This is a genomic window from Bizionia sediminis, from assembly GCF_042684585.1.
In the GTDB taxonomy this organism is placed as follows: Bacteria; Bacteroidota; Bacteroidia; order Flavobacteriales; family Flavobacteriaceae; genus Algorimicrobium; species Algorimicrobium sediminis.
The window spans coordinates 782126-839796 of record NZ_JBHULS010000001.1 but is presented as its reverse complement, the minus strand read 5'-3'; the positions used below and the strand labels follow the sequence as shown (position 1 = coordinate 839796).

At 36.8% G+C, this 57671-nt stretch carries 59 protein-coding genes, 1 tRNA gene and 1 pseudogene (1 of these 61 cut by a window edge); 38 read left to right on the top strand and 23 right to left on the bottom strand.

Features of this window, described 5'->3' with window-relative positions:
• A protein-coding gene (locus ACFSQP_RS03795) for a DNA gyrase/topoisomerase IV subunit A (RefSeq protein ID WP_376891900.1) crosses the window boundary here: on the top strand, positions 1-1414 show its 3' portion. The gene continues 1262 nt to the left of window position 1, outside the view; the window shows 1414 of its 2676 coding nt (coding positions 1263-2676); its start codon lies beyond the left edge, outside the window; its stop codon occupies positions 1412-1414.
• 286 nt (positions 1415-1700) lie between these two features.
• Here ACFSQP_RS03795 and ACFSQP_RS03790 read toward each other — a convergent pair whose 3' ends face one another.
• Positions 1701-2069: a DNA topoisomerase IV gene (locus ACFSQP_RS03790; RefSeq protein ID WP_376891899.1), complete on the bottom strand. Its 369-nt coding sequence runs from the start codon at positions 2067-2069 to the stop codon at positions 1701-1703.
• Positions 2070-2150: 81 nt separating this feature from the next.
• On the bottom strand, positions 2151-2573 hold the full coding sequence (locus tag ACFSQP_RS03785) for a helix-turn-helix domain-containing protein (RefSeq protein ID WP_376891897.1): 423 nt from the start codon (positions 2571-2573) through the stop codon (positions 2151-2153).
• Positions 2574-2886: 313 nt separating this feature from the next.
• On the opposite strand from ACFSQP_RS03785, the gene ACFSQP_RS03780 reads away from it, so the two are divergent.
• The 3 genes from ACFSQP_RS03780 (at position 2887) to ACFSQP_RS03770 (ending at position 5139) form a co-directional block, all read left to right on the top strand.
• Positions 2887-4005, top strand: coding sequence for a M14 family metallopeptidase (locus ACFSQP_RS03780; RefSeq protein WP_376891896.1), 1119 nt, complete (start codon positions 2887-2889; stop codon positions 4003-4005).
• A gap of 75 nt (positions 4006-4080) precedes the next feature.
• Entirely contained in the window at positions 4081-4560 is a 480-nt protein-coding gene (locus ACFSQP_RS03775; RefSeq protein ID WP_376891895.1) for an Lrp/AsnC family transcriptional regulator, read from the top strand.
• Positions 4561-4623: 63 nt separating this feature from the next.
• Positions 4624-5139 carry a DinB family protein gene (locus ACFSQP_RS03770; RefSeq protein WP_376891893.1) on the top strand — a complete coding sequence of 172 codons (516 nt, stop codon included), beginning with the start codon at positions 4624-4626 and terminating at the stop codon, positions 5137-5139.
• A 2-nt stretch (positions 5140-5141) separates the two neighbouring features.
• Here ACFSQP_RS03770 and aroB read toward each other — a convergent pair whose 3' ends face one another.
• Positions 5142-6200 carry a 3-dehydroquinate synthase gene (aroB, locus tag ACFSQP_RS03765; protein WP_376892118.1) on the bottom strand — a complete coding sequence of 353 codons (1059 nt, stop codon included), beginning with the start codon at positions 6198-6200 and terminating at the stop codon, positions 5142-5144.
• Between the two features lie 94 nt (positions 6201-6294).
• Here aroB and ACFSQP_RS03760 point away from each other — a divergent pair, with 94 nt between their 5' ends.
• Positions 6295-7473 carry a proline dehydrogenase family protein gene (locus ACFSQP_RS03760; RefSeq protein WP_376891892.1) on the top strand — a complete coding sequence of 393 codons (1179 nt, stop codon included), beginning with the start codon at positions 6295-6297 and terminating at the stop codon, positions 7471-7473.
• Between the two features lie 218 nt (positions 7474-7691).
• Here the strand turns inward: ACFSQP_RS03760 and ACFSQP_RS03755 are convergent, their stop codons facing one another.
• The 6 genes from ACFSQP_RS03755 to porX all read right to left on the bottom strand — a co-directional run bounded on the left by ACFSQP_RS03755 (position 7692) and on the right by porX (position 12468).
• Entirely contained in the window at positions 7692-8066 is a 375-nt protein-coding gene (locus ACFSQP_RS03755; protein WP_376891890.1) for a hypothetical protein, read from the bottom strand.
• A 30-nt stretch (positions 8067-8096) separates the two neighbouring features.
• On the bottom strand, positions 8097-9296 hold the full coding sequence (locus ACFSQP_RS03750; protein ID WP_376891889.1) for an alanine dehydrogenase: 1200 nt from the start codon (positions 9294-9296) through the stop codon (positions 8097-8099).
• Positions 9297-9417: 121 nt separating this feature from the next.
• Positions 9418-9960, bottom strand: coding sequence for a hypothetical protein (locus tag ACFSQP_RS03745; protein WP_376891887.1), 543 nt, complete (start codon positions 9958-9960; stop codon positions 9418-9420).
• Positions 9961-10096: 136 nt separating this feature from the next.
• On the bottom strand, positions 10097-10240 hold the full coding sequence (locus ACFSQP_RS03740) for a hypothetical protein (protein WP_376891885.1): 144 nt from the start codon (positions 10238-10240) through the stop codon (positions 10097-10099).
• A gap of 176 nt (positions 10241-10416) precedes the next feature.
• Positions 10417-10821 carry a tRNA (adenosine(37)-N6)-threonylcarbamoyltransferase complex ATPase subunit type 1 TsaE gene (gene tsaE / locus ACFSQP_RS03735; RefSeq protein ID WP_376891883.1) on the bottom strand — a complete coding sequence of 135 codons (405 nt, stop codon included), beginning with the start codon at positions 10819-10821 and terminating at the stop codon, positions 10417-10419.
• A gap of 93 nt (positions 10822-10914) precedes the next feature.
• Positions 10915-12468, bottom strand: coding sequence for a T9SS response regulator signal transducer PorX (porX, locus tag ACFSQP_RS03730; protein ID WP_376891881.1), 1554 nt, complete (start codon positions 12466-12468; stop codon positions 10915-10917).
• A 37-nt stretch (positions 12469-12505) separates the two neighbouring features.
• Between porX and ACFSQP_RS03725 the strand changes: the two genes are divergently transcribed.
• From ACFSQP_RS03725 to hisIE, 18 genes are all read left to right on the top strand, one after another.
• A complete protein-coding gene (locus ACFSQP_RS03725; RefSeq protein WP_376892117.1) occupies positions 12506-13735 on the top strand; it encodes an HD domain-containing protein in 1230 nt (409 codons plus the stop codon).
• Positions 13736-13760: 25 nt separating this feature from the next.
• Positions 13761-14789, top strand: coding sequence for a UDP-3-O-(3-hydroxymyristoyl)glucosamine N-acyltransferase (lpxD, locus tag ACFSQP_RS03720; RefSeq protein ID WP_376891880.1), 1029 nt, complete (start codon positions 13761-13763; stop codon positions 14787-14789).
• Positions 14776-16185 carry a bifunctional UDP-3-O-[3-hydroxymyristoyl] N-acetylglucosamine deacetylase/3-hydroxyacyl-ACP dehydratase gene (locus tag ACFSQP_RS03715; RefSeq protein WP_376891878.1) on the top strand — a complete coding sequence of 470 codons (1410 nt, stop codon included), beginning with the start codon at positions 14776-14778 and terminating at the stop codon, positions 16183-16185. Before lpxD ends, ACFSQP_RS03715 begins: the two co-directional genes overlap by 14 nt.
• 65 nt (positions 16186-16250) lie before the next feature.
• The gene (lpxA, locus tag ACFSQP_RS03710) at positions 16251-17036 is read left to right on the top strand and encodes an acyl-ACP--UDP-N-acetylglucosamine O-acyltransferase (protein WP_376891875.1); all 786 of its coding nucleotides are present in this window, start codon (positions 16251-16253) and stop codon (positions 17034-17036) included.
• Positions 17037-17074: 38 nt separating this feature from the next.
• Positions 17075-17641 carry an elongation factor P gene (gene efp, locus ACFSQP_RS03705; RefSeq protein ID WP_376891873.1) on the top strand — a complete coding sequence of 189 codons (567 nt, stop codon included), beginning with the start codon at positions 17075-17077 and terminating at the stop codon, positions 17639-17641.
• 62 nt (positions 17642-17703) lie between these two features.
• Complete coding sequence (locus tag ACFSQP_RS03700; protein ID WP_376891871.1) at positions 17704-18645, top strand: UDP-3-O-(3-hydroxymyristoyl)glucosamine N-acyltransferase; 942 nt, start codon at positions 17704-17706, stop codon at positions 18643-18645.
• A gap of 156 nt (positions 18646-18801) precedes the next feature.
• Positions 18802-19674, top strand: a complete 873-nt coding sequence (gene sucD, locus ACFSQP_RS03695) for a succinate--CoA ligase subunit alpha (protein WP_376891869.1) — start codon at positions 18802-18804, stop codon at positions 19672-19674.
• Positions 19675-19783: 109 nt separating this feature from the next.
• Positions 19784-20530 carry a 3-oxoacyl-[acyl-carrier-protein] reductase gene (gene fabG / locus ACFSQP_RS03690; protein ID WP_376891868.1) on the top strand — a complete coding sequence of 249 codons (747 nt, stop codon included), beginning with the start codon at positions 19784-19786 and terminating at the stop codon, positions 20528-20530.
• Between the two features lie 3 nt (positions 20531-20533).
• Positions 20534-22564, top strand: a complete 2031-nt coding sequence (locus tag ACFSQP_RS03685) for a VWA domain-containing protein (RefSeq protein ID WP_376891866.1) — start codon at positions 20534-20536, stop codon at positions 22562-22564.
• 22 nt (positions 22565-22586) lie between these two features.
• The gene (locus tag ACFSQP_RS03680; protein WP_376891864.1) at positions 22587-23402 is read left to right on the top strand and encodes a prohibitin family protein; all 816 of its coding nucleotides are present in this window, start codon (positions 22587-22589) and stop codon (positions 23400-23402) included.
• Between the two features lie 292 nt (positions 23403-23694).
• Positions 23695-24552 (top strand): ATP phosphoribosyltransferase, encoded by an 858-nt coding sequence (gene hisG / locus ACFSQP_RS03675; RefSeq protein ID WP_376891862.1) that lies wholly within the window; start codon positions 23695-23697, stop codon positions 24550-24552.
• A complete protein-coding gene (gene hisD, locus ACFSQP_RS03670; RefSeq protein ID WP_376891860.1) occupies positions 24549-25835 on the top strand; it encodes a histidinol dehydrogenase in 1287 nt (428 codons plus the stop codon). The genes hisG and hisD overlap by 4 nt, the downstream gene beginning before the upstream one ends.
• Complete coding sequence (gene hisC, locus ACFSQP_RS03665; protein ID WP_376891858.1) at positions 25832-26872, top strand: histidinol-phosphate transaminase; 1041 nt, start codon at positions 25832-25834, stop codon at positions 26870-26872. Before hisD ends, hisC begins: the two co-directional genes overlap by 4 nt.
• A gap of 72 nt (positions 26873-26944) precedes the next feature.
• On the top strand, positions 26945-28078 hold the full coding sequence (gene hisB, locus ACFSQP_RS03660; RefSeq protein WP_376891856.1) for a bifunctional histidinol-phosphatase/imidazoleglycerol-phosphate dehydratase HisB: 1134 nt from the start codon (positions 26945-26947) through the stop codon (positions 28076-28078).
• On the top strand, positions 28078-28680 hold the full coding sequence (gene hisH / locus ACFSQP_RS03655) for an imidazole glycerol phosphate synthase subunit HisH (RefSeq protein ID WP_376891854.1): 603 nt from the start codon (positions 28078-28080) through the stop codon (positions 28678-28680). The genes hisB and hisH overlap by 1 nt, the downstream gene beginning before the upstream one ends.
• 38 nt (positions 28681-28718) lie before the next feature.
• Positions 28719-29465: a 1-(5-phosphoribosyl)-5-[(5-phosphoribosylamino)methylideneamino]imidazole-4-carboxamide isomerase gene (hisA, locus tag ACFSQP_RS03650; protein ID WP_376891852.1), complete on the top strand. Its 747-nt coding sequence runs from the start codon at positions 28719-28721 to the stop codon at positions 29463-29465.
• 6 nt (positions 29466-29471) lie between these two features.
• Positions 29472-30227 carry an imidazole glycerol phosphate synthase subunit HisF gene (gene hisF, locus ACFSQP_RS03645; protein WP_376891850.1) on the top strand — a complete coding sequence of 252 codons (756 nt, stop codon included), beginning with the start codon at positions 29472-29474 and terminating at the stop codon, positions 30225-30227.
• On the top strand, positions 30224-30826 hold the full coding sequence (gene hisIE, locus ACFSQP_RS03640) for a bifunctional phosphoribosyl-AMP cyclohydrolase/phosphoribosyl-ATP diphosphatase HisIE (protein ID WP_376891848.1): 603 nt from the start codon (positions 30224-30226) through the stop codon (positions 30824-30826). Before hisF ends, hisIE begins: the two co-directional genes overlap by 4 nt.
• A gap of 1 nt (position 30827) precedes the next feature.
• Here hisIE and ACFSQP_RS03635 read toward each other — a convergent pair whose 3' ends face one another.
• Positions 30828-31259, bottom strand: coding sequence for a hypothetical protein (locus tag ACFSQP_RS03635; RefSeq protein ID WP_376891846.1), 432 nt, complete (start codon positions 31257-31259; stop codon positions 30828-30830).
• 94 nt (positions 31260-31353) lie between these two features.
• Here ACFSQP_RS03635 and ACFSQP_RS03630 point away from each other — a divergent pair, with 94 nt between their 5' ends.
• The 5 genes from ACFSQP_RS03630 to ACFSQP_RS03610 all read left to right on the top strand — a co-directional run bounded on the left by ACFSQP_RS03630 (position 31354) and on the right by ACFSQP_RS03610 (position 35086).
• Entirely contained in the window at positions 31354-32145 is a 792-nt protein-coding gene (locus ACFSQP_RS03630) for a tRNA pseudouridine synthase A (protein ID WP_376891844.1), read from the top strand.
• Positions 32146-32297: 152 nt separating this feature from the next.
• Positions 32298-32801 carry a Dps family protein gene (locus ACFSQP_RS03625; protein WP_376891842.1) on the top strand — a complete coding sequence of 168 codons (504 nt, stop codon included), beginning with the start codon at positions 32298-32300 and terminating at the stop codon, positions 32799-32801.
• A gap of 61 nt (positions 32802-32862) precedes the next feature.
• Positions 32863-33744 carry a mechanosensitive ion channel family protein gene (locus ACFSQP_RS03620; RefSeq protein WP_376891841.1) on the top strand — a complete coding sequence of 294 codons (882 nt, stop codon included), beginning with the start codon at positions 32863-32865 and terminating at the stop codon, positions 33742-33744.
• A 35-nt stretch (positions 33745-33779) separates the two neighbouring features.
• Positions 33780-34328, top strand: a complete 549-nt coding sequence (locus ACFSQP_RS03615) for a hypothetical protein (protein WP_376891839.1) — start codon at positions 33780-33782, stop codon at positions 34326-34328.
• Positions 34329-34411: 83 nt separating this feature from the next.
• Positions 34412-35086, top strand: a complete 675-nt coding sequence (locus ACFSQP_RS03610; protein WP_376891836.1) for a DUF2461 domain-containing protein — start codon at positions 34412-34414, stop codon at positions 35084-35086.
• A gap of 70 nt (positions 35087-35156) precedes the next feature.
• Here the strand turns inward: ACFSQP_RS03610 and ACFSQP_RS03605 are convergent, their stop codons facing one another.
• Positions 35157-35558 (bottom strand): glyoxalase, encoded by a 402-nt coding sequence (locus tag ACFSQP_RS03605; RefSeq protein ID WP_376891835.1) that lies wholly within the window; start codon positions 35556-35558, stop codon positions 35157-35159.
• A 199-nt stretch (positions 35559-35757) separates the two neighbouring features.
• Between ACFSQP_RS03605 and ACFSQP_RS03600 the strand changes: the two genes are divergently transcribed.
• The 5 genes from ACFSQP_RS03600 (at position 35758) to ACFSQP_RS03580 (ending at position 43101) form a co-directional block, all read left to right on the top strand.
• Entirely contained in the window at positions 35758-36153 is a 396-nt protein-coding gene (locus ACFSQP_RS03600; RefSeq protein WP_376891834.1) for an acyl-CoA thioesterase, read from the top strand.
• Positions 36154-36256: 103 nt separating this feature from the next.
• On the top strand, positions 36257-36634 hold the full coding sequence (locus ACFSQP_RS03595) for a hypothetical protein (RefSeq protein ID WP_376891832.1): 378 nt from the start codon (positions 36257-36259) through the stop codon (positions 36632-36634).
• A 149-nt stretch (positions 36635-36783) separates the two neighbouring features.
• On the top strand, positions 36784-37425 hold the full coding sequence (locus tag ACFSQP_RS03590) for a dioxygenase family protein (protein ID WP_376891830.1): 642 nt from the start codon (positions 36784-36786) through the stop codon (positions 37423-37425).
• 210 nt (positions 37426-37635) lie between these two features.
• On the top strand, positions 37636-42432 hold the full coding sequence (locus tag ACFSQP_RS03585) for a T9SS type B sorting domain-containing protein (protein ID WP_376891828.1): 4797 nt from the start codon (positions 37636-37638) through the stop codon (positions 42430-42432).
• Between the two features lie 384 nt (positions 42433-42816).
• On the top strand, positions 42817-43101 hold the full coding sequence (locus tag ACFSQP_RS03580; protein WP_376891826.1) for a cold-shock protein: 285 nt from the start codon (positions 42817-42819) through the stop codon (positions 43099-43101).
• A 41-nt stretch (positions 43102-43142) separates the two neighbouring features.
• Here ACFSQP_RS03580 and ACFSQP_RS03575 read toward each other — a convergent pair whose 3' ends face one another.
• Complete coding sequence (locus ACFSQP_RS03575) at positions 43143-43883, bottom strand: acyl-CoA desaturase (RefSeq protein ID WP_376891825.1); 741 nt, start codon at positions 43881-43883, stop codon at positions 43143-43145.
• Between the two features lie 90 nt (positions 43884-43973).
• The gene (locus ACFSQP_RS03570; protein WP_376891824.1) at positions 43974-44546 is read right to left on the bottom strand and encodes a Crp/Fnr family transcriptional regulator; all 573 of its coding nucleotides are present in this window, start codon (positions 44544-44546) and stop codon (positions 43974-43976) included.
• A 349-nt stretch (positions 44547-44895) separates the two neighbouring features.
• On the opposite strand from ACFSQP_RS03570, the gene ACFSQP_RS03565 reads away from it, so the two are divergent.
• Entirely contained in the window at positions 44896-45345 is a 450-nt protein-coding gene (locus ACFSQP_RS03565) for a hypothetical protein (RefSeq protein ID WP_376891823.1), read from the top strand.
• A gap of 49 nt (positions 45346-45394) precedes the next feature.
• On the opposite strand, the gene ACFSQP_RS03560 is transcribed toward ACFSQP_RS03565, so the two are convergent.
• Both ACFSQP_RS03560 and ACFSQP_RS03555 read right to left on the bottom strand, forming a co-directional pair.
• Entirely contained in the window at positions 45395-45736 is a 342-nt protein-coding gene (locus ACFSQP_RS03560; protein WP_376891822.1) for a cupin, read from the bottom strand.
• A gap of 122 nt (positions 45737-45858) precedes the next feature.
• A complete protein-coding gene (locus ACFSQP_RS03555) occupies positions 45859-46524 on the bottom strand; it encodes an arylesterase (RefSeq protein ID WP_376891821.1) in 666 nt (221 codons plus the stop codon).
• 109 nt (positions 46525-46633) lie between these two features.
• Here ACFSQP_RS03555 and ACFSQP_RS03550 point away from each other — a divergent pair, with 109 nt between their 5' ends.
• A complete protein-coding gene (locus ACFSQP_RS03550; protein ID WP_376891820.1) occupies positions 46634-47320 on the top strand; it encodes an ABC transporter ATP-binding protein in 687 nt (228 codons plus the stop codon).
• A 50-nt stretch (positions 47321-47370) separates the two neighbouring features.
• Complete coding sequence (locus ACFSQP_RS03545) at positions 47371-49869, top strand: ABC transporter permease (protein ID WP_376892116.1); 2499 nt, start codon at positions 47371-47373, stop codon at positions 49867-49869.
• Positions 49870-50054: 185 nt separating this feature from the next.
• Here ACFSQP_RS03545 and ACFSQP_RS03540 read toward each other — a convergent pair whose 3' ends face one another.
• From ACFSQP_RS03540 to ACFSQP_RS03515, 6 genes and pseudogenes are all read right to left on the bottom strand, one after another.
• On the bottom strand, positions 50055-50240 hold the full coding sequence (locus tag ACFSQP_RS03540) for a hypothetical protein (RefSeq protein WP_376891818.1): 186 nt from the start codon (positions 50238-50240) through the stop codon (positions 50055-50057).
• A gap of 43 nt (positions 50241-50283) precedes the next feature.
• The gene (locus ACFSQP_RS03535; RefSeq protein WP_376891816.1) at positions 50284-51237 is read right to left on the bottom strand and encodes a HipA domain-containing protein; all 954 of its coding nucleotides are present in this window, start codon (positions 51235-51237) and stop codon (positions 50284-50286) included.
• Positions 51234-51551, bottom strand: coding sequence for a HipA N-terminal domain-containing protein (locus tag ACFSQP_RS03530; protein WP_376891815.1), 318 nt, complete (start codon positions 51549-51551; stop codon positions 51234-51236). Before ACFSQP_RS03530 ends, ACFSQP_RS03535 begins: the two co-directional genes overlap by 4 nt.
• Positions 51523-51762, bottom strand: coding sequence for a helix-turn-helix transcriptional regulator (locus tag ACFSQP_RS03525; protein ID WP_376891813.1), 240 nt, complete (start codon positions 51760-51762; stop codon positions 51523-51525). Before ACFSQP_RS03525 ends, ACFSQP_RS03530 begins: the two co-directional genes overlap by 29 nt.
• A 207-nt stretch (positions 51763-51969) precedes the next feature.
• Positions 51970-52110: pseudogene (locus ACFSQP_RS03520) on the bottom strand (ATPase); the annotation flags it as partial.
• A gap of 260 nt (positions 52111-52370) precedes the next feature.
• Positions 52371-52455: transfer RNA gene (locus ACFSQP_RS03515), tRNA-Ser, on the bottom strand.
• A 180-nt stretch (positions 52456-52635) separates the two neighbouring features.
• On the opposite strand from ACFSQP_RS03515, the gene ACFSQP_RS03510 reads away from it, so the two are divergent.
• Together ACFSQP_RS03510 and ACFSQP_RS03505 are read left to right on the top strand one after the other, a co-directional pair.
• Entirely contained in the window at positions 52636-53265 is a 630-nt protein-coding gene (locus tag ACFSQP_RS03510; protein ID WP_376891812.1) for an NAD(P)H-dependent oxidoreductase, read from the top strand.
• A 25-nt stretch (positions 53266-53290) separates the two neighbouring features.
• Positions 53291-54487 carry a DegT/DnrJ/EryC1/StrS family aminotransferase gene (locus ACFSQP_RS03505; protein WP_376891810.1) on the top strand — a complete coding sequence of 399 codons (1197 nt, stop codon included), beginning with the start codon at positions 53291-53293 and terminating at the stop codon, positions 54485-54487.
• A gap of 126 nt (positions 54488-54613) precedes the next feature.
• Here the strand turns inward: ACFSQP_RS03505 and ribB are convergent, their stop codons facing one another.
• Both ribB and ACFSQP_RS03495 read right to left on the bottom strand, forming a co-directional pair.
• Positions 54614-55774, bottom strand: coding sequence for a 3,4-dihydroxy-2-butanone-4-phosphate synthase (gene ribB, locus ACFSQP_RS03500; protein WP_376891809.1), 1161 nt, complete (start codon positions 55772-55774; stop codon positions 54614-54616).
• Between the two features lie 33 nt (positions 55775-55807).
• Complete coding sequence (locus ACFSQP_RS03495) at positions 55808-57637, bottom strand: LptF/LptG family permease (protein WP_376891808.1); 1830 nt, start codon at positions 57635-57637, stop codon at positions 55808-55810.
• Positions 57638-57671: the final 34 nt, after the last annotated feature.

Below are 57671 nucleotides of genomic sequence, written 5' to 3'. Positions count from 1 at the left end.
CATTTCAAAATTCGATATCGACAAAGCCCAGCAAAAAATTGAGGCTCTAGAGGCCCAAATTGCAGAAATAAAACACCATTTAGAACATTTAATTGACTACGCTATTGCCTATTTTGAACGTCTTAAAAAAGAATATGGCGCCGGTAAAGAACGCAAAACAGAAATTCGCGTTTTTGATGACGTAGATGCTACTAAAGTAGTCATACGCAATACAAAATTGTACGTAAACCGAGAGGAAGGCTTTATTGGAACATCTTTAAAAAAGAATGAATACGTATGCGATTGTAGCGATATAGATGATATTATTGTATTTACCAAAGAAGGTAAAATGGTGGTTACCAAAGTAGATTCAAAAACCTTTATAGGTAAAGATATCATTCATGTGGCCGTGTTTAAGAAAAAAGACAAACGCACCATTTACAATATGGTTTATCGCGATGGCAAAAAAGGGCCTTCTTATATAAAACGTTTTGCTGTTACATCCATGACACGCGATAAGGAGTACGATATGACCAACGGAGCCAAACAATCTACCGTCTGGTACTTTTCGGCAAATCCAAACGGCGAAGCCGAAGTAATAACAGTGTATTTACGCCAAGTAGGAAGTATTAAAAAATTAAAATGGGATATCGATTTTGCCGATGTTAAAATTAAAGGTCGCAGTTCTAAAGGAAATTTAGTTACCAAACACGCCATAAAAAAGGTAGAATTAAAAGAAAAAGGTGTGTCCACTTTAAAACCAAGAAAAATATGGTTCGATGAAACCGTAAGACGGTTAAATGTAGATGGTCGTGGCGAGTTGGTAGGTGAGTTTAAAGGTGAAGATCGTATTCTTGTTATTACACAATCCGGATTGGTTAAAACTATTATTCCCGAAGTAACCACTCATTTCGAAGACGATATGATTGTTATGGAAAAATGGATTCCTAATAAACCCATTTCAGTTATTTATTTTGAAGGTGAAAAAGAACGCTATTACGTAAAACGCTTTCTAGTAGAAAATGAAAGTAAAGAAGAGGTTGTAATTTCTAATCACGAAAACTCCCGTCTCGAAATAGTGTCTACAGATTGGCGCCCTATGGCCGAAGTGGTGTTTGCTAAAGAACGGGGTAAGGAACGAAAAGAAAACATGGAGGTTAATTTAGAAGCGTTTATTGCTGTTAAAGGTATTACAGCTTTAGGAAACCAATTAACTAAAGAAAAAGTAAATCAAATAGATTTACTTGAGCCTTTACCGTATGACGCTCCCGAAACAACTGCAGCGCAAGATGTAGAGGTTGTGGACGATGAGGAAATTACAGCCAATTCCGAACAATTAAATACTACAAACCCAAAATCGGCTACCACCACGGATTCTGAAGAATCGGATAAGCCTGGTAATATTGATGATACCGGACAGGCTACTTTATTTTAAAAAATTTAACCTCTAAATGTTTTAATGGCAGCCCATAAAAAAGCTGCCAATCCGCCGGATAATAGCAGCTGATACACGAGGGGTGAATTTTCTTTAAAAAAAATAGACGCCAAAATTAAGACTGTAGAAATTACATAAAATATTTTTGGGTTAACAGATGGCATACGTTATGGTTTAGCTTGCTAAAAAAAATCTTCTAAATGGTTTCTTTGCACGGGTTTATTAAATACCCATAGTATTTTACTTGTTTAAGGCGTTGTTGCGAGAAACAAAACGTAACTAACAATTACTCAATACGTTTGGCAATGCCAGTTTGCTTAACATTTTCGCCTACAAAGGAATACTCAAACGTGTAGGTAGAATCTGTTGTCGTTAAAATTTTTAGATGAATATCTTTGCGCTCTTGCATGTTTTTAGGGTTAATAGTTCTAAAAACCACTTCGCAATCGTTAATCCATCGGACTATAGTAGAATCTATATGATTATTAAAAGTCTCTATTTGTAACTCTTTCGTTCTACTAAAAACTGAACGGTACGTAGAATCGCCAATGGTAATACTGCTTGAAAATGTACCCTCCTGAAAATCGGTACAATTCCGTTCTACTTGATAACAACTGGTAAAAAACACAAAAAAAAGGCCTACTAAAAGTCTCATATAATTTTTTTTGCAAAATTAAGAAACAAAACACGAATTTAGCCGTGCATCATAAAAATTTTTGACTGCTTAAAAACTACTTTAAGGTTTGTAGGCTTTAAAACTTCCATTTTTATAAAAAATAATAACACGTTCAATATCCGTGTTTTCATTCATATTTTCTTCAGCTTTGTTTATAACGGGTTTTGTTCCAGCTGCAGTGCTTTCAAAATCGAATTCTGGATTTTTAGATGGAGCAGCAGGAGTTTTTATTGGCACTGCTTGTTCGTTGCTTACAGTTTTCGGAAAAGTTCCTGTGCCGTATAAAAGCCAATACAATTCTACTTCAGGAAATCGCTCAAGTATCTTCATTATAAAATCTAAACTCGGCTTGTTTCTTCCAGAGAGGATATGAGAGATACTGGAACGTTGCACACCAATTTTTTCAGCAAAGGAGGATGCCGATTCATCGTAAAATTTAATGACCTGCTCTAATCGTTTTGAAAATTCATCACTGTTTATCATTGTAAACTTTTACTTTTGTGAATACCTGTTACAAATGTAAATATAATAAATGAAATAACCATAACAAGTTAATAAATACTAGTATTTAATGTGAAGCATTACTTAATATAATCCGTATTATTATGCTGATAAAGAGTATTTTATACTATTTAAAAGTATAAGATCGATTAGCTTGTTACAGATGCCTTATTAAAGACATATTACATGGTTACAAAACTAAACTTCTACAGATTATTAGTTACGTTTTACTGTTTACAAATGTAAATATCTTATTGTTTACCTTTGTAACATACACTTGAAACACCACGCTTCTATGTTTTCTAATTTTGAAAATGAACTTTATATACAGGAGGCCTTACAGCACCGGTACATTACCAACGACATGATTGTACCACTTTTAAAGGCCTTACCAAAAAATTACGATGTTCAGGAAATGGGCACTTCTGTTAAAGGACGCCCTATTTATTCAGTAAAAGTTGGCAGCGGTGCGCAGCGTATTTTAGTTTGGTCACAAATGCATGGTAATGAATCAACCACTACCAAGGCACTTTTCGATTTTTTTAAATATGCAAAAGCCCATCCCACTATTTTACACCACCTTACTTTATATATTATACCAATTTTAAACCCCGATGGTGCCGCTGCCTACAGGCGTACAAATGCAAATGAGGTCGATTTAAACCGGGATGCCCAAAACTTAAGCCAACCAGAAAGTCTGTTATTGCGCCAGTGTTTCAATACTTTTAAACCGCATTACTGCTTCAATATGCATGACCAACGCAGTATTTTTAATGTCGGTAATATGCCCAAGCCAGCAACTATGGCTTTTTTAGCCCCTGCTGCAGATGAAGATAGAAGTTTTACTCATTCACGTAAAATAGCTATGTCCTTAATTGCGACAATAAATGCTAGTTTACAAAGCTTTATACCGCAGCAAGTTGCCCTTTACGACGACGCTTTTAATCCGAATTGTGTAGGCGACGCATTTCAGCAAGCGGGTGTCCCAACCATTTTGTTTGAAGCTGGCCATTACCCAAACGATTATGGGCGAGACACAACACGGTGTTTTGTGCTTCACGCCTTTGTTGTAGCCTTACAAACCATTGCATCTGGCGCTGTAAGCCCAGCTAATTATTTGGAGTACCAACAAATTCCGAATAATAATAAGCGCTTTCTAGATGTTGTATTACGCAACGTGGAGCACAAAGGGATGGTAACAGACATAGGGGTACAGTACCAAGAAATATTAAAAAATAACCAAGTTGCGTTTTTACCAGAAGTGGTAAAAATTGAAGTCTTAAGCCATTTTTACGGTCATAAAGATTATGATGCCAAAGGTGCCAAGATTTCAAAATTAGATGGAAGTCCCTTATTTGTAGGCTTAAAAGAGACCTCGGTATTGTTAAATAATACACAATATTCATTATTGTAGACTCAAACTTGTTTTTTAATAGATTAAATTCAAAAATATTATTCTATTTTTGTCTATTATTTAAAGAAATAACAAATGGCAAAATTTAAATTAGACGATATTGATCACCAAATTTTAGAGATGTTGATTGATAACACGCGTGTACCATTTACGGATATTGCAAAAAAATTAGTAATATCTGCTGGTACGGTGCATGTGCGGGTAAAGAAAATGGAAGAAGCTGGTATCATAAAAGGTTCTTCTTTAACACTGGATTATAAAAAACTAGGTTATGCCTTTATAGCTTATGTAGGAGTCTTTCTTCAAAAAACATCGCAAACTAAATTTGTATTGGAGCGCATAAACGAAATACCTTACGTAACCGTGGCACATATTACAACAGGAAAGTTTAACGTATTCTGTAAAATTAGGGCAAAAAACACCGAACATGCCAAGGACATTATTTTCATGATAGATGACATTGAAGGTGTTTACCGCACCGAAACCATGATTTCATTAGAAGAAAGTTTAAACGATAAAAAACGTTTAATGCATTCAATTTTCAGCAATATGTAATTTTATTAACAAACTAAAAAGCGCTTTTATTAAAAAGCGCTTTTTTTATTTAAGGCAACAACTATGTTTGTAAACGACATAAAAACAACAGAATACGCTCCTTTTTATGCAAATTATATAAGCAAAGCAGGTCATTTAAGTTTAATTGCTGGTTTGGAACAAGGTAAAAACCAAACTCTGACTTTTTTTGAGGCGCTACCTACTGAAAAATGGGAGTACCGGTATGCTAAAAACAAGTGGACTATCAAAGATGTTCTGCAACATATTATAGATACAGAATTAATTTTTGTTTACAGAGCTTTACGCGTAGCTAGGGCAGATAAAACACCGCTTCCTGGATTTGAGCAGGACGATTACGTTACGCATGCTCATGCTAACAACAAAACCTTCCAGCAGCTACTTACAGAATACAACTTACTGCGTCAGTTTACCATCAGTTTGTTTAACGGGTTTACCAGCCAAATGCTATTGCAAATGGGCGAAGCTAGTGGCTCGGCCATTTCTGTGCGTGCGCTTGGTTTTATTTTAATAGGGCACGAACAACACCATATAGATGTTATAAAAGCGCGTTACCTATAGTTTTAAAGTTTATAGTAATTAAAGGCGTCTTCTATGAGACTGTTGCTTACTTGGCAGTCTACACGCGGAGTGCCAATAGCTTCTAGTAGCACAAAATTTATATTACCGTGCGTGTTCTTCTTGTCGTACTTTAAAAGGTTTATAATTGCGGGGTATTCAGATGTATTAATCGTTACATGCCCGTAAATACTTTTTATGACTTCTTTTATATGCTGACAGTCTTGAATGGGGAAGTTTGTTAATTTGGTTGAAATAAAACAAGCTAAAACCATACCTATGGCTATAGCTTCGCCGTGCAGTAAGCTTGGTTTATTAGGGTTGCTTAAAAAATAAGATTCGATGGCGTGCCCTAAAGTATGACCAAAATTTAGGGTCTTTCGTAAGTGTTGCTCCGACGGATCTTGCTCTACAATGCGTTGCTTTATAACAACCGATTCGTATACGGGAAGCTGGAAATCTACTACAGGTTCTGTGGTTAGTTTAAGCCAGTATTCACGGTCATAAATTAAGCCGTGTTTTAGCATTTCGGCTAATCCAGAACGAAGCTGATTGGGTTCAAGCGTATCTAGGAAGCGGGTGTCTATTAATACCATTTCCGAATTATTTATAACACCAATCTGGTTTTTTAAATGGCCCAAATCTACTCCAGTTTTACCACCAATAGCAGCATCCACCATGGCTAGGAGCGAGGTAGGTACATTTATATAATCCATACCACGTTTAAACGTACTGGCCACAAAACCACCAATATCTGTAATAACGCCACCACCCAAATTAATGAGTACACTTTTTTTGTCGGCATTCAGCTCGGTTAAAGCATTCCAAATACCTGCACAGGTTTCAATATTTTTTTGAGCCTCTCCAGATTCTATTTCAATAATTTCTATGTTACTGGTGGTTTCTACCAACTGTAAAAAGGGACTTAAACAGGCTTCGTGCGTATTTTCATCTACCAAAACAAAAACAATGCTGTATTGTTTTTGTGCTAACAGCGTGTTTAGCTTTTTGTAACCATTTGAATTAAAGTGAATTATTTGTTTATCGGATTCTATAGATTGCATCATAATATTACTGAAAAAGAAAGCATAAAATAAGGTGTTTTTTTTATAAATAAGTAGCAGAATGATAATTATCTTTGTAAAATTTTCGACCGTAATGAAGCACTTAAATATTTTTGATAATACAGAAGTTGCTTTTCAATTGAAAAGCAATAAGGAGTTAGATCGCGCATACTTTTTGTTTAAAATGATTTCTAACGAGTCCTTGGTTAAAGTTGGCACCGCCCTTACTAATTTTGCCATAAAAGCCCATTTACCTATTAATGGTATTATTAGAGCAACCGTTTTCGATCATTTTTGTGGCGGTATTAATGAAGATGATTGTTTAACAGTTATTGACACCATGTACACAAAAGGTGTAAGTTCTGTTTTAGATTATTCGGTAGAAGGTAAAGAATCTGAAGCACACTTTGATGGCGCTATGGAAAAAACCTTAAAAATAATCCGCTTTTCCGATGAACGCGAAGCCATGCCTATAGCTGTTTTTAAACCTTCTGGTTTTGGCCGCTTTGCATTGTATCAAAAAATAAGTGAAAACAAGCCCTTAACCGAAAAAGAGCAAGAAGAATGGAATCGGGTAGTAGCACGCTATGATGCGGTTTGTAAATTAGGCAAGGAAAAAAATGTAAAGATTTTAATTGATGCCGAAGAAAGTTGGATTCAAGATGCCGTAGATGCCTTGGTTACTGATATGATGCGCACCTACAACCAAAGCAGTACAATTGTTTATAATACCTTACAAATGTACCGCCATGACCGTTTAGAATTCTTAAAAAAACAGCATGAGTTAGCCAAAAAAGAAGGTTTTTATATTGGCTATAAAATAGTGCGTGGCGCGTACATGGAAAAAGAACACGAACGCTCTATATTACAGGGTTATCCTACCCCCATTTGTGAAAGTAAACTAGCAACAGACGATAATTTTAATGCTGCGGCCCAATATATACTGGATAATTTAAGTGAAATATCGGTTTTTGTTGGCACGCACAACGAAATTAGTAGTTATTTGGTAATGGACTTAATGGCTCAAAAAAATATTGCGAAAAACGATAGTCGTGTGTGGTTTGGGCAACTTTTTGGCATGAGCGATAATATTAGCTTTAATCTTGCCGATAAAGGCTATAATGTTGCAAAATATGTGCCTTTTGGACCGGTAAAAGATGTTATGCCGTACCTTATTAGGCGTGCCGAAGAAAACACTTCTGTCGCTGGCCAAACAGGAAGAGAGCTTATGCTTATACAAAAAGAAAAAGCCAGACGTAAGGCTGCTAAATAAAATAAAGAAAAACTCAATACCCGTTTTTATAAGTTAATGCCTTAATGGTGAAACATGCCATGACTTTAGGCATGCCGAATGAAGCGCATCTTGACCGTTTTTACACCTGTAAATGTAATAGCAGTCTATATGACTGTATACCTAATATGTATTGAAAGGCAACCTTGGCATAAGTACAGCCCTTAATTTAGAAAACAGTGTTAAAAAGCGTTTGCTTTTTAGTTGGGTATACTAACTTCGATAATTGTAGCCACACTGTCGCAGTTTTCAATTTTTAAATCTAGCGGTCCATTTTTTGTTCTACTTTCAAGGAAATAGACGCCACAAGGTTTCTTGCGAGGCTCGCTTTTGGAAAAATGAATGGATCCCAATGTTATAACGTGCCTCAAGGTTATGCTATCAATAGCTTTGTTATTAAGGATGCTTTTAACTTCCGGCGTCATATGTAACGTTTTGGTATTTATATTTTTCAGGACACGAGCTTCAGGACCATAATCGCAGGACACTTTTTTACCACTTAAAAAAAAGGCTAAAATGATTAATCCGATAGAAAAGCCACCTAAATAGTAGCCAACACGTTGCAGTAATTTCACAGTTTTGAATGTATTTAAAAATAAAAGCGCTTAAAATATGAGCAAATTAACGTCGCTATGTTTTAAGTTAAACCATTCGCCCACAGATTTGCTAGTTAAAACGCCGTGGTAAAAATACAACCCATTTTTTAAACCTCTATCAAAACGCAGCGAATTTTCTAAACCACCGTCTTCACCCATTTTTAACAAATAAGGCGTACAGATATTACTTATAGAAATGGAAGCAGAGCGCGAGTAGCGCGCCGGAATATTGGGGACACAATAGTGCGTTACACCATGCTTAATAAATGTAGGGTGTTTATGCGATGTTACTTCGCTCGTTTCAAAACAGCCACCCATATCAATACTTACATCTATAATTACCGCGCCGTTTTTCATATTGGCCACCATGGGTTCCGTTACAATTATAGGTGCTCTATTTTTTCCACGAACCGCGCCTATAACGACATCGCAACGTTTTAAAGCTTTCGATAAATTTTTGGGTTGTAGGGTTGATGTAAAAATGGTACGTCCTAAATTAGCTTGAATGCAGCGCAATTTAGTAATGGAATTGTCAAAAACTTTTACGTTGGCCCCAAGTCCAATGGCACTTCTAGCTGCAAACTCGCCAACCGTTCCAGCGCCAACAATAACAACTTCAATAGGTGGCACACCGCTAATGTTTCCAAATAAAAGGCCATTACCATTATTAACATTACTTAAAAGCTCGGAGGCTATTAAAACCGATGCAGTTCCGGCAATTTCACTTAAACTGCGCACAGCAGGGTAAGCGCCATCTTCATCGCGTATAAACTCGAATGCCAAAGCAGTAATTCGCTTACTAGCCAGGGTTTCAAAATATTTTTTGTTTTGAGTTTTAAGCTGTAAAGCCGAAATTAGAATGGTTTGCGGATTAATCAATTTTATTTGATCGAGTGTGGGTGGCTCCACTTTTAAAATCATAGGGCAGGCATACACTTTAGCAACATCTTTGGTTATTTCTGCGCCGGCCTCGCTGTAATCCTTATCGCTAAAATTAGCACCTTTTCCAGCTCCCGATTCCAAAAGAATTCGATGGCCATTACTGGTTAAAGCGGAAACGGCGTCTGGTGTTAAACAAACCCGTTTTTCTTGAAATGCAGTTTCTTTAGGGATACCAATAAATAAAGCGCCTTTTTTCTTGTAAACTTCCAGGGTTTCTTCCTGCGGAATCAATTGCTGTTTGGTGAAAGGCGATAATGCTTCGGACATAATTTAAGGCTAAATTTTTAACACCTCAAATTACGAATAAATTTTTATTAAAAATAGAAAGTTGGAAATTTTAAACACCTAGAAAAACGAAAGAAATACCACAGGATAAACAAACACACAATTAAAAATACTGCTTAATCTTACCCCAAAAGGTGGTTGGCTTAATCATAAACTCATCTTCCAACTCTTGGAACGATTTATTAGCTGTATTTAATTTATCAAACATTTTGGCGCGAACAAGATATATAGAAGGTACGACAATAGCCATTATAGGCACGAGATATAATAATTGAAGCTCATCGATATAGTTAAGATCATCATTAAACAAACCAAATATTTGATAAATATACATGGCTATTGGCACCAACAATGTGTGGTACCACCAATGACGACATGTTAGAAACCAAATTAAAAGAAATAATAAAGGAATGAGCTTACCTGATAGAAGCCACATAGTAACGTTCGCATTCTCATAATGAATGCTCTCATAAGTGAATAGGTATGTTTTCCAAATTTTTCCATCGGGAATACTTTCATATAAATAAAATAAGTATGGTGATGTTGCAATGAATGTGGCAATAATACTACCAATAAAAATAGTACTTCTGTCTGATTTTTTTAGATTTTCCTTTAGGTTTTTAAACCTTGATTTGTCGATAGTCATACGAATATTCTAATTAAGGCAGTTTAAATTGTATTTGTTAAACAATAAAAAAGTGCTCCCAGTTTGAGCTAGGAACACTTTTATATAGAAAGGAAAAACTGAAAGATTATTCATTAATCTTTCAAAAGACACTGAATTATCCGTGTGTTGGAATTTTAATATCCTTTTTCTTAACTTGTGTAGTTTGTTGATCATTTAAGTCGATAATGTGGGCTGCTTGTGCTGTAAACAACATACCACCAAAAATTGCGATTGCTAAAAAATACTTCTTTGTTTTCATAATTGTAAGGGATTTAATTAATTAATTTACCCAAATATATATGAGAAACTTGGTGCATTTTTGCTCGAAATGTTAAAAAAAAGTTAAAAACAAGCTTTTTTAAAATTTCGATTACGGTTTTACCGTAAAAAGGCTCAGTTTGAGAATTATGTCATTTTGTCAGTCATGTAACAACCCTATTTAAATTGTAATTGTCTGGTTTCGTTGTTTACTAATGTTAAACAAATGCTATGGTAGGATGGGGGGAGTAGGTCGCTTATTAATTCTGGCCATTCTATAAAAATCCAATGCGGACTACTTAGGTATTCTTCAATACCAAAGTCGTAGGCCTCTTCAACAGTTTCCAATCGGTATAAGTCGAAATGGTAAACGGGTCCGCTTCCCGTATCGTAAGTATTAACCAACGAAAATGTTGGACTGCTTACCACATCTGTGCTTCCTAATTGCTGCAAAATGGCTTTTATTAAAGTCGTTTTTCCTGTTCCCATGTCGCCATGAAAAAGCAGTACTTTATTAGTTGCAGCATCTAAAACCTGTTGGGCCACGGTATTAATGGCTTCTATATTATAATTAACAATCAATTTTTATGTTATTTACGCAATAATAAGGATTAAAATTAAAAAATGCTAATTAAATTTGCATTTCATCGATTTTTTTTGCGCTTCAAGGATTATTTATTTTGGATTTAAAACTACAAACGGAATAATCATTTCTTCTAACGACACCCCACCATGTTGGTAGGTATTGCGGTAATAACTTACGTAGTGGTTGTAGTTATTAGGGTAGGCAAAAAATAAGTCGTTTTTAGCAAAAATAAACGAACTGCTCATAGTTATTGCAGGTAAATGTATGGTTTTAGGATCTTTTGCCACCAAAACGTCTTTGTTTTCATAGGTTAAACTTCTACCTGTTTTGTAGCGGAGATTTAAAGAGGTGTCTTTGTCGCCAATTACCTTCGATGGGTTTTTAACATTTATAGTGCCGTGGTCTGTGGTTAAGAGCAGCTTAAAGCCTAACTGTTGACCTAGTTGTATCATTTCTAATAAGGCTGAATTTTTAAACCAACTTTGGGTTAGGGACCTATAGGCTTTGTCGTTGGATGCTAACTCTTTAACCACATCCATTTCTGTTTTAGAGTGTGAAAGCATATCAACAAAATTATATACAACCACTGTTAAATCGTATTCTTTTAAGGTTTTAAAATTGTCTACTAATTGTTTGCCATTTTTTAAATTGGTTACCTTGTAATATTTGGTTTTCAAATCTTGTCTGCCTAAACGTTTTAATTGCGCTTCTAAAAATTCGTTTTCATATAAATTTTTGCCACCGTCGTCTGTATCATTTTTCCAAAGGTCTGGATGTAATTTTTCCATATCGGCGGGCATTAAACCAGAAAAAATGGCGTTTCGTGCATATTGGGTTGCTGTTGGTAATATGCTGAAAAACGCATCTTCTTTTTGCTTTTTATAATAGGTGTTTACAATGGGTTCAAAAGCCTTCCATTGGTCGTAACGCAAATTATCTATAACGACGAGTAATGTGGGTTGTTGCCTACTAATTTCCGGTAAAACTTTGTCCTTAAACAAATTATGAGACAAGGTTGGTGCGTCTGTGCCTGGTTTAAACCAATTTGGGTAGTGTTTGTCTATAAATTTACCAAATTGGGTGTTGGCTTCGGTTTTTTGCGATTCTAGAATTTCAAACATACTGGCATCTTCAATGTCTTCCAGCTGCATCTCCCAGTATATTAGTTTCTGGTAGAGCGCAACCCATTCTTCGTAGCTACTTATCATAGCTAAATCCATGGCTATTTTACGAAACTCTTGTTGGTAATTGGAGGTTGTTTTTTCAGAGATTAACCGCGAATGGTCCAAATTCTTTTTTAAACTTAATAAAATCTGATTGGGATTTACGGGTTTTATAAGGTAGTCGGCTATTTTATTACCTATAGCTTCTTCCATAATATATTCTTCTTCACTTTTGGTAATCATTACCACGGGTAGTGTATCGCGTTTTTCTTTTATTTCGTGCAAAGTTTCCAAGCCTGTTAAGCCCGGCATATTTTCATCTAAAAACACGATATCGAAATTGGTATGGTCTAAAATTTCCAAGGCTTCTGTACCGCTTTTACAAGGGGTTACTTGGTAGTTTTTTTGTTCAAGAAAAAGGATATGAGGTTTAAGTAAATCAATTTCATCGTCAATCCACAGAATATTTATATGGTTCATGTATCTTTGTTTATATATTATTTAAATGACACCTGGTTTGCAGACAAAAAACAAACTCAAGATATTTAACGACCCAATTTACGGATTTATTACCATACCCAATGCGTTAATTTTTGATTTAATAGCGCATAAATATTTCCAACGTTTACGACGCATTTCTCAAATGGGTTTGTCCTATTTAGTGTATCCTGGCGCCCACCATACGCGGTTTCATCATGCCTTGGGTTGTATGCATTTAATGCAAAAAGCAGTTCAAGTGCTTCGCTTTAAAGGGGTTGCTATATCGGAAGACGAAGAAAACGCATTATATATCGCTATTTTGTTGCACGATATTGGGCATGGGCCATTTTCGCATTCCATGGAACACAGTATTGTTAGAGGAGTGAGTCATGAGTATATTTCACTACAATTCATGGAGTTGTTAAACACCGAGTTTAACGGAAAATTAACGCTTGCCATTCAAATATTTAAAGGAGAATACCACCGGCCCTTTATGTGTACTCTTATTTCTAGTCAGTTTGATATGGACCGAGCCGATTATTTAAAACGCGATAGTTTTTATACCGGCGTGGCTGAAGGAAATATAAATAGCGACCGATTAATTACCATGTTAAACGTAGTTAACGATGCTCTGGTTATAGAGGAAAAAGGTATTTACAGTATCGAAAAATTTTTAGTAGCCAGACGCCTTATGTATTGGCAAGTGTATTTGCATAAAACCAGTTTAGCAGCAGAGCAGCTTATTATGCGGGTTTTGCAGCGTGCAAAAGAATTAACACTTCAAGGTGTTGAATTAGAGGCTAGTAAGCCCTTGCAATTTTTTTTAAAAAACGATATCCAAGTAGCTAATTTTAACCCCGAAACGTTACATAAGTTTTCAAAACTAGATGATTACGACATTGTTATGGCTATGAAAACCTGGCAGAATCACAACGATTTTGTTTTAAGAAACCTGTGCTATATGATAATAAACAGGCAATTACTAAAGGTTAAACTGAAAAAAAATCCTATAAAGCCAGAAAAACTAGAAAAACACAAGCAACAGCTACAATTGGAGTACAATATTTCGGCGCAGGAGGCGGCTTATTTTGTTTTTACGGGTGCAATTTCTAATCAAGCTTACGAGCAAGAGCATCAGCCTATAAATGTATTATTTCAATCGGGTAAAATTCAAAATATTGTAAAGGCCTCCGATCAGCTAAACCTAAAAGCGTTAACAAAACCAGTAACAAAATATTATATATGTTACCCTAAAGATAAAATGTAATACATTTTTTCTATTTTTGCTTCCAATGAATTTTACAGCAGAACAAATAGCCGGTATATTAGATGGTGATGTTGTGGGCGATGCCACAATAGAGGTTTCCAAATTAGCGAAAATAGAGGAAGGTACCAGCGGTGCCTTAACCTTTTTATCCAATCCAAAATACACACCTTATATATATACAACCAAAGCTTCTATTACCATAGTAAATAAAAGTTTTGTACCCGAAAAAGCCATAGAAACAACCCTTATTAAGGTAGATGATGCCTATAAAGCATTTTCAAAACTATTGGAATATTATAACCAAGTTAAACTGAATAAAGTAGGCGTGGAGCAACCCAGCTTTATTTCGGAGTCCGCCACAATTGGCAACAATATTTATGTGGGTGCTTTTTCATACCTTGGAAACAATGTCATTATAGGTAATAATGTAAAAATTTTTCCTAATTGTTACATTGGCGATAATGTGGTTATAAAAGACAATACCATGGTATTTGCAGGCGCTAAAATATATTCAGACTCGCTAATTGGTGAACATTGTGTTATAAATTCGGGGGTTATAATTGGTGCAGATGGTTTTGGTTTTACACCAAATAATAAAGGCGAATACACCAAAGTACCACAAATTGGCAATGTTATTTTGGAGGACTTTGTAGACGTTGGTGCGGCCACCACTATAGACCGTGCCACTTTAGGTTCTACCATAATTAGAAAAGGCGTAAAACTAGATAACCAAATTCAAATAGCGCATAATGTGGAAATTGGTAAAAATACTGTAATAGCTGCGCAAACAGGTGTGGCAGGTTCTACCAAAATTGGCGAAAATTGCATTATTGGTGGTCAAGTGGGTATTGCTGGGCATTTAACCATAGGAAACGGTGTTAAAATTCAAGCACAATCGGGAATTGGCAAAAATATTAAGGACAATGAGGTGCTACAAGGCTCACCATCATTTAATTATAGCGACTGGAACAAGTCCTACGTTCATTTTAAAAACCTACCAAAACTAGTTAAAACAATAAACGAGATAGAAAAAAAAGTAGATGGGAATAATTAAAACGGATATCAAACAGAAAACCATTGCGAAAGATATTTCGCTAAATGGTGTAGGCTTACATACCGGTAACCAGGTAACCTTAACGTTTAAACCAGCACCCGAAAATTTTGGTTTTGCCTTTAAACGTATAGATTTAGAAGGGAACCCTATAATTGAAGCAGATGCCGCTTATGTTACCAATACCCAACGTGGTACCTGCTTGGAAAAAAATGGCGTAACCATTCAAACCTGCGAACATGTGCTAGCGGCACTTGTTGGTATGGATATAGATAACGCGATTTTAGAAATGAACGCATCCGAGCCACCTATTATGGATGGATCGTCTAAATTTTTTGTTGAAGCTATTGAAAAAGCGGGTATTGTAGAGCAAGATGCTTTTCGAGAAGCTTACGAAGTTACAGACGTTATTTCTTATACAGACGAAGAAACAGGCAGCGAAATACTCGTAATGCCAGCCAAAGAATACCAAGTAACCACCATGGTGGATTTTGGTACAAAAGTGCTAGGAACCCAAAACGCATCTATTAAAAATATCTCGGAATTTAAAAGCGAAATAGCGAACGCACGAACCTTTAGTTTTTTACATGAAATAGAAACTTTACTGGAGCACGGTCTTATTAAAGGTGGCGATTTAAACAATGCCATTGTGTATGTAGATAAAGAGCTTTCTTTAGGAACCATGGAAAAACTAAAAGTAGCTTTTAATAAAGATGCTATTGCTGTAAAACCAAATGGTATTCTAGATAATTTAACCTTGCATCATCCAAATGAAGCGGCACGACATAAGCTACTGGATGTTATTGGCGATTTGGCATTAATTAAAACCCATATTAAGGGAAAAGTTATTGCCAACAAGCCAGGCCATTATGTAAATACACAGTTTGCAAAAAAAATGTGCAAGCTTATAAAAAATGAACGCCGGAACAACGTGCCAACAATCGATTTGAATCAACCACCTCTAATGGATGTGAATCAAATTATGAACATGTTGCCACACAGACAACCCTTTTTGTTAATCGATAAAATTTACGAATTAACAGACTCCGGTGTTATTGGTATGAAAAACGTTACTATGAACGAGCCATTTTTTGCAGGACATTTTCCAGGAGCACCAGTTATGCCTGGGGTATTAATTGTAGAAGCTATGGCACAAACGGGCGGCATACTTGTGTTAAGTACCGTGCCCGATCCAGAAAACTACCTAACATTTTTTATGAAAATAGATAATGTAAAATTCAAGCAAAAGGTGGTGCCAGGCGATACCTTAATTTTTAAATGCGATTTAATTACACCTATACGTCGTGGTATTTGCCACATGCAAGGTTATGCCTACGCCAACGGAAAACTTTGTGCAGAAGCAGAATTAATGGCTCAAATATCAAAAGTAAAGCAGTAAAGCCTGTAATGGGTATCAATCTTAACCGGTTGAAAACACAAACAAAAACTAACTAACATATTATAATGAACCAACCACTAGCTTACGTACATCCAGGAGCCAAAATAGCTAAAAATGTTGTTATCGATCCGTTTACTACCATCCACAATAACGTGGTTATTGGCGAAGGAACTTGGATTGGCAGCAACGTGACCATTATGGAGGGTGCCCGAATTGGAAAAAATTGTAATATATTTCCGGGCGCTGTTATTTCTGCAACACCACAGGATTTAAAATATAAAGATGAAGATACCACGGTAGAAATTGGCGACAATGTAACCATTCGTGAATGCGTAACCATAAACAGAGGCACAACAGACCGCATGAAAACCGTTATTGGTAACAATTGTTTAATTATGGCTTATTGTCATATTGCACACGATTGTGTGGTGGGCGATAATTGTATTTTTTCAAATAACAGCACCTTGGCCGGCCATATTACCGTTGGCGATTACGTGGTTTTAGCGGGTATGACAGCTGTGCATCAATTTTGTTCTATAGGCAACCATGCCTTTGTTACAGGCGGATCCTTGGTGCGTAAAGACGTTCCGCCTTTTGTAAAGGCAGCACGCGAACCGCTCTCGTATGTTGGTATTAACTCTGTTGGCCTGCGAAGACGCGGGTTCTCAACCGAAAAAATTCGCGAAATTCAGGATATTTACCGAATCCTTTATCAAAAAAACTATAACAACACGCAAGCAGCTGAAATAATAGAAGCTGAAATGGAAGCAACACCAGAGCGCGACGAAATTTTGCAATTTATAAAAGATTCCCAGCGCGGGATTATGAAGGGCTATTTTAAGTCCAATTAACCACATTAACGAATAAAACGTAAAAGTAAAACAACAATATGGCAACAACATCAGACATACGTAATGGTTTATGCATTCGCTATAATCATGACATTTATAAAATAATAGAATTTTTACACGTAAAACCAGGCAAAGGTCCAGCTTTTGTTAGAACCAAAATGAAAAGTGTTACCACCGGAAAAATTTTGGACAATACCTTTTCCGCTGGTCATAAAATTGAAGACGTTCGGGTGGAGACTCACAAATTTCAATTTTTATATAACGATGGCGAGTTTTACCATTTCATGAATCAGGAAGATTATACACAAATTCGCTTATTAGAGGCAGCTCTGGACAGGCCAGAATTAATGAAAGAAGGCGAAATTGTTACCGTTTTAATAAACACAGAGGACAATGCCCCGCTTTCCGTAGAAATGCCTGCTAGTGTTACCCTAGAAGTAACTCATACCGAACCAGGTGTAAAAGGAAACACGGCAACCAACGCCACCAAACCTGCCACCGTAGAAACAGGTGCTGTAGTAAATGTGCCACTGTTTATTAATGAAGGGGATAAAATTAAAATAGAAACAGAAAAAGGCACGTACAAAGAGCGTGTAAAAGAATAACCTGTTTATACGAACTACAAAACAAAGAGTATATTTTTAAGATAAACACGGTTTAGCGAATCATGAAATTTCCAAAAGCACACACACTAGCTGAAATAGCTGATTTAATTAACGCAACTTTTGTGGGAGCACCGGATTTCCCAGTGCTAGGAATGAACGAAATCCATGTTGTAGAACCTGGCGATATTGTTTTTGTAGACCATCCAAAATACTATGATAAAGCCTTACAGTCGGCAGCTAGTATCATTTTAATAAACAAACAGGTATCTTGTCCAGAAGGTAAAGCTTTATTAGTTTCAGACGATCCGTTTCGAGATTTTAATAAATTAACACAGCATTTTAAACCTTTTCAGCCAGCTCATAGCGCTATTGCTAGTTCGGCTAAAATTGGCGAAAACACGATTATACAACCCAACTCTTTTATTGGTAATAATGTTGTTATAGGTAATAACTGTATTATCCATGCTAACGTAATTATTTACGATAACACTGTAATTGGTAACAACGTTAACATTCAAGCCGGAACAGTTTTGGGTGCTAGTGCTTTTTATTACAAAAAACGACCGGAAGGTTTCGACCCACTTTTATCGGGAGGCCGCGTTGTTATTCAAGATAATGTAGATATTGGAGCACTTTGCACAATAGACCGCGGCGTTACAGGCGATACCACTATTGGAGCAGGTTCAAAATTAGATAATCAAATTCAAATTGGTCACGATACGGTTTTAGGAAAAAAATGTTTAATTGCATCGCAGGTAGGTATTGCAGGTTGTGTGGTTATTGAAGACGAGGTAACCATGTGGGGCCAAGTTGGCTGTTCAAGCGGTGTAACTATAGGCGCAAAGGCTATAATTCTCGCCCAAGCTGGTATAAGTAAATCGTTAGCAGGTAACAAAACATATTTTGGAACGCCTGCTCAAGAGGCGCGCACAGCAATGAAAGACATGGCGGCCGTGAAACAAATTCCAAATTTAATAGCCGATTTAAAAAAAGTAACAAAATAAATCGCATTCCCGCTTATTGCACAACAGGATGCGGTGTATGGCTAGTTAAAGCAAGCCAAATGTGGCAGTTTAAATAAAAATAATAAAAACCCTTTACAAATAGCAGGCAAAACCTTACTTTTGTCTCGTTTTAAAAACATTAAAAATTAAACTTAAATGAGCGTTTTAGTTAATAAAAATTCAAAGATAATTGTTCAAGGATTTACCGGTAGCGAAGGAACTTTTCATGCAGGCCAAATGATTGAATATGGAACCAATGTGGTAGGTGGCGTTACACCAGGAAAAGGTGGACAAACGCATTTAGATAAGCCAGTTTTTAATACGGTACAAGAAGCCGTAGATAAAGTAGGCGCCGATACATCTATTATTTTTGTACCACCAGCATTTGCTGCCGATGCTATTATGGAAGCTGCAGACGCAGGTATTAAGGTTATTATTACCATAACAGAAGGTATTCCAGTGGCAGATATGATTAAAGCTGCTAACTATATAAAAGGAAGAGATTGTCGTTTAATAGGACCTAACTGCCCAGGTGTAATTACACCAGAAGAAGCTAAAGTAGGTATTATGCCAGGCTTCGTCTTTAAGAAAGGAAAGGTAGGAATTGTATCTAAATCTGGTACTTTAACCTACGAGGCTGCAGACCAGGTTGTTAAACAAGGTCTTGGTATTACTACAGCTATTGGTATTGGTGGCGACCCAATTATAGGCACCACAACTAAAGAAGCAATAGAGTTACTTATTAACGATCCAGAAACTGAAGCCGTTGTTATGATTGGTGAAATTGGAGGCCAATTAGAAGCGGATGCCGCGCATTGGTACAAAGCAAGTGGTAGTAAAAAACCTATTATTGGTTTTATAGCTGGCGAAACAGCTCCTGCCGGACGAACTATGGGACATGCTGGAGCTATTGTTGGCGGTAGTGATGATACAGCCCAGGCGAAAAAGAAAATCATGAGAGAATGTGGTATTCACGTAGTAGATTCTCCTGCTGAAATTGGTAAAAAAGTGAAAGAAGTTTTAGGATAATCTAAAACCATATAGCAATTAAAAACCTTACAAAATCTTGTAAGGTTTTTTTATTGGGTACAACTAGTATTTGTTATATTTGACAAACAACTTATTACAACTGTAAATTATGAAATTACTAGAAGGAAAAACAGCCATTATAACAGGAGCTAGTAGAGGCATTGGTAGGGGTATTGCCCAACTTTTTGCGCAACATGGTGCCAATGTAGCGTTTACATATAGTTCGTCTGTAGAGGCTGCAAACCAATTGGAAACAGAATTAAATACTTTGGGTATAAAAGCCAAAGGGTATAAAAGTAATGCGGCAAGCTTTACTGAAGCACAACAACTTGCCGATGCCGTTTTAGAAGAATTTGGCAGTATTGATGTACTGGTAAATAACGCAGGTATAACTAAAGACAATTTATTAATGCGCCTTAGCGAAGCGGATTTTGATACGGTTATTGAAGTAAACTTAAAATCTGTTTTTAATATGACCAAAGCAGTGCAACGCACCATGTTAAAACAGCGTAAAGGTTCTATTATAAACATGAGTTCGGTTGTAGGCGTTAAAGGAAATGCGGGCCAAACTAATTATGCCGCCTCTAAAGCAGGTATTATTGGTTTTTCAAAATCGGTTGCATTAGAGCTGGGTTCCAGAAACATACGAAGCAACGTAATTGCACCCGGGTTTATTGAAACAGAAATGACCGATAAATTAGATGCGGAGATTGTAAAAGGTTGGCGCCAAGCTATTCCATTAAAACGTGGCGGCACTCCAGAAGATATTGCCAATGCATGTGTGTTTTTAGCCAGCGACATGTCTGCTTATATAACAGGACAAACCCTAAATGTGGATGGTGGTATGCTAACCTAAATCATGACTGAAACAACATTATTGTATATTATTGTTTCTGGAATTATAGCGCTTTTATTAGCGCTTTTTCAGTATGTATATAAAACAAAACGCACGCTAACTAACACCATTTTAGCTGGTTTGCGTTTTGTTACCTGGTTTTCCATGTTTTTATTACTTGTTAATCCCCAGTTTGTATCGGAGGTTTATTATCAGGAAAAACCTACTTTGGTTGTTGCCACAGACAACTCTAATTCTATTCAATTTTTAAAACAGGCAGACACGGTTCAAAACCTTGTTGAAATGCTTAAAAACGATTCAGAATTAAATAATAAATTCACTGTAGATTTTTACACTTTCAGTAGCGATATATCGCAAAATGATAATTTAACATTTACCACCAAACAAACCAATTTAGACAAAGTTTTTAAAAGCTTAAAGCCAATTTATAAAAATAGTACAGCACCTACCATTGTAATTACAGACGGGAACCAAACCTATGGTAACGATTATTTTTACGCCGCTACTAGTTACAAACAGCCCATTTATCCTATTATTGTTGGCGATACTACCAAACATGCCGATTTAAAAATTTCACAATTAAACGTAAATAAATACGCTTATTTAAACAATAAATTCCCGGTAGAAATTTTTGTGGTGTATACGGGCGCTTCATCTGTAACATCGGAATTTAAAATTACAGCTGGTAATAAAACCTTGTATTCGGAGCGAATAAATTTTAACGAAACAAACAATTCAAAAGTTATTCAGGCTACCCTAAAAGCGAGTCAGTTGGGTGTTTTTGCTTATCAAGCAACTATTACGCCGCTGGAAGAGGAGGTGAATATCCAAAACAATACTAAAAATTTTGCTATTGAGGTCTTGGATGAACAAACCAATGTTGCCATAGTAAGTAATATGCCGCATCCAGATATTGGTGCGCTTAAAAAAAGTATAGAAAGTAATAAACAGCGAAAGGTGACAGTTTTAAAACCAGAGGCTTTTGTATCTGATTCCGAGACTTTTGAACTAGTAATAGTATACCAACCTACGGCCGAATTTGATGCGGTATATGCTAAAATTAATGCTAATAATCAAAACCGATTTACCATTGCCGGATTGCGAACCAATTGGACCTTTTTAAATGCATTAAATACTAATTATAAGCACGATGTGGTAGCGCAAACTGAAGCCTACTTACCAAAAAAGAATGCCAATTATGCCGAGTTTATGATGCCCGATTTAAATTTCGAATCTTTTCCGCCTTTGGAGGGTGCTTTCGGTAATTTAAGGCCTCAAGTTCCTTCCGAAACATTATTATATAAGCAAATAGGATCGGTTGCCACAGAGAATCCCTTGCTGCTAACTATGGATTATAATAATAGGCGCGAAGCGGTACTTTTAGGCGAAGGCATTTGGAAATGGCGCGCACAAAGTTACCTTAACGCAAATTCTTTTTTAAATTTCGACGAATTTATTGGGAAAGTGGTTCAGTATTTAGCAGCTACAAAAAAACGTGAACGCTTAAGTTTAAACTACCAATCGTTTTACGACGGAAGTTCAAACCTAGAACTTCAGGCGCAATATTTTAATAAAAATTATGAATTTGATAACCGCGAAACCTTAAGTATTACCATTACAGACACAAACACTGCTAATACGGTTACCATGCCTTTGGTCTTGCAAAACAATACGTTTCAGGCGGATTTAAGTGCCTTAGCACCTTCCGATTACACCTTTACCGTAACAGCCAATACCAGTAATTTATCCAAATCGGGGTCCTTTAAAATATTAGCTTTCAATATAGAGCAGCAATTTACAAATGCCACTACCGAAAAACTTGAACGGGTAGCCACTACAAGCACCGGAAACTTACACACACCTGCCACGGTATCCAATTTGTTAACCAGCTTATACAATGACAATAGGTATAAAACAATAGAAAAAACTACCAAAAAAACCGTATCTTTGATTGACTGGAAATATTTGCTTGGTTTACTAGTTTTGGCCCTGGCAGCTGAATGGTTTTACCGCAAATACAAAGGACTAATTTAAACAAAAAGTTAAAATTTAAGCTATGGAAAAATTACCTAAAATTGGATTGCCAATTATTATTGTTCTTATTGTTGTTATCGTTTTAATCTCTAAATCGGCCATTACCGTTGGCTCTGGTGAAGCGGGTGTGCTTTACAAAACCTTCGATAATGGTGTGGTAACAGATCAGCCACCATTGGGAGAAGGTTTTCACATTGTGGCCCCTTGGAACCGTGTATATATTTATGAAGTGCGCCAGCAAGAGCTAGTAGAGCGTATGAATGTGTTGTCTTCTAATGGTTTAGATATTAAATTGGAAGCTTCGGTTTGGTTTCAACCTGCCTACGAAAATTTAGGAAAGTTGCACCAAGAGAAGAGTGAAATGTACAAAGAACGCGTGTTATTGCCAGCTATTCGTTCTGCCGCAAGAAGTGTTGTGGGGCGTTATACACCGGAACAATTGTATTCTAGTAAGCGAGACGCTATTCAACAAGAAATTTTTGAGGAAACTGAAAAAATTGTCAAAGATCAATACATTCAGTTAAACGAAGTTTTGGTGCGCGATGTAACTTTACCAGCCACTATTAAAGATGCCATTGAACGTAAATTAAAACAAGAACAAGAGTCGTTGGAGTATGAGTTCAGATTGGTAACAGCATCGAAAGAAGCAGAAAAACGAATTATTGAAGCTCAAGGTAAAGCGGACGCAAACCGTATTTTAAGTGCCTCGCTTAACGATAAAATTCTTTTAGATAAAGGTATTGAAGCTACCAATAAATTATCGGAATCGCCTAATAGTAAGGTGGTTATTATAGGTTCTGGGGATTCAGGATTGCCTATTATTTTAGGAAATCAGTAAAAAATTATTGAAAAAAGTAAGGGTTTTTTTGGAATTGTAAATTTATTTTAGAAACCTTTGCTCAAGCAAAAAACAAAACATGCGTTTTATTCAATCACATCATCATCATTTTCATATTTGCACTCAAGCAGGCTGAAAATGTATTGAATAAATTCAACATATTATTAAAAACCCGTTTGAGTAAATCAAGCGGGTTTTTTTATAACCTTCTTTTTCTAGGATACCTTCCTAAACAGATTTACTCAAACACAGTCATCACTAATTAAAAAGCGCCACGTGCGCACTAACTGTTATGAGTAATCTAAAAATTGCTGTTCAAAAATCTGGTCGTCTGCACAACGATTCTATGAATATACTTAAAGAGGTAGGTATTTCTATAGATAATGGTCGAGACCAACTAAAAGCCGCAGCCAATAACTTTCCGTTGGAAGTATTTTACCTTCGAAATGGCGACATCCCGCAATATCTTGCCGATGGCGTGGTAGATGCCGCCATTATTGGTGAAAATGTATTAATTGAAAAAAATCAAAACCTTTCGGTACTCGAAAAACTAGGATTTTCTGGCTGTCGCCTATCTGTAGCCCTCCCAAAAACAGCGGCTTATTCGGGTATTCAGGATTTAAATGGCTTACGCATAGCCACGTCGTACCCAAACACTGTAAATGCTTTTTTACGCAAACACCAAGTAAATGCCCAAGTACATATCATAAACGGCTCGGTAGAAATTGCACCTAACATTGGTTTGGCAGAAGCCATTGTGGACATCGTTTCTAGCGGCAGTACCTTATTTAAAAATAATCTTAAAGAGGTTGCAGTATTATTTAAATCGGAAGCCGTTTTAGTTAAATCGCCTAAAATTAGCACGGTACAGCAAGAAATTCTAGACACCCTACAATTTAGGCTACAATCGGTGTTAAAGGCGCGCAATGCTCGATACGTTCTTTTAAACGCGCCTAATAGTCAGTTAACGCAAATTATAAGCATTCTGCCTGGAATAAAAAGTCCAACTATTTTACCCTTGGCAAAACCAGGATGGAGTTCGCTTCATTCTGTTATAAACAAAAATGAATTTTGGGAAGTTATAGACGAATTAAAAAAAGCCGGTGCCGAAGGTATTCTGGTGTGTCCAATTGAAAACATGGTAATATGAAAATAATAAAATATCCTAGTGCAAATAATTGGTTGCCTCTAGTAGCGCGCGCTACAAAATCGGTAACTGACATTGAAGAAACGGTTAATCAAATTTTTAAAGACATTGAAAAGCATGGCGATAAGGCGGTGTTAAAATACACTAATATTTTTGATGGCGTTACCTTAAATAGCCTGCAAGTAATAGATAGCGAACTAGAAAAGGCTAAAAAAGGAATAAAACCAGAGCTACAAGCGGCAATACAAACAGCTTATTACAATATTACCAAATTTCATGCAGCTCAAAAAACCACTAGAATAGCAATTGAAACCATGCCAGGCGTTTCGTGCTGGCAAGAAAACAGACCCATCCAAAAAGTGGGCCTTTACATTCCAGGAGGTACTGCGCCATTATTTTCTACTGTTTTAATGTTAGCAATTCCGGCGCAACTTGCTGGTTGTACCGATATAGTTTTATGTTCGCCGCCAAATAAGAACGGACAAATAGCTAACGAAATTTTATACGCCGCAGCTTTATGTGGTGTACGTACCATATATAAAGTAGGGGGTATTCAAGCCATTGCCGCCTTAACGTTTGGTACAGAAACTATAAAACCTGTTTATAAAATTTTTGGTCCTGGAAATCAATTTGTAACGGTTGCCAAGCAAATGGCAACAAAATATGGCGTGGCCATAGACATGCCAGCAGGACCAAGTGAACTTTTAATAGTTGCAGATAATAGCGCAGTGCCCGCTTTCGTGGCAGCCGATTTGTTGAGTCAGGCGGAGCATGGTGCAGATAGCCAAGTAATTTTTGTAACAACTTCTCAAGTGCTGTTACAGGAGGTTTTGGACGAAATTTCAAAGCAAATGGAGGCTTTGCCACGGAAAAGTCTGGTAGAAAACGCTATAAAAAATTCCAAAGCTATTTTAGTTTCCAATAACCAAGAAGCTTTAAATTTTATTAACGATTACGCGCCGGAGCATTTAATAATTTGCACCAACAACGATGCGTTTTTTACTGAAGGTGTTTGTAATGCAGGATCTGTTTTTATTGGAAATTACACCCCTGAAAGCGCAGGCGATTATGCCTCTGGAACCAACCATACACTACCAACAAATGGTTTTAGTAAAGCCTATTCGGGTGTTAATTTGAATAGCTTTATGAAGGCTATTACATTTCAAAAACTATCAAAACAAGGTATTTACAATTTGGGTCCAGCCATTCAAATAATGGCCGAGGCCGAAGGCTTACAGGCTCATAAAAATGCAGTTACTATTCGTTTAAATTCACTAAAATCATGATGCTTACACAATTAATTAGACCCAATATAAAAGCGCTTCAACCGTATACTGCTGCTCGCGATATTTATAATACCAACCAAACCAATTATCTTTTTTTAGATGCCAATGAAAACCCTAATAATAACGGTTTAAATAGGTATCCAGATCCGCAACAAACGGCCCTAAAACAGCGTTTGGCAGCTATTAAAGGCATCCAAACCAATGCGCTTATTATAGGCAACGGTAGCGATGAAATTCTAGATTTATTATTTCGTGTGTTTTGCGAACCCAATAAAGATGCAGTATTAATAGTGCCTCCCACGTATGGCATGTATGAGGTTCTGGCCAATATTAATGCTGTAAACACCATAAAAGTACCTTTAACAAGCACGTTTCAGTTGCCAGTTAGTGCTATATTAGCCGCCGCCACAACCAACTGTAAATTGTTGTTTTTATGCTCTCCAAACAATCCAACAGCTAATAGTTTTCAGGCAGCTGATGTGGAAACCTTGCTTCAAAAATTTAATGGTATTGTGGTAATAGATGAAGCTTATATAGATTTTTCCGATACAGAAAGCTGGTTAACACGTTTAGACGATTTTCCTAACTTGGTTGTTATTCAAACACTTTCTAAAGCCATAGGACTAGCAGGAATAAGAGTAGGACTGGGTATGGCTTCAGCCGAAATAATAGCATTGTTAAACCGCATAAAACCGCCTTACAACATTAATCAATTATCGCAAGAAATAGCACTTACGCGGTTAGAAAATATACCATTAATAAACAGTGAAATTGAACAACTTAAACAAGAACGTAAACGACTAATTAAGGCTTTCAGAGAATTAAAAGTGGTAGTTAAAGTGCATCCAAGCGATGCTAACTTTCTTTTAATTGAAGTAGATAACGCAGCAAAACGCTACCAACAATTATTGAAACTGGGTATACTTGTTCGCGATAGAAGCCAGGAATTAGGCTGCACAAATTGTTTACGCATAAGCATTGGTACCCCTTCAGAAAACAACCAATTGTTAGCTGTTTTGAGGCAACTAGCAAAATAAAAACAACCCTTTAACAGCACAAGTCGTTTTGAAAAAAAATAGTTACTTAAGGCTAGAAAACTAAAAACACACATGAAAAAAGTATTATTTATAGACCGTGATGGCACCCTAATTAACGAGACTCAAGACCAACAAATAGACAGTTTTGATAAATTAAAATTTTACCCGCAAGTCTTTCAGTATTTGGGTCGCATAGCACAAGAATTGGATTTTGAATTGGTTTTAATAACCAATCAAGATGGTTTGGGTACCAAGGCTTTTCCTGAAAACACCTTTTGGCCCGTGCATAATTTTATACTAAATACCTTTAAAAGTGAAGGCGTTACCTTTGAAGCTGTGTATATTGACAAAACTTTCGCAAAAGATAATGCGCCAACAAGAAAACCCAATACTGGCTTACTAAAAGCCTATTTTTCCGAGGCTTACGATTTAAAAAATTCATATGTAATAGGCGACCGGTTAACCGACATGGAATTAGCCAAAAACTTACAGGCCAAAGGCATTCTTATAAATGGCCATGCTAATTTAGGTGCGCAAGAAATTACGGTAAAATCAGACACGTTAAACAGTGTAATTGCCCTTAATACAACCAGTTGGGAGGCTATTTATCAGTTTTTAAAAGCACCAAAAAGGCATAGTTTTGTAAACCGTGTTACAAATGAAACTGCTGTAACTATTGAGTTAGATGTAGATGGTACAGGCGAAAGTTCTATACATACGGGTATTCATTTTTTTAATCATATGTTGGAGCAATTGGCTAAACATGCACACCTAAATTTAACCATAAAAGTTACTGGCGATTTGCAGGTGGACGAGCACCATACCATAGAAGATACGGCTATAGCGCTGGGCGATGCTTTTTACCGCGCTCTGGGATCTAAATTAGGAATGGAACGTTATGGATTTTGTTTGCCTATGGACGACTGTTTAGCACAAGTTGCTATAGATTTTGGCGGCCGAAATTGGCTGGTTTGGGAAGCCGATTTTAAACGCGAAATGATAGGAAATATGCCTACAGAAATGTTTATGCATTTTTTTAAATCCTTTACCGATGCAGCCAAATGTAATTTAAATATTAAAGCTGAAGGAAGTAACGAACACCATAAAATTGAGGCTATTTTTAAAGCTTTTGCCAAGGCCATTAAAATGGCTAAAACAAGGGATATTAATAACATGGTTTTGCCCACTACAAAAGGTGTTTTATAATGGATGTAGTAATTATTGATTATGGCGTTGGCAATGTTAAAAGTATTGAATTTGCCCTTAATAGGCTTGGTGTTCAGGCCTTACTGACACAGGATGCAGACACCATAAAAGCAGCCAAAAGAGTTATTTTACCGGGCGTAGGTGAAGCTAGTTCTGCCATGAAAAACCTGGAAACATGTGAGCTTCATCGGGTAATTCCTAATTTAAAACAGCCGGTTTTAGGTATTTGCCTTGGTATGCAACTTATGTGTAATTATACGGACGAAGGCCAAACTAAAGGCTTAAAGCTATTTAATACAGACGTAAAACAGTTTCCAAACTCATTAAAAGTACCGCAAATGGGATGGAATACTATTAATAATCTAAAAACAAATTTGTTTAAAGGTATAAAACCAAACGAATACATGTATCTTGTTCATAGTTATTACGCACCAATTTGTTCTGAAACCATTGCGCAAACTACCTATGGTTTTCCCTATGCCAGTGCTTTACAAAAAAATAATTTTTATGGGGTACAATTTCACCCTGAACGCAGTGGTCATGCCGGAGAACAGATTCTGAAAAACTTTTTAGAACTACCTGAAGCTAATTGTAAACCATAAAAAAAAGAGGCCGCTAACGCCTTAAAGAACCCTGTATTATGAGAATTATTCCAGCTATTGATATTATTGGCGGTAAATGTGTACGCCTTACAAAAGGTAATTACAGCACAACAAAAGTATATAATGAAAACCCTTTAGAAGTGGCAAAACAGTTTGAAGATGCCGGTATACAGTATTTACATCTTGTAGATTTGGATGGAGCCAAAGCCATGCAGGTTGTTAATTACCGGATTTTGGAGCTTATTGCCTCTAAAACTAATTTAAAAATAGATTTTGGAGGTGGCTTAAAATCTGATGACGATTTACACGTGGCGTTTAATTCTGGTGCGCGTCAAATAACAGGTGGTAGTATTGCCGTAAAAGATTCCGATACCTTTACCCGGTGGTTGAACACTTACGGACCCGAAAAAATTATGTTAGGTGCCGATTATTACCCTTCCGAAGCTGGCGGTAACATTGCCGTTAGCGGTTGGCAGGAACGTAGTAATCACCAATTTATTCCATTTGTTAAAGCCTATCAGAAGAAAGGAATTCGCTATGTTGTTGGAACCGATATTTCCAAAGACGGCATGTTACAAGGGCCAGCTTTACACCTGTACAAAAAACTATTAGATGCTTGTGCGTCTAGCAGTACCGGTCAAGCGCTTAAGTTAATTGCATCGGGCGGGGTAGCGGCTATTTCTGATTTGGAAGCGCTTAAAACCATTGGCTGCGAAGGTGTTATAATTGGTAAGGCGCTTTATGAAAACACCATTAAATTGAAGGATTTAGAACGCTTTATATAATTAAATATGCTTACAAAACGTATTATTCCCTGTTTAGATATTAAGAACGGAAGGACCGTTAAAGGAGTTAACTTTGTCGATTTGAAAGATGCTGGCGACCCCATTGTTTTAGCAAAAAAATACGCGCAGTTAGGCGCTGACGAATTGGTTTTTTTGGATATTTCAGCCACCTTGGAAGGCCGTTCCACCTGGCTGCAAACAGTGCTAGAAATAGCAAAAGAAATAAATATACCCTTTACTGTGGGAGGTGGCGTGCGCTCGGTTGCAGATGTTAATATGCTCCTGCAATCGGGCGCCGATAAAGTTGCTATCAATTCGGCTGCCATTAAAAATCCAGAATTGATAAGCTTATTGGCTAAAAAATTTGGTAAACAATGTATTGTAATTGCCATAGATGCCAAACCTATAAATGGTATTTGGAAAGTGCATTTGGCAGGCGGCACAAAGGCAACAGATTTAGACTTATTTGATTGGGCTAAAACAGTTGAAAATTTAGGTGCTGGCGAAATTTTATTTACTTCCATGGCACACGATGGCACAAAAAAAGGTTTTGCTAATAAAGCTTTGGCTGCACTTTCGGAAACTGTTAATATTCCCATTATTGCCTCTGGTGGTGCTGGTTCGGTAGCAGATTTTATAACGGTTTTTAAATCCGGTAAAGCCGATGCCGCTTTGGCAGCTAGCGTATTTCATTTTAACACCATTCAAATAAACCAGTTAAAACAAATGTTACACCAACATGAAATTCCCGTTCGTTTATGATAGCACCTAATTTTAAAAAATTTGAAAACGGATTAATTCCAGCCATTATTCAAGATAGCACTACTAAAACCGTGTTAATGCTTGGATATATGAATGAAGAAGCGCTTACGCTAACACAAAAAACAAAGCGCATTACGTTTTTTAGTCGATCGAAAAATAGACTATGGACCAAAGGTGAAAGCAGTGGCAATTACTTAAAACTTGTAAAGGTACAATTGGATTGCGATCAGGATGCGTTACTCATTTTGGCAGCGCCAACTGGACCTGTTTGCCACAGAGGTTCGGATACTTGTTGGAACGAAATTAACCAGTCTAACTTTGGCTTTTTATCGGCGTTAGAACATGTTATTGCCACACGCAAAACGCAAGAGGATACCAATACGTCCTACGTAAATGCACTTTTCAACAAAGGTATTAATAGCATTGCACAAAAGGTCGGGGAAGAAGCTGTGGAAGTTATTATAGAAGCAAAAGATACTAACAATAAACTATTTTTAAACGAAAGTGGCGACTTACTTTTTCATTATCTCATTTTGCTGCAAGCCAAAGGTTTTAGTTTAAAAGATGTAGAAGCGGTTTTAAAATCACGCCAAAAATAATTTAAGCTATCCAGCCTTTGGCAATGGCTAATTTGGAATAAATTACTAAATAGACACCTATTAGTAACACTAAAAGCGGTAAAATAATAGCGCTGGGGTTACTATTAGCAAATTCCTGACTAATAAAAAAATTATAAAACATTTGACTTATAATACCTATAAGTGAAATTAAAAAAACAAGTCTTGCCCACTTTTTCCGAAGTAATAATGCAAGACTTCCTAAAGTACCACCAAATACAGCAATAGCGAAAGCTGCTGTAACCCAAGCGGGTGTTTCGGTAAGCAGTGGTTGTTCTGTTGGTAACGTGGTTAACTGCTCGCTCTTAACGCTAAAGGCCTGCATTAAATAGGCAATTACGCCCATTATATTCCATAATAAAGCCGCAATGCTTACTAACCAAAATGAGGTTGTGGGTTTGTGTAATTGATTCATGCGTTCAAAATAAGTTTTAAAATTAGTAAACAAGGTATGAATTATTTGCAAACAATTTTTAAAATGGTAATTTTCACCACTAAAATATTAAATCGTGTTCGAAAAACGCTTCTATTACCTAGTAACTTGCCAGTATTTAGGTTACAGATTTCATGGGTGGCAAAAGCAGCCACAGGTTAAAACCATTCATTTAATGATTGATAAAACCCTCAATTTCATTTTTAATGGCAAACGATTTAAAACGTTAGGCTCGGGTAGAACTGACGCCATGGTTTCTGCAAATCAAGCCGCTTTTGAACTTTTTACCTACCACGAAATAGACGATTTAGATGCGTTTTTAGTGCTTTTTAATACCAACTTACCCCAGGATATTAGAGCTTTATCTATAACGCCCGTGACGGCCGATTTTAATATTATTCAAGATTCCAAAATAAAAGAATACCTCTACCTTTTTGCACATGGTAAAAAACAGCATCCCTTTTGTGCGCCAATAATAACAACCATTTTAGATCCTTTAAACATTGAAGCCATGAAAAAAGCTGCCAAATTATTTGAAGGCTTTCATAATTTTAAATCATATTGCTACAAACCAACAGATCACGGTGTTTATAACAGAGAAATTATTACCTGCGAAATTGTAGAAAACAACCTATTTACAGCTAATTTTTTTCCCGAAGAATCTTTCATTCTTCGCGTAACAGGAAAAGGTTTTATGCGCAATCAAATTAGACTCATGATGGGGGCTTTAATAGAGGTAGGAAAAGGAACCAAATCCCTTCAAGATATTACCAATAGCTTAACCAATTCGCATCAGGTTTCCATTTATTATGTTGCACCGGCATCTGGATTAATTTTAAATTCCGTTACTTATACACATGAAAATTAAATGGTTACTATGTTAAAAACTTTAACATAGTTTGTTTTTATTAACATAATTTAAGTTAATAAAACCTTAAATCCGTTAAAGGCCGTTAAAGGCCTTGACATTTTTTAAATATCCCATAGTTTATATAGTGAACCAATAAAAATATATAAATTATGAGTTATTTAAACATGCAAGATGAAAAATTATTACCCGTAGTAGTAGAGCTAAATACACTTCTAGCAGATTACCATTTATACTACCAAAAACTACGCAGCAATCACTGGAATATTTTAGGCGAAAACTTCTTTGATTTGCACAATAAGTTTGAAGAATTGTACACCGATGCCCGCATTAAAATAGATGAAATTGCCGAACGCATTTTAACCCTGCGCTATCACCCAATGAGCAAATACAGCGATTATTTAAAAACATCCTCATTGTCTGAATCGGCTGCCTTATTAACCGATAAAGAGATGGTGGCAGAAACCATTGAAGACCACGGCAAATTATTAAAACAAATGAATGTTGTGTTGGAAAAAGCAGACGATGTTTCGGACGAAGGTACCATAGACTTAATTGGTGCTTACATTCGTGAGTTAGAAAAATCTAGCTGGATGTTAGCGGCTTGGAGTAAGGATACCAAAGAAGCTTTAAACAAGAATATGATTGAAGCCTAATTTAATTTCTAAACAGTCCATTACCTAATTATTTAAAAACCCTAACAACCAATTTATTTAGATGAAAAACCAATTTTCTGAAGCATTAGATAACCTTTACAACAAACTAGAAGTCTGGTTTAATACCATAATAGAATATTTACCAAATTTTGGTTTGGCCATACTGGTAGTAATTGCTTCCTATATAGCAGCTAAACATATAAACAAATTAACGTTCCGTTTGGTATCCAAACACGTTAGTCAGGATTCCGTTAGTAAAATGGTGTCCCGTTTATCGGCTATTGTAATTGTGTTGTTGGGTTTGTTTTTATCCCTGGGCATACTAAATTTAAGTAAAACCTTAACCTCATTGTTGGCCACGGCTGGTGTAGCTGGATTGGCTATAGGTTTGGCATTACAAAATACATTATCCAACACCGTTGCCGGTATTGTTTTATCGTTTAGAAAGAAAATACAAATAGGAAACTGGGTTGAAACAAACGGATTTTCGGGAGAAATTTTAGATATTAATTTAAAAAATTTCGTTTTAAAAGAAGCTGATAATAAAGTAGTTATTTTACCAAATAAGGCTATTTTAGAAAATCCTTTAAAAAATTATGCTCTAACCAAAACCATGCGTATTCATATTACCTGTGGGGTAGGTTACGAATCTGATTTAGAACATGTAAAAGCCCTTACGCAAAAAGCTATAAGCAATGCCTTTAATGGTGTAGAAACGGCAGACGATGTTGAATTTTATTACACCGAGTTTGCCGACAGTTCAATTAATTATGTATGCCGATTCTGGATTGAGGCCATAAATATGAAGGATAAATTAGCGGCACAAAGTAAAGCCATGATGGCCATAAAAGCGGCCTACGATAAAGCGGGAATAAACATTCCATTTCCTATTAGAACCTTGGAGTTTAACAACCAATTAAATCTTAAGCAAGCTAATAAATAGACAAACAAACAGTATAAATTTAAAAATTAATTAAAATGAAAACACTTATATATATGAGCTTATTTATGTGTTCGGGCTTTCTGTTAGCTCAAGAAGACGATCGCGATAAGCAAAAGGAAACAACTACCAAAACAGTAACAATAAATAACGGTGAAAAAACGATTGAAAATAAGGTGAAAATTACAACCACCAAATCTGCAAACGTAAAATTAGCGGAAAGTGATAAACACAAAATTAATCAGAAACGATTGGATGCCACGAATACAAAAATTTCTAAAACAATAGCTTTAGATGTGGATAACGATCCATTTTACGATTCTAAAATTAAAATGGTGCGTTTAAAACAAAACGGAAAAATCTACAATTTTGTAAAGAGCACAAGCGGCTTTCAGGTTATGGATGCAGCAACAAACACCAAATTTGGAACAGCCAAATCATCGAACGAAGCTGGCCGATACCAATTTAAAACGGCACATTACACAGGTATCGGTTATTTTAATAGTTCTGGAGATTTTGTAATAGAATATTATGACAAGGCTTCAAACAGATTACTAACAAGAACATTTATTTTAGAAAATAAGTAAGTGCAATTACATGCCGAAACTAAAAAGACTGTCCGTTAAAAAGCCAGTCTTTTTTTAGTACTTTTAAACAAAAAATAAACTTTATGGCTACCATACACCCAGATGTTTTTCAGTTTTTATCGGCCCTAGAAAAAAATAATAATCGCGATTGGTTTGCAGAGCACAAACCGGCCTTCCAGTGGGCGCAAAAAAATGTGAAGCAAACCGTATTAACCGTTTTTAATAATTTAAAACAACTGGACGATATAACCGATTATAAAATGTTTCGCATATACCGAGATGTGCGTTTTTCTAAAAATAAATTACCGTATAAAACGCATTTTAGTGCGAGCTTTCAGCGGCGTAAACCAGCGTTACGTGGTGGCTATTATATACACATAGCGCCAAATAACGGCTCTTTTTTAGGCGTTGGCTTTTGGGATCCTAACAAAGCGGACCTGCTGCGCATTAGACAAGAATTTGAAGCCGATGCCTCGGAAATTCGCGAAATAATAAACCAGCCAAATTTTAAAACTGTTTGGGGCAATCTAGAGGGTGATGAACTTAAATCGGCTCCAAGAAATTTCGATAAACAGCACCCAGACATCGATTTAATTAGGAAAAAACAATACATTTTTACAAAACCATTTACCGATGAGCAGGTGCTACACACCGATTTTGCAAATCAAGTAGTAGCTGCTTTTAAGGAAGTGCAGCCATTTTTCAACTACATGTCGGACGTGCTAACCACCAATATGAATGGTGAATCTTTAATATAAAAAGCGCAAACACCTGTTGTAAACCGTTTACAACAGGTGTTTTAAACTATACTACAAAACAATTTCTAAGTTAAGAAGTCTCGTGCTGTAAAATTTGTAAATTACTTATGAGGCGTTCTTTTATAATAGCCAGAATGCGTTTATTTAAAGCAGAGGCGTTATTGGCGTAAAAATGATATTCATCAATGGTAAAGAACCCTATAATAATCCCTTTCAATGTATTTTTAAACGCCATATTTTTTTGAAATACATTTTCTATAAATACAATTTGCTTCTCTGTAGCCAAAGTGCTGAAAGGTTTTTTGTGTTTCTTGGTATAGTTTAAAAAAACGGCAACCAATAAATCATTCTGCAGCTTTATAATGGGTCTTAAGGTTTCATTTTGAAAACGTTCTTCTAAACTCATGTTATTATGCACTTGGGCCGAAGGAATAAGTGGTCTACTAGCTAAAAGTTGTTCCGATCTAGTCATGCTTTTTGGTAAAGGTATTTATTAAGTTGTTCTTTATCAAAAACTTAAAAAACTTAAGTTAACAAAGTTATTAACAGATGTTTTTTCTGTTAGTTACAAAAATACAATCAATATAACGATTCATACTAACCTCACGGTTTTAAATGTCAGCAACTGGTATTATTGCGTTATATTTGGTTATAATTTAAAATAAAACAACATGCGATTCCATTCACGAAAATGGGTAAAACCCGAAGATTTAAATCCAAATGGTACGCTGTTTGGTGGTCGTTTATTAGCTTGGATAGACGAAGAAGCTGCTTTATACACCGTGGTACAACTGGAAAACCCAAAAATTGTTACCAAATACATTTCTGAAATTAATTTTATGAGCACAGCCAAGCAAGGCGATATTGTAGAAGTAGGGATGGAGGTTACAAAATTTGGTAAAACGTCTATAACCTTAAAATGTGAAGCCAGAAATAAAATGACGCGTGAAACTATTTTAACCGTTGATAACATTATTATGGTTAACCTAGATGAAACTGGTAAACCAAAACCTCACGGAAAAACAAAAGTGGAGTTTGTAAAAGATAGGCTAAACACAAAACCGTAGTACAGGATGATAGGGGTTTAAAAGGTTTTTCTGGCAAAAAAAAAACGCTAAATAACTTGACATCAGTTAGTTATTTTTGTAAGTTAAAGGAAAACAGAAAGTCATGAAAACGATACTCTTTTTAATTACATGTGTTATAACTATGAATGTTTTTTCACAAGATCCCATGCTTCAAAAGAACAATTTAAAGTTAGATGAACAAGCCAAAGCGTTAACCAGAGCCTATAGCAAAGAACTGGCATTAAGCGGTGAGCAAATAGGTATGTTTGAAAACAAAGTAGAGGAGTTTTTAATTCGAGCCGAAAAAATAAAAGCCACTTACCAAGGGCGCCAAAAGTTACGCATGCTTTATGCGTTACAAACCAGAGAAACGGCCGAAATGGACAATATTTTAACACAGCCACAGTGGGAACTTTACAAAAAAATTAAACCAGAATTGCAGCCATTGGTTCAGGTAAAAACCGAATCTGAAAGCAATTAAACACGTTAGAACCTCCGACGTTTATCGATATTATAGTGCGTTAAAAGAATTATAAACCGTTAAACGTAAATATGTTACATTCATAAGATTTTTTATTTGCAGCTTAAATACTTACGTATTTTTGACCTTTAAATAATTAAGTTTGGCTTATGAAATGTGTTCTATTTTTTACGGTTTTAGGTTTATTTACTTCAAATGTTTGGGCGCAATCTACAGTGGAAAAATCCAAATACTGCGAAGATGTTGTTAAGCATTTAAAAAGCACAGATGTTTTTTATGACTTTAAACATACCACTTTAAAAAGCGAGGATACCATAACAGACTTTTTAAAACAAAGCAATAAACTTAAAATTAGTGGTACTGTATTTAAAGCAGATGGCGTGACACCCGCCGAAAACATCATTTTATTTTTCCAACAAGCCAATTCTGAAGGTTACTACACACTTATTGCAGATACCAACGGCGAGCACCTACAGCACAGAGCTTGGGTAAAAACTGATAACAACGGGCGTTACACCATTTATACTTTCATGCCTGGCGCCACTAATAAGCCACTTACGTATCCACATGAACCGCAAGCCATACACATGCATGTTGCCATTAAAGAACCTGGAAAAACACCCTATAATATACCTTCGTTTTTGTTTAATACAGATCCCAATTTAACCACATCTTGTATAAAACGGTTAACTAGAAAAGATGCCGATGCTGTTTTGCAGGTTACACAAGGTGTTTCCATTTTAGAAACCACCAAAAACATAGTACTTAAGGCAACAGAAAATAACAGTTAATCATTAGTGGTAGGTCCACTTTTTTGCCTTACAATATTACTTTAATCTTATAAAGCGTAACACAAAAAAAGAGGGTTGTTACTCTAAAAGTTTACGTGAAAAGCAACCGCGTTTGTCTCTCCTAATAAAAAAGAGGTTATTTTGTCCTTTCTATTTGTCTTTTGTTGTATTTTGTCCTGACCAAAAACAGACATTTAGAACCTAACCCCCATGAAATTATTCAGCCTAATTGTAACATTCGGATTGGCTTGCTATGCCTCATTTTCGCAAACAACCGCTATTCCAGATTCTAATTTTGAACAAACATTAATTAATCAAGGTATTGATACCAATGGTTTAAATGGAAACATATTAAATACCGAAGCTCAAGCTGTTACAAGTTTGAATCTAGGTGATAATGGTATATTAGATATAACTGGAATACAAGCTTTTTTTAATATTACCGACTTAAATTTGGGTGCCAATCAAATTGCCAATGTCAATCTTTCTGGCTTAACACAACTGTTATCTTTACGCATTGAAAGTAACGATGTTTTAGCTAGCTTAAACGTATCTCAAAGCAGTCTTTTGGAAACTGTTTACATGGCTAGCATACCATCTTTACCAGGAATGCCACCAGTGAGTGTAATGGATTTTTCACAAAATACCAATCTTACTTCAATCGAAATTAGATGGTTTAATGATGTGGCCAATTTTATAATGCCCGTTACCAACACCTTAACTACTGTAAACATTAGGGCACTTGGCGATGCCACACTGGATTTTTCAGCTTTAGACAATTTAGAAGATCTCCAAATTCGAGGAAGCTCCGTAAGTACAGCCATAACGCTTCCTAATGTGTATACTAATTTAAGGTTTCTTAATCTTACCAGTATAAACATTCCAACCATCGATATTTCAAATTACGTTAATTTAGAGCGAATTTATTTTTTAGGAACCTATGTTGAAAACTTGCTATTACCCAATTCTACTACTTTGGTTGATGTTTATATTTTACTCCATAATTTGCAAGTGCCTTTGGATTTTTCGGTAATTCCCAATGTAACGGATATTGATATATCGTCCAACCAAACAACGCCGTTGGTTGTAGATCTTACGCAAAATTTCTTGTTAGAAGATTTGGACTTATCCAACAACGATTTATTAACTTTAGATATTAGTCAAAATAGCGTATTGGAAGAGTTAAATGTAAGTAGTAACAATTTAACGGCTTTAGATGTCACGCAAAACCCTTTATTGGTTCGGATAAACGCTAATTTTAATCAATTACCAAGTATAGATTTAACCCAGAATAGCCAATTAGAGTATCTTAACTTAAGAAATAATGTACTACCTAGCTTGGATGTTACACAAAACACTAATTTACGAAGCATTGATATCTCCAATAATTTATTTACCGGAACTGGATTAGATTTAACACAAAATGCTAACCTAAATTCAATTAATGCTGCATTTAATCAAATAGCTTCATTGGATATTAGTCAGAATGCAGTTTTAAGCAACCTTATTTTAAATAATAATTTATTTTCTGGCACTGATATCATGGATCAGTTTTATACCATACGTGCCAATAATAACGGGATTTTTGGGGCCAACTTAATTTTAAGTCATAACCGTTTAACGGGTAATATGCCAGATTTTGCATCATTAATAGCCCTTAATTTAGGCACGCCCATAGGGTTTAGCTTGGCTTTCGATAATAATTATTTCGAATTTGGCCATTTTGAAAATCAACATGCTAGTTTTATTAACTTCGAAAATACCTTCGGGCCACCACCGTATTGGGATACTTTTCCAAACATGCGCGATTATTGGTATGCGCCACAAGCCAAAGTGGATACCATTGATACGCTAACGGTAAATGCTGGCGATCCGTTAACCTTAACTACTGCTTGCGCAGGAACTCAAAACCACTATGTTTGGTTTAAAAATGGCGTGCCAATTCCTGGAGCACCAGATGCCGCTTCTTTTACGATTCCGGCTGTTACCAGTTGCGATGCAGCTGTTTATCATGCCGAAATAAGAAGCGATTTAGTGCCTTTTGAAAATACAAACCCGCCCGGAACCGATAACAAAAATTTATTATTGGTGCGAAATGATATTACGGTAATCGTTACGGCGCCTGTTGAGAGTTGTGTTAACATATTATCGCCTATTAACGGCAGTATAGGGGTTCCTGTAAATGAGACATTTTTATGGGAAAGTCACGCTGGTGCTTGTGGTTATTTTGTAAGTATTGGAACAACGCCTGGAGGCACAGACATTTTAAATGCTGTGGATGTTGGTAATGTTACTAGTTACAATTTAGGCAGTAATTTACCAGCCAATACCGTAATTTATATTACCGTTACGCCCTATTTTAGTAGTGGTGTGGTGCTTTATTGTAACGAAATTAGTTTTACTACTAGTAGCACGGTAAATCCTACCACATGTACCGCTTTAAGTACGCCGGCATCCGGAGCCATAAATGTACCCGTAACTACCACATTATCATGGTTGCCTAGTCCGTATGCCACTGGCTACATCCTATCCATGGGAAGCACACCTGGAGGAACAGATATTGTAAATGCTTTGGATTTAGGCGATACAACTGTTTATAATCCACCATCCAATTTACCTGTTGGTAGTGTTATTTACGTAACCATTTCGCCCTATAATAGTTTAGGTGTTACAAACACCTGTATTGAAGAAAATTTTACCACTGAAGGGTTGACACCTAACTGCACGCAATTACTGGTACCAAGTAATGGCAGTACCGATGTGTTGGTTGGAACCAATTTATCTTGGGATGCTGTTGCCACTGCCACCGGCTATATGCTAACTGTAGGAACTACACCAGGTGGTAGCGAACTTGTTAACAGTCTGGATGTGGGGGCAACGACTACCTATAACTTTACAAGCAATTTACCCGAAAACACCACCATTTACGTAAGTATTACGCCTTATAACGCCGCTGGGTCGGCAGTTGGTTGTACAGAAGAATCGTTTACCACCCAACTTTTAGCGCCTAACTGCACGCAACTACTGGTACCAAGTAATGGCAGTACCGATGTGTTGGTTGGTACTAACTTATCTTGGGATGCTGTTGCCACTGCCACCGGCTATATGGTAACTGTAGGAACCACACCAGGAGGCAGCGAACTTGTTAATAGCTTGGATGTGGGGGCAACCACTACCTATAACTTTACAAGCGATTTACCCGAAAACACCACCATTTACGCAAGTATTACCCCATATAATGCCGCTGGGTCGGCAGTTGGTTGTACAGAAGAATCGTTTACAACCCAGCTTTTAGCGCCTAACTGCACGCAATTACTGGCACCAAGTAATGGCAGTACCAATGTGTTGGTTGGAACCAATTTATCTTGGGATGCTGTTGCCACTGCCACCGGCTATATGGTAACTGTAGGAACTACGCCAGGTGGCAGCGAACTTGTTAACAGTCTGGATGTGGGGGCAACCACTACCTACAACTTTACAAGCGATTTACCCGAAAACACCACCATTTACGTAAGTATTACGCCATATAACGCCGCTGGGTCGGCGGTTGGTTGTACAGAAGAATCGTTTACCACGCAGATTTTAGTGCCTAATTGTACGCAATTACTGGCACCAAGTAATGGCAGCACCGATGTGTTGGTTGGAACCAATTTATCTTGGGATGCTGTTGCCACTGCCACCGGTTATATGCTAACTGTAGGAACCACAACAGGTGGCAGCGAACTTGTTAACAGTCTGGATGTGGGGGCAACCACTACCTATAACTTTACAAGCGATTTACCCGAAAACACCACCATTTACGTAAGTATTACCCCATATAATGCCGCTGGGTCGGCGGTTGGTTGTACAGAAGAATCGTTTACCACGCAGATTTTAGTGCCTAATTGTACGCAATTACTGGCACCAAGTAATGGCAGCACCGATGTGTTGGTTGGAACCAATTTATCTTGGGATGCTGTTGCCACTGCCACCGGTTATATGCTAACTGTAGGAACCACACCAGGTGGCAGCGAACTTGTTAACAGTCTGGATGTGGGGGCAACCACTACCTACAACTTTACAAATAATTTACCCGAAAACACCACCATTTACGTAAGTATTACGCCATATAACGCCGCTGGGTCGGCGGTTGGTTGTACAGAAGAATTGTTTACCACGCAACTTTTAGTGCCTAACTGCACGCAACTACTGGCACCAAGTAACGGCAGTACCGATGTGTTGGTTGGCACTAACTTATCTTGGAATGCTGTTACCACTGCCACCGGCTATATGCTAACTGTAGGAACCACACCAGGTGGTAGCGAACTTGTTACCAGTCTGGATGTGGGGGCAACCACTACCTATAACTTTACAAGCAATTTACCCGAAAACACGACCATTTATGTGCGTATTACACCTTATAATGCGGCAGGGTCGGCAGTTGGTTGTGTGGAAGAGTCGTTTACCACGCAACTTTTCATACCCAATTGTCCATTTTTGGTATCACCACAAGCAAACGCACAGAATGTTATGGAAAATGCGCCATTAGTTTGGACACCAGTTAGTAACGCCACCGGATATTTGGTGAGTGTAGGCACATCGGTGGGGAGTAGCAATCTAATTTTTAATGAAGACGTTGGTTTAAGCACCACATTTTATCCAACCAGCAATTGGCCGGAAGGTGAAACATTATATATTTCTATTACGCCTTATAATGAAACGGGATCTAACACAGCATGCTTGAATTTGCAAATAACCATTCGGGAGCAAAATTTAAAAACACCTTTGTTTTTTACACCTAATGGCGATGGCCAAAACGATACCTGGTTTGTATCAGATACCAAAAATCAGATTAAACGGATATCTATATTTAACAGATATGGAACTTTAATAAAGCAATTAAACCACAGGTCTGAAAGGTGGGATGGGACTTATAAAGGGCAACCTGCACCTACAAGCGATTACTGGTATTTAATAGAATTGCATTCAGGAAAACAAGTCACAGGTCATTTTACATTAAAGCGGTAATTAAAACCGAAACGTATGCTAGTAACAAGGGACCAACACTTTTAAAATTTGGCTGGTTTTAAGCAGGTCCTTTTTAGCTTATATATTCTTGGGTTTTACAAGTGATTATGATACCTTTGCACACCACTAGCTGTTAGGACGTAAAGCTTTTAGTAAAACCTTGTTAAAACTGTTTAAAAACAACATACCAAATTTTTTAAGTTGTTGTTTCATTTAAAAATGCAGGAAAGCGTGTATTAGTTACAAGGCACTATTTAAGGTTAAATTTATTACACCACAGTAGCTTTTTTATAAATACCTTTTGTAAAGTATACAGATAGCAGTGAAACTAAACACCGAGAAGGTGATTTATAACGTTTAATTTTAGAAAAAATATCAGTTTACATGTTAAAAACATTTCTTAATAAATTATTTAAAACCAACAAAGAAGTAGCGGCAAAGGAAGGTACAGTTAAGTTTTTTAACAGAACTAAAGGGTTTGGTTTTATTACGGTAACAGATACGAACGACGAAATTTTTGTACACAAATCCAGCTTAAACGACAAAATAAGAGAAGGCGATGTAGTTGCTTTTGAAGTAGAAAAAGGCGAACGTGGTCCCACGGCTGTTAATGTGAAGCGCTTAAAAAGAGGGAAGCCAAAAAGAAGAAAAAAGAATGTAAAGGCATAAAAAAAACCATCGGGATTCCGATGGTTTTTCGTTTTTAACTTTTAAACTTTAGCCGTTACGGGTTTTAATTTAATAAATCCAATAGTGTCTAATATTTTTATAATGACATAGGTGAAATCTATTTCATGCCATTTAACGCCAAAGTTTGCACGACTTGCAAATTTATGATGATTGTTATGATAGCCTTCACCCATCATTAAAACATCAATGGGGAATAAATTTTTACTGGTATTCTTCATTTTAAAGTTTTCGTAGCCGTAAATATGTCCAAACCAATTTATAATAACACCATGTATAGGTGCCATTAACAAGGCAATGGGCAATAATAACCACTGCCACCAAGCAGTTGCAAACAGCATAAAAAAGGTGATGTAAAACCCAATCCACATGAATCTTGAAACGCGCGAACTGGCAAAAGTATCAAATCGCTTCCACTGCGGAACATGCTTGGTAAACCGGTCTTCAACAGGTATTTGTTGCTGGTTTATGGCCTGATAAATATTTTTAGTTTTCCACATCATAGCAAACAGATTGGCATCGTACAAAGGCGAATGCGGATCCTTTTCCGTATCGGTATAAGCATGGTGCATGCGGTGCATAATACCGTAACCATAAGCACTTAAATAGCTAGAACCTTGAAAAATCCAGGTTAAAATAAATGTAATCCGTTCCGCTGTTTTAGACATCGTAAATACCTGATGAGCGGCATACCGATGTAAAAAGAAGGATTGAAAAAATAAACCACCATACCAAAGTGTTAAAACAAAAATAATAACTGTCATAACTTTTTTTAGCAAAGATACCTTGGCCAAAAAGCGTATACAATGAACCTGCATTAAGAAACGAACGGGTTTAATACGGACAAAACAGAGTTATTTAATGCGTTTGCGAATACGACTTAAAGCTTGGGGTGTTACACCAATATAGGAGCTAATATACTTTAACGGAATATCTTGCAGTAACTCTGGACGTTCTTGAAATAGTTTTAAATACCGTTCTTCTGCTGTTAAATTGAGCAAATATTGTTCGCGTTTGGATTTTAATAAAAACAGTCGCTCGGCTGTTAAACGGCCAATAAGATTGCCAATGGCTGTTGTTTGGTACACAGCTTGCAAATCGGCGTAAGAAATACTTAAAAGTTTCGTTTCTGTTAAGGCTTGGAGCTGATAAGCGGAAGGGGTTTGCGTTAAAAAGGAGTCGTAAGCACTTACAAATTGATTGGTGAAACTGAATCCAAAGGTAATTTCCTTCTCGGGTTCGGCTTTGGGAATAAACAAACGCACAATCCCTGTTTCAATAAACGAAATGTAATTTTCAACCGCGTGCAATTTCAAAAATATTGCTTTCTTCGGAATAACCCTACGTTGAAGTTTAGAGGTGAAAAATGCCCAATCGGCCTCCGATATGGTTGCTATTTCTTCTAAATACGTTTTTATTTGTTGCACTTTTAAAACTGCCTGTGTAATGAAATGCAAAGATACTGAAATGCTTTAGGTTTTTGGTATTAATACCATTTTCTAGACCATGTCTTTACCTAGGAAGTTGTTGCGTCCCGTTTATCTAGTTTAATTATCTGGAAGTAAGCTATGTACTGGTTTTTTACGAAATTTTTTTCAAATTAAATACTTCAAAATAAACAAAACCTAAAGACTTTAATTTAGGGTTACACTAATTTTAAAAAGGGAATTCTACGGTTTGTTTGAAGGGACTATTTTATTAAAAGTGTAATAAAAAATGTTTTAAGTTCTAGTAAATTTAATTATTATTGTTTTTTAACCATTAAATTTATCACAAATGAAAAAATTACTCGTTATTTTGGCCTTGGGCCTTTTCACCTTTTTGGACGCTCATGCGCAAACAGAATACAAGGTTATTACCTCTGTAGAATCTATTGTTCCGAATGGTTTAGGCCGGTCTAGAATGATTAGTGCTAACGAACAAAAAGATCACCAACAGTTTACAACCTCACAAACCGAGGAGGACAATACCCGTAACAAGTCTAAACGCGACGACATTCGTGTAAAAGCTTTTGATGAAACCAAACTGCTAAACTTTTACAATTTAGGCGGTATTCGTTTCCAAAACATTGCGGCCAATGATGCACTTATTACCTCTAAAATTAATACCATGATTGTTGAAGGTTGGGAATTAGCGTTTGTAACAAGCGCCGTGGAAAGCGACGCTGGGAAAGGCGATGGGAAAGGCATTTTTATTACCCGATATATTTTTAAGAGGGAAAAATAATTTTTCTTACACCATAAAATTAAAACACCTTGTCTAGCAAGGTGTTTTTTTATGTCGTTGCTACTTTTTCAACACGTTCTACGCTATCCAATTTGGATAGGGATAACCGCACAATACAATCTTCCGTACACAACAAATCGTGAGGCTCATGGGCATCTAAAGCTATTAAATCGCCTTTTTCGAGTAACAGACGTTTGTTTGCCACACCAAAATCAACCTTGCCTTCAAAAACCGAAATAACAATGGGAGCAGGCGCCTGATGTTCTTTCATAAGTTGACCTTTTCGCATAACAATTCTAATTTCTTTCGAATGATTATTATCCAAAAGAACGCTTATGGCAGGTTTGGTTTCGTTGTAGGTTATTTCGTGTAATAAGGATGCGGTTTTCATTATTGTAACTTTAGAAGGTTTTTATATAAGGTAGGTTTTATTTTGAACATAAGGGGTTAACAAACAAATTTTTAGTGTTGAATGCGTACAAGAAGCGTTAAAATGATGCATTTTAAATAGGTTTATGCTTTTAATAGCGGTTCAAGAACCTCCCAAACGGTTTGCGCCAGAATTTTATGACCAGCTTTATTAGGATGAATTCCATCGGCTAGGTTTAGCTTGGCAATACCGCCAACGTCCTTTAAAATAAATGGAATAAATAACAAGTTGTTGCTTGTAGCCAAATCGGCATACAGCCGCCTAAATTCGGTTGTATAGGCCTTGCCCATATTAGGTGGCAACTCCATACCAGCTAAAATTATTTGTGTTTTCGGACTTTTTTCGCGAACCACATCTATAATGCTTTGTAAATTGGCTTTTGTTTCGGTTAATGGCACACCTCGTAAGCCGTCGTTGGCACCAAGCTCTAATAAAAAGATATCTGGCGCCTGCGAAATAACCCAATTAATACGACTTTTTCCTCCAGCGGTTGTTTCGCCACTAACGCCCGAATTTACAACCGTATAATCTAACTGTAAACTATCTATTTTTTTTTGAAGCACGCCCGGAAAAGCATCGTCTGTGTCGTCTAGTCCGTAACCAGCCGTAATACTATCGCCAAAACATAAAATCGTTTTGCTGTTAGCCGCTTCATTTAAGACATTTGTAGATGTTGTATTTTGATTCTCGGGCCGTGTATCGGTTTGCTGTGTTTTGGTATCAGCACAGGCAAATAAGGTAACTGCCATAAGAAAATAACAAAACTTTATGAGTTTCAGCTTTCGGTAAATTGGCAGGTTTAAAGGCAATTGATTATTTTCGGCGGTGAACATAAGGACGCTGTAAATTAAACATTATATGTCAAAGATATTAAAGATTACCGGGCTAGAAAAAACTTATAGCAGCGGTAACAAACAATTAACGGTTTTACAAGATATTTCGTTTGAAGTAAAAACAGGACAAACATTTTCCATTGTGGGACCTTCGGGCAGTGGTAAAACCACTTTGCTGGGGCTTTGTGCTGGTTTGGATACGCCCAACAAAGGCGTGGTAGAATTATGCGGACAAGATTTAAGTCTGTTAAACGAAGATGAGCGCGCGCAATTACGAAATAAAGAGGTTGGCTTTATCTTTCAAAACTTTCAATTATTACCAACGCTCACAGCCTTGGAAAATGTAAGCGTGCCATTGGAATTGCAAGGCTCTAAAAAAGCAACGGCAACAAGCAAAACACTTTTAGAAAAAGTTGGTTTGGCAGACAGGCTGCATCATTATCCTTCGCAATTATCTGGAGGCGAGCAGCAGCGTGTTGCGTTAGCCCGTGCCTTTGCCAACGCGCCGGCTATTTTGTTTGCCGATGAACCCACAGGTAATTTAGATGCCGAAACTGGCGAAAAAGTCATTCAGCTATTATTAGATTTAAACAAAGAAAATGGCACCACTTTAGTTATTATTACACACGATTTAGATCTGGCCCATAGAACCCAACAAATACTGCAATTAAAAGGCGGTAAAATAGTAACCAATCAACCTACCTCTGTCTAGTGAAAACATCTTCCAACGCCAATAAATTAGAATTTTTGTGGTTAGTAAAAATGGCTTGGCGCGACGCCAAAGCTAGTCGGGTGCGCCTATTGCTGTTTATGGCTTCCATTATTTTGGGTATTGCTGCCGTGGTGTCTATACAGTTGTTTAGCACCAATTTAAAGGATAATATTCAGGCCCAATCTAAAACCTTAATGGGAGCCGATTTTATAATTGAAACCCGACAAGAACCAACCGAACGTGCAAAAGCTATAATCGATTCGTTACAACCTAATGCCTACGAGGTACGCTTTGCATCTATGGTTTCTTTTCCAAAAAATAATGGCACAAAATTGGTGCGTGTACGCGGCATTGAAGGTCCCTTTCCATTTTATGGCGAATTAACCACCAAGCCCGTTACAGCAGCAACAAGCTATCAATCCGATGGTGGTGTTTTGGTAGATGCCACCTTAATGTTACAATTTAATTTACAGGCAGGCGACTCAATTAAAATTGGAAATATTACCCTCCCAATAGCAGGTGCTTTAAGCGCAATACCAGGTAATAATGCTATTTCAAGTTCGGTAGCGCCACCGGTAGTTATGCCTTATCGCTTTGTGGCAGCCACTAATTTATTGCAATTTGGTAGTAGAAAAGAATTTCAATATTTCTATAAAGCTTCGGATACCCTTAATTTAAAACGTTTGGAGCAGTCCGTATCGCAAAGACTGGATATGGAAAATGCCGATTTAGATACTCATACAAGTACCACAGCCCGCATAGGCAACAGATTTGATAATGTCGGGAAATTTTTAAATTTAGCGGCTTTTATTGCCTTGCTATTAGGTTGTATTGGTATTGCTAGTTCGGTTCATATTTATGTAAAAGAAAAGCTAAAAGCCATTGCAGTTTTAAAGTGTATGGGTGCTTCGCGCTTACAAAGTTTTATTATATTTTTAATTCAAATAGGGGGAATTGGTTTTCTTGGAGGCGTTATAGGCTCGGTAATAGGAGTGGGGCTACAGGCGCTGTTTCCGTACTTTTTGAAAGAGTTTCTTCCTTTTACCCTAGAAATTTCTATTTCATTTCAGCCTGTATTTATAGGTGTGGTATTAGGCGTGTTTATGTCGGTTTTATTTGCCTTATTACCACTTTTAAGAACCTGGTATGTTTCGCCTTTAGATGTTTTACGGGTAGACGAACAAGGCGCGCAAGAACCCCGGAGTGTTCGCTACTTTGTTTTCGGGATCATTTTAATATGTTTATTTCTATTTACGTTATGGCTTCTTAATAACGCACTTTACGCTATTATATTTGTATTGGCAACGCTTTTAACCTTTGCGTTATTGGCGGGGGTAGCCATCGGATTTATAAATTTAATTAAACGGTTTTTTCCCAAACACTGGCATTTTACAGCTCGCCAAAGCTTGCTTAATTTATTCCGGCCAAATAATCAAACCGTTGTATTAGTGGTAGCCATTGGTTTAGGAACGTTTTTAATAAGTACCTTGTATTTTACAAAAGATATTTTGTTGGTCAAAACAGATGTTACCCAAAGTAGCGCCAATGCCAACATTATTATTTTAGATGTTCAGCCAGATCAGCGAGAAGCGGTGCAACAAAGCATTGCAGAAAAAGGCTTACCGGTTCTAAATAACATAGCCTTGGTTACCATGCGCATGCATAGCTTAAAAAATAAATTAGTCAATACCATACGTCAGGACAGTACGCGCCAAGTGCGCCGTTGGATTTTAAATCATGAATTTAGAACGACTTACAGAGATACGCTTTCAGACACCGAGCGTATTGTAAAAGGTAACTGGATAGGACAAGCGAATTCCACGGGCTTAATTCCTATTTCTATATCAGAAAATTTAGCCTCTGATGCAAATTTAGATATAGGCGATTTGGTAACCTTTAACGTTCAAGGCGTGTTGTTAGAAACGGAAGTAAGTAGTATTCGGAAAGTGGACTGGACGCAAGTACAGCTAAATTTTATGGTGGTGTTTCCGGCAGGTGTTTTGGAGCAAGCCCCGCAATTTAGCGTCCTTACCACACGCGTAGCCAACAATACTATTGCAGCCAATTTACAGCAAGATTTGGTTGCCAAATACCCCAATGTGTCCATTATTGATATCCGTCAAATTTTTACCGTTGTGGAGGATATATTAAATAAGGTATCGTGGGTTATTAATTTTATGGCATTTTTTAGCATACTTACGGGTATTATTGTGCTTATTGGTTCGGTAAGAACGAGTAAATACCAACGTATAAAGGAAAGTGTTTTGCTGCGAACTTTGGGAGCTAAAAACAAGCAAATTTTGCAAATTTCGGCCTTCGAATACATGTTTTTAGGGTTGCTAGGTAGTTTGGTAGGCATTTTACTGGCTTTAATAAGCAGTTTCTTTTTGGCCATTTTTGCGTTTAAAGAACCTTTTATGCCGTCTGTCATTCCCTTTGTTGTGTTTTTGCCTGGTATAACCATATTGGTGGTGGCAATAGGCTTGAGTAACATACAATCGGTGTTGCAAAGCTCGCCTTTAGAGGTGCTTCGCCGAGACGGTAACTGATGTATGCAGTATATAAGGTGAAAAAGCTAAAATCTGGAAATAAAAAACCGCTAAATAATAGGGTACACGTTAAACAAAGCCCAACGTTGGGATACCAAAAAACGCTAGAATATCAAACCATTTTTACCAATGTTGCGGCGAAAAGTTTTTTAAACTAAAATCTAGAAAACTATTTTGAATGTTTCTTATTTCGTTTTACTTAAGCCTGAAATAAACTCATAGCTAGTGCGTCGTGTAGATGTTGCTACAAGTATAGGATTGTAGCAATCCGTTGATAGGACTTTTGCTGCGATAGCGTGTTTTAAGTAATAAAACCCCATGTGTGTTTGCTTTTGGGTTTTTACATACATGACCATTCCAACCGTCATCATGCCAAGCTAATCTTAAAGACATGTGTATCTATATATTATAATTTTATTTAGCATTCAATTCTAATTGTTTCGCTCTATCAGCTATTAATGCTATTAGAATACTTTTATTTTCCTCACTTAAAAAGCTACAGGCAATTAATTCTTGCCATTGCTGCATGCCTTTTTCTATACGATTCCATAGGTTTTCAATAGCTTTAGCAGGGATTTGTGCTTTGGCCATGGCTTCGTTAAAATCTAGACGTTTAATTTTTCGCTTTTTTCCGTTGAGGTTAAGCGCTAATTCTTCTTCATCTTCCGGAACCAATAATTTAACCGCTACCATATCATAGGCTGGTGCCAATGCATAGTGTTTAAGGTCTTTTGCAATGAGTGAAAAGTTTTTTAAATGCATATCGTTATTTCCAATAAGGAAAGAAACAATAACTTGCTCATAAAATTTTACGGCATCCAGTAATGGGTTTTGAGCATAGGTTATTATGCCTTTTGCAATTTGTTCATAAGATCCACGATATTTATGCTCTGTGAGTCGCTCTGTGAATTGGCAGGCATCTTCCATGGGGTATTTTTCGTTATTGGCAGTTCGATCTATACGCTTGGTTAAATAAGCTAAAGCACCATCTTTTAATGGGATTAATAAAAAGGGTACTGTAGCTATGCCACAAGTTTGTGCAAATAACATAGATAGTGCTTCAATTTCTGGCATCTGTGGATACAGATGGAATGGTGGTTTTAAAATGTACCTACCATGTAATGCACCTACAATGGTTAAGCGATTTTGAGCATTTTCTTGAGTGAAACCTAATGATAATTTTGGTTGTACACCAGTAACGATGATGCGTTGTGCTACGTTTTCTTTTGCCAACGCTTCGATTTGAGACATCTCATACTCTAATTGTAGTACAGGCGTGTCTTCTTGCCAAAATGCTGTTAGGCAGTTTTGATGGTAGTTTATGTTACCACCTTCTAGTTTTTTGTGACATGCTAAACAGTAGTTCATACGTTCTCTATAATGCTAATATTGCCAATACAATCTCTACATGTGGTTAATAATAAGCCCATGCGGTCTCTTGGATTTATTTTCCAATTTTTATGTGCAATGTCTAATAACCAGCCTTCTGGGATTAACCCATCGAAGAACGGGAATAGGTATTCGGCACTAAACGATTCTTCTTGTAATGGTAACGTTAAACTCACTGCTAATGCGCTTTCATTTTCTAGGTATGCTTTTTCATACTTGAAATGATAGCCATTATCGTCCTCGGTTAATATACCAGCCAAGGTTTTATTTACCCAAATTTCTCCTTGTCTCATCGCTTATAGGTGTTGGTGTTAGTGTGTGTCCAAAAAATAATAATACCTGATTTACTTTATCGGTCATTAGATTTGGTTTTCCTTGTTCGAGTTCGCGTATAAAACGCAAGCCTACACCTGTAAAGTCTGATAACGCTACTTGTGTTAGATTTGCTTTTTTACGTCTATCCCTTACAAATTGGGCTATGGTGTTTTCTCTATCCCATTCCATTGTATTATACCTTTATGGGTACAATTTAGTAAAATATTTTATAATTATACCTTATAGGGTGTAAATTTTGTAATTGTATTGTATTTATACCTTTAAGGGTGTAGTTATGTAAGGAATTATTTGTTCACTAGTTTAACGTGTTCATTGACAATGAACATCAAAGAATAATGAACACCACATTAATTATGTCTTAAAAATACGATCCTATTACTTTCGTTTGTCTTTTGAATTATTATTAAAGGCTATTAGATTGAAAGATTCTCTTAATCTGCTTCTAACTCGATTGCCATAATGATGTTCTAGTTCTGATGCAGATAGGTTAGTGGTGAGATGGGTCTTGACTTTTTTAATGCGATTGTTTACATTTCAGAACTCTAGTTATGAACGCCTTGCAATGCCAGTTAGAGCGGTACTGAATAATTTTTATTGTTGCTGTGATGGGGTTTTTGCGCGAATTGTTGGTAGTTTTTTTTTGGATCCAGTTTGTTTAAAAAGTAAGAAAAAACTTAAAAAAACAAGCGTCATTTTACGCTGTATGCATTTTGTGTGCACTAATAAAAAACAAAAAAGCCGTAAAAGTCAAAACGACGTTTACGGCTTTAGTAAAGCGGAGAAAGAGGGATTCGAACCCCCGGAGGTGTGACCCTCAACAGTTTTCAAGACTGCCGCATTCGACCACTCTGCCATTTCTCCCAGTGTATCGCTGTGGGTTATTACCCCAATGCGGGTGCAAATATAGCAACCTTTTTTCATTCTTTCAAAGAAAAAATCTGAAAATTTTAAAAACTATTTTCGCTGCTTCGGTAATAAATTTAGCTTCTGTTAGTTGGATAGCGTTTCAAATCTTATTTTTGCATAAATAATAAAAAGGATATGAGTATTATTGGACCGTTACAATGGCGCTATGCCACAAAAGCTTTTGATACTTCAAAAAAAGTATCGGCCGAAAAACTAGATATTATAAAACAAGCCTTTAATTTAACCGCTACATCCTACGGCTTACAACCTATAAAATTGGTAATTGTGTCTAGTAAAGCCCTGAAACAGCAGTTGGTTCCCATTGGTATGAACCAAAAACAAATAGGGCAAGCTTCGCATATTTTAGTATTGTGTATTCAAACCAATATTGATAAGGCATTTGTAGCTAACTATTTTCAGCGCGTGCACCATATTAGGCAAACACCAAAAACTATTTTACAACCGTTTCAGGATTTTTTGATAGCCGATTTTGAATCTAAAAATCAAGAAGCTGTTGAAGCTTGGGCAGTAAAACAAGCATATTTGGCCATGGGTAATTTGTTAACAGTTTGTGCGGTAGAAGGAATAGATGCCTGCCCCATGGAAGGGTTTAAACCAGAGGAAGCAGATGCGCTATTAGACTTACAGTCGCAGGGTTTAAAATCGGTTTTATTACTTCCTATTGGCTACCGCGCTGATAACGATATGTTTGCCGATTTTAAGAAAGTTAGAAAACCCATTGCAGAGAGTATAATAGAATTGTAACTTTAAAATTTAAAAAATTATTGTTATGCCAGGATTTGAACTGTTTGGCGATGCTGAACGTAAGGAAGTGCAAGATGTTTTAGATAGCGGTGTTTTAATGCGTTATGGCTTTGATGCTATGCGCGAAGGCCACTGGAAGGCCAAAGACCTAGAGCACACACTGCAAACTAAATTACAAGTAAAACACGCGCACCTGGTTTCCAGCGGTACGGCAGCGGTATCGGTTGCAATGGCTGTAGCTGGTGTTGGGGCAGGAGACGAGGTTATAATGCCTACGTTTACCTTTGTGGCCAGTTTTGAAGCCATTATGATGCTAGGCGCCATTCCTGTTTTAGTGGATATAGATAGCAGCTTAACGTTAGATCCGCAAGCAGTAGAGGCGGCCATTACGCCAAAAACAAAAGCTATTATGCCTGTTCATATGTGTGGAAGCATGGCCAATTTATCCGCTTTACAAGCCATTTGCAGCAAGCATAATTTATTGTTAATTGAAGATGCCTGCCAAGCTATAGGCGGTTTTTATAAAGGCAAACCCTTGGGTAGTATTGGTGATTTAGGTTGCTTTTCATTCGATTTTGTAAAAACCATTACTTGCGGCGAAGGTGGTGTAGTAGTAACAAACAACACCAATTATTACAAGCATGCTCATGAATATACAGATCATGGTCACGACCACATTGGCATGGATAGGGGAGCCGAAGCACACCCATATTTAGGTTATAATTTCCGGATTTCGGAATTACAAGCAGCCGTGGGCTTGGCGCAAGCCAGACGCTTGTACGATTTTGTGGCCATTCAGAAAAAACACTATCAGCTTATTAAAAATATTCTGGCTTCCATACCAGAGCTGCGCTTCCGAACAGTTCCTGAAGGTGGCGAGGAGAGTTATGGATTTTTAAATTTCTTTTTACCAGATTTAGAAACAGCTAGGAAAACAATGGCAGGATTTAAAACGGCAGGTGTGGATGCGTGTTTTCATTATTTCGACAACAATTGGCATTATATCCGTAAATGGGATCATTTAAAAAACTTAAAAACACTTTATCCTGTTTCGCCCGAGGTGAAAGCTGGATTGGCCTATTTACAAACGAAATCTTTTGAGCAATCTGACTTATTTATAGGCCGAAATATTTCGTGCTTAATAAAACTTTCATGGACAGAGGATATGGTGCTAGAACGTGCTCATAAAATGAAGACTGCCATTTTGGAAGCCCTAAAATAAACCTAAACTTTAGGCAAATAAAAATGGCTTTCTGTGTATAATAACAGAAAGCTATTTTTTATGTAGTATAACCTATAAGTTGACAAAGCAAAAAATTACCAACCCAAGTTATAGAAGTTTTATTTGTTAATAAGGAACGTGTTCCACAATTTCCAATCCGTAACCAATCATGCCAACACGCTTGGTTAACTGACTGTTGGAAATAAGGCGTAGTTTATGAATGTTTAAGTCGTGAAGAATTTGGGCACCAATACCAAAATCCTTGGAATCCATCTCTATGCGTGGTGCTTTAACAACAACTCCTGCTTCCTGCGAATTTTTAAGGACATTTAAGCGCTTTAGAAGGTTCATGGAAGCCGACTGCTGATTAATAAAAATAACAGCGCCTTTACCTGCTTGGTTAATAACCTTAAACATATCGTCTAATTTCTGATCGGCGTTATTGGTTAAAGTGCCTAAAATGTCATGGTTTACAAGAGTGGCATTTACACGCGTAAGAACAGCTTCATTTTTAGTCCAGCTTCCCTTTGTTAAGGCGATATGCACTTGGTTATTGGTAGTTTGGTTGTAAGCACGTAAGCGGAAAGCGCCAAAACGGGTTTCTAAATCGAAGTCTTCAATTTTTTCAATTAACGAATCGTGTTGCATACGGTAGGCTACCAAATCTTCAATAGAAACAATTTTTAAATCGAATTTTTTAGCCACTTCCATAAGCTGTGGTAAACGCGCCATAGTGCCGTCTTCGTTCATAATTTCAACAATAACACCAGCTGGTTTTAAGCCGGCTAGTCGGGCAAAATCTATGGCTGCTTCGGTATGTCCCGTGCGGCGCAACACACCACCTTCTTTAGCTACTAATGGGAAAATATGTCCTGGTCTGGCTAGCTCAAATGGTTTAATAGAATCATCTACCAACGCCTGAATTGTTTTTGCACGATCTGCAGCTGATATCCCAGTGGTAACACCATGCCCACGTAAATCTACAGAAATAGTAAAGGCCGTTTCCATGGGGTCGGTGTTGTTATGAACCATCATATTTAACTCCAAAGCTTTACAACGCTTTTCGGTTAAAGGTGTACAAATTAAACCACGGCCATGCATAGCCATAAAATTTACCATTTCTGGGGTTACCTTTTCGGCAGCCGCAAGAAAATCGCCTTCATTTTCTCGGTTTTCGTCGTCCACAACAATTATAACCTTGCCATTTCGGATGTCGTTAATAGCATCTTCTATAGAATCTAACTGAAATGTTTTATTGTTGTTTTTAGTGTTTGTGGCTGTAGACATAACGCTGTTTTAATTGAGGTGCAAAGATATTGCTTATTTTAAAGGAAATGAAAAGACTTTATTTATTTTACTTTTAATTATGAGGTGTTTTAGCGGATAAAAAATAAAACCTAACGTTAACACCAAAGGATTTCTAGAGGGTCTAAATGTGGTTACTAGCTTGTTTAATTTCCAACTGTTTTTTACCGTTAAAGCAAAATACACCGTGTAAACGACTGCAGCTATGCCGCTAATTTGCAAACCAATAGTGGCAACTTCTGCTAACTTGTTGTTTTTTAGTATAAAATATAATACAAACAATACTACCGCTACCACATAACAGATATACGCAATATTGGCATGAATTTTATAATCTTGAAGCGTTTTGGTTACGGTTGCTTGTGTACTGGCATCTAGGTTTAGACTTTTAGGAGCTTCCTGATTTGTTTGATTGGTTTTTTTATCTAATTTGAATAATTTTTTTAGCGGCTCAGTTATGTGGTCAAATTCAAATAAACCACGGTCTGCTGTGGCTCGTTTGGTTAAATAGTAGCCTAAAGGCAACATGATTAGGGTAGAAAACCAAGCTGCAAATACGGGATTTAAACTACCGTCTTTAGCACTATTTTTGGCAAAAATACCAATGAAATGATAGGTTAAAAACAAAAATATTGCAATTACCATAGGCAAACCAAGACCGCCTTTTCTAATTAAGGCTCCCAGCGGCGCTCCAACAAAAAATAAAATAATACACGCAAAGCCTAAAGCTAATTTTTCGTGCAGTGCTATAATGTGCCTGTTTAACCAAATGCTTCGTTCTTTAAAATACTGACTTCTTACAGCTATTATCTGGTTGGTGCTTTTTAAGGAGTTTAAAGCCTGATCCAGCATCTGAATTTTTTTTCGGTCGTCGTATAAATCTAATACATCCCCGTTAAAGGTAGAGTCGATGCTTTTTTTAACAGTTATACCGGTGTTTAGAGCTGGTAAGTTGGACCGGTTGTACAAGCTGGTGGCAAAATCTGAATAATCGTTTTTTAAGGCCAGGTCCAACGAATCGATAGTGTAACGTAAATCGGCTATATTAAGCATATTGTATTTATCCGATACATTTTTTTCGTCTAAATCGCTACTGTTTAACTGCGATAAATCGATATTTATGGTGTACTTCTGAAAATAACTGGTAACCATAGGGTGCCTGTTTCTATCGTTGCGATCTTTAGGTGGGGTATCGTCGTAAAAGTAACCATCGTATAAAATAAATTGTAACAAATCGGAATCTTCTTCGCCTATTAACTCTCCCGTTTTGGCAACAATGGTAGTGGTATTGCTTCTGTTAGCACTGTTTTTTTTGTGCATAACAACACCTTCCAAATAGCGCCCATTTTTACCAGATTTTTTGTTCACTTTAATGGTGTAATCCATTACATCATTAAACTGCCCTTCGGCAATAACCATGGCTGGTTTTAAGGTGGCTATGTTTTTTCGAAGGTTATGCGAGTTAAATTCTGCCCATGGAATAACATTGTTAGCAAAGAAAAAGGTTATTATACCCAAGCCAACAATAAAAATACTTAAACCTCTCATGGCTCGTTGCAGCGAGGTTCCGGTAGACTTCATAGCAGCAAATTCGTAATTTTCTGCAAAGCTGCCAAATACCATTATGGAGGCCAATAAAATAGTTAAAGGCAGCACCAAAGGCATTAATTTTGGTGTGAAATAGAATAGAAATTTTAAAATAACAATGAGGTCTAAATCCTTGCCTGCCAATTCTTTTATGTACAACCAAATGGTTTGCAACACAAAAATGAGCATGAGTATAATAAAGACACTAAAAAAGGTTTTTAAGTACGTGGTAAGTATGTAACGGTCTAGTATTTTCACACCTTTAAATTTTCCTAATCATTGTACACATTAA

Bases quoted from the DNA above. Each gene is read 5' to 3' on its own strand.
- ACFSQP_RS03700 (WP_376891871.1), top strand. From the start codon at position 17,704: ATGAAATTTCCAAAAGCACACACACTAGCTGAAATAGCTGATTTAATT.
- hisH (WP_376891854.1), top strand. From the start codon at position 28,078: ATGGATGTAGTAATTATTGATTATGGCGTTGGCAATGTTAAAAGTATT.
- ACFSQP_RS03790 (WP_376891899.1), bottom strand. From the start codon at position 2,069: ATGAGACTTTTAGTAGGCCTTTTTTTTGTGTTTTTTACCAGTTGTTAT.
- ACFSQP_RS03540 (WP_376891818.1), bottom strand. From the start codon at position 50,240: ATGATGACGGTTGGAATGGTCATGTATGTAAAAACCCAAAAGCAAACA.
- ACFSQP_RS03715 (WP_376891878.1), top strand. From the start codon at position 14,776: ATGGGAATAATTAAAACGGATATCAAACAGAAAACCATTGCGAAAGAT.
- ribB (WP_376891809.1), bottom strand. From the start codon at position 55,774: ATGTCTACAGCCACAAACACTAAAAACAACAATAAAACATTTCAGTTA.
- hisIE (WP_376891848.1), top strand. From the start codon at position 30,224: ATGATAGCACCTAATTTTAAAAAATTTGAAAACGGATTAATTCCAGCC.
- hisD (WP_376891860.1), top strand. From the start codon at position 24,549: ATGAAAATAATAAAATATCCTAGTGCAAATAATTGGTTGCCTCTAGTA.
- ACFSQP_RS03760 (WP_376891892.1), top strand. From the start codon at position 6,295: ATGAAGCACTTAAATATTTTTGATAATACAGAAGTTGCTTTTCAATTG.
- sucD (WP_376891869.1), top strand. From the start codon at position 18,802: ATGAGCGTTTTAGTTAATAAAAATTCAAAGATAATTGTTCAAGGATTT.
- ACFSQP_RS03620 (WP_376891841.1), top strand. From the start codon at position 32,863: ATGAAAAACCAATTTTCTGAAGCATTAGATAACCTTTACAACAAACTA.
- ACFSQP_RS03600 (WP_376891834.1), top strand. From the start codon at position 35,758: ATGCGATTCCATTCACGAAAATGGGTAAAACCCGAAGATTTAAATCCA.
- ACFSQP_RS03505 (WP_376891810.1), top strand. From the start codon at position 53,291: ATGCCAGGATTTGAACTGTTTGGCGATGCTGAACGTAAGGAAGTGCAA.
- ACFSQP_RS03680 (WP_376891864.1), top strand. From the start codon at position 22,587: ATGGAAAAATTACCTAAAATTGGATTGCCAATTATTATTGTTCTTATT.
- lpxD (WP_376891880.1), top strand. From the start codon at position 13,761: ATGAATTTTACAGCAGAACAAATAGCCGGTATATTAGATGGTGATGTT.
- hisG (WP_376891862.1), top strand. From the start codon at position 23,695: ATGAGTAATCTAAAAATTGCTGTTCAAAAATCTGGTCGTCTGCACAAC.
- ACFSQP_RS03530 (WP_376891815.1), bottom strand. From the start codon at position 51,551: ATGAGACAAGGAGAAATTTGGGTAAATAAAACCTTGGCTGGTATATTA.
- ACFSQP_RS03635 (WP_376891846.1), bottom strand. From the start codon at position 31,259: ATGAATCAATTACACAAACCCACAACCTCATTTTGGTTAGTAAGCATT.
- ACFSQP_RS03585 (WP_376891828.1), top strand. From the start codon at position 37,636: ATGAAATTATTCAGCCTAATTGTAACATTCGGATTGGCTTGCTATGCC.
- aroB (WP_376892118.1), bottom strand. From the start codon at position 6,200: ATGCAATCTATAGAATCCGATAAACAAATAATTCACTTTAATTCAAAT.
- ACFSQP_RS03780 (WP_376891896.1), top strand. From the start codon at position 2,887: ATGTTTTCTAATTTTGAAAATGAACTTTATATACAGGAGGCCTTACAG.
- ACFSQP_RS03580 (WP_376891826.1), top strand. From the start codon at position 42,817: ATGTTAAAAACATTTCTTAATAAATTATTTAAAACCAACAAAGAAGTA.
- ACFSQP_RS03685 (WP_376891866.1), top strand. From the start codon at position 20,534: ATGACTGAAACAACATTATTGTATATTATTGTTTCTGGAATTATAGCG.
- ACFSQP_RS03775 (WP_376891895.1), top strand. From the start codon at position 4,081: ATGGCAAAATTTAAATTAGACGATATTGATCACCAAATTTTAGAGATG.
- porX (WP_376891881.1), bottom strand. From the start codon at position 12,468: ATGAACCATATAAATATTCTGTGGATTGACGATGAAATTGATTTACTT.
- fabG (WP_376891868.1), top strand. From the start codon at position 19,784: ATGAAATTACTAGAAGGAAAAACAGCCATTATAACAGGAGCTAGTAGA.
- ACFSQP_RS03605 (WP_376891835.1), bottom strand. From the start codon at position 35,558: ATGACTAGATCGGAACAACTTTTAGCTAGTAGACCACTTATTCCTTCG.
- ACFSQP_RS03510 (WP_376891812.1), top strand. From the start codon at position 52,636: ATGAGTATTATTGGACCGTTACAATGGCGCTATGCCACAAAAGCTTTT.
- ACFSQP_RS03610 (WP_376891836.1), top strand. From the start codon at position 34,412: ATGGCTACCATACACCCAGATGTTTTTCAGTTTTTATCGGCCCTAGAA.
- efp (WP_376891873.1), top strand. From the start codon at position 17,075: ATGGCAACAACATCAGACATACGTAATGGTTTATGCATTCGCTATAAT.
- ACFSQP_RS03565 (WP_376891823.1), top strand. From the start codon at position 44,896: ATGAAAAAATTACTCGTTATTTTGGCCTTGGGCCTTTTCACCTTTTTG.
- ACFSQP_RS03555 (WP_376891821.1), bottom strand. From the start codon at position 46,524: ATGGCAGTTACCTTATTTGCCTGTGCTGATACCAAAACACAGCAAACC.
- ACFSQP_RS03625 (WP_376891842.1), top strand. From the start codon at position 32,298: ATGAGTTATTTAAACATGCAAGATGAAAAATTATTACCCGTAGTAGTA.
- ACFSQP_RS03545 (WP_376892116.1), top strand. From the start codon at position 47,371: ATGGCTTGGCGCGACGCCAAAGCTAGTCGGGTGCGCCTATTGCTGTTT.
- ACFSQP_RS03550 (WP_376891820.1), top strand. From the start codon at position 46,634: ATGTCAAAGATATTAAAGATTACCGGGCTAGAAAAAACTTATAGCAGC.
- ACFSQP_RS03595 (WP_376891832.1), top strand. From the start codon at position 36,257: ATGAAAACGATACTCTTTTTAATTACATGTGTTATAACTATGAATGTT.
- ACFSQP_RS03770 (WP_376891893.1), top strand. From the start codon at position 4,624: ATGTTTGTAAACGACATAAAAACAACAGAATACGCTCCTTTTTATGCA.
- ACFSQP_RS03535 (WP_376891816.1), bottom strand. From the start codon at position 51,237: ATGAACTACTGTTTAGCATGTCACAAAAAACTAGAAGGTGGTAACATA.
- hisB (WP_376891856.1), top strand. From the start codon at position 26,945: ATGAAAAAAGTATTATTTATAGACCGTGATGGCACCCTAATTAACGAG.
- ACFSQP_RS03590 (WP_376891830.1), top strand. From the start codon at position 36,784: ATGAAATGTGTTCTATTTTTTACGGTTTTAGGTTTATTTACTTCAAAT.
- ACFSQP_RS03525 (WP_376891813.1), bottom strand. From the start codon at position 51,762: ATGGAATGGGATAGAGAAAACACCATAGCCCAATTTGTAAGGGATAGA.
- hisA (WP_376891852.1), top strand. From the start codon at position 28,719: ATGAGAATTATTCCAGCTATTGATATTATTGGCGGTAAATGTGTACGC.
- ACFSQP_RS03740 (WP_376891885.1), bottom strand. From the start codon at position 10,240: ATGAAAACAAAGAAGTATTTTTTAGCAATCGCAATTTTTGGTGGTATG.
- hisF (WP_376891850.1), top strand. From the start codon at position 29,472: ATGCTTACAAAACGTATTATTCCCTGTTTAGATATTAAGAACGGAAGG.
- ACFSQP_RS03750 (WP_376891889.1), bottom strand. From the start codon at position 9,296: ATGTCCGAAGCATTATCGCCTTTCACCAAACAGCAATTGATTCCGCAG.
- ACFSQP_RS03560 (WP_376891822.1), bottom strand. From the start codon at position 45,736: ATGAAAACCGCATCCTTATTACACGAAATAACCTACAACGAAACCAAA.
- ACFSQP_RS03615 (WP_376891839.1), top strand. From the start codon at position 33,780: ATGAAAACACTTATATATATGAGCTTATTTATGTGTTCGGGCTTTCTG.
- ACFSQP_RS03745 (WP_376891887.1), bottom strand. From the start codon at position 9,960: ATGACTATCGACAAATCAAGGTTTAAAAACCTAAAGGAAAATCTAAAA.
- hisC (WP_376891858.1), top strand. From the start codon at position 25,832: ATGATGCTTACACAATTAATTAGACCCAATATAAAAGCGCTTCAACCG.
- lpxA (WP_376891875.1), top strand. From the start codon at position 16,251: ATGAACCAACCACTAGCTTACGTACATCCAGGAGCCAAAATAGCTAAA.
- ACFSQP_RS03785 (WP_376891897.1), bottom strand. From the start codon at position 2,573: ATGATAAACAGTGATGAATTTTCAAAACGATTAGAGCAGGTCATTAAA.
- ACFSQP_RS03575 (WP_376891825.1), bottom strand. From the start codon at position 43,883: ATGACAGTTATTATTTTTGTTTTAACACTTTGGTATGGTGGTTTATTT.